The sequence below is a fragment of the Micromonospora sp. ZG13 genome (assembly GCF_059359355.1).
The window spans coordinates 1-54,926 of record NZ_JCADBQ010000002.1 but is presented as its reverse complement, the minus strand read 5'-3'; the positions used below and the strand labels follow the sequence as shown (position 1 = coordinate 54,926).

Sequence of the window (54,926 nt, the reverse complement as noted above, 5' to 3'; positions counted from 1 at the left end):
GCCGTCCCGGGTGGACCCCGACGCCATCGACGCGGTCATGGACCACGGCCTGCTCCGGGTGCGACTGCCCAGGGCCGCCCGGCCCGCGCCGCGCTCCATCACCGTCGGCCGCACCGGGCCCCGGTCCGCCGGCCCCGCCGGGGGTACGCCGACCGTCGTCGACCCGGCGGCGGACCGGGAGATGCACCGCCCGGACATCGCCCTCGACGAGACCGACCGGCCGTAACGAGCCGCGTGGCCACCCCGGACCTGCTCGGCCCGGCGACCGGGCGCGTGCCCGACGTCGAGCGGATCGCCGTGCTGCGCGCCAACGCGCTCGGTGACTTCATCTTCGTCCTGCCGGCGCTGGACGCGTTGCGGGCCGCGTACCCGAAGGCGGAGATCGTGCTGCTCGGCGCGCCGTGGCACGCGAAGCTCTGGCGCGACCGGCCCGGGCCGGTGGACCGCGTGCTGGTGGTGCCGCCCGCGCCGGGGATCCGCGGCCCCGATCCGGGCGAGCCGGAGTCGGCGCCGGACGACTTCCTCGCCGCGGCCCGCCGGGAACGCTTCGATCTGGCGCTGCAACTGCACGGCGGCGGCGCCAACTCCAACCCGTTCGTCGCCGCCCTCGGCGCGCGGGTCACCGCCGGGCTGCGCGCCGAGGAGGCGCCGCCGCTGGACCGCTGGATCCGGTACGTCTACTACCAGCACGAGGTGATCCGCTACCTGGAGGTGGCTGGACTGGTCGGGGCGGGCGCCACCACCATGGTCCCGACCTTGGCCGTGACCGACGCCGACCGGGCCGAGGCCGACGAGGTGCTCGGCCCGGCACGGCGGCCCAGGGTGGCGCTGCACCCCGGCGCCACGGACACCCGCCGGCGCTGGCCCGCCGAACGCTTCGCGGAGGTGGCCCGCGAGCTGGTCGGCGACGGGTACGAGGTGCTGGTCACCGGCACCCCCGCCGAGCAGGAGGTGGTGGACCGGGTGGTCGGGGCGGCCGGGGTGCCCCTCCGGCCGCAGGTGGGCACGCTCAGCCTCGGCGGGCTGGCCGGTTGCTACGCCGGCTGCGAGCTGGTGGTCTCCAACGACACCGGCCCGCTGCACCTGGCCGCCGCCGTGGGCACCGCGACCGTCGGCGTCTACTGGGTCGGCAACCTGATCACGGTGGCGAACCTGCTGCGCGGCCGGCACCGGCCGATCAGCTCGTGGACGGTGCTCTGCCCGGTCTGCGGGGTGGACTGCACCCCGGGCATCTACCCGCACCGTCCCGGCGACGGTGAGTGCCCCCACCGGGACTCCTTCGTCACCGACGTGCCGGTCGTCGAGGTCGTGGAGGCGGCCCGGGAACTGCTCCGCCCGGAACCCGGCGCCCCCTGAGCGCCGGCGTCTGTCGGGCGCCGCCGCCGCGCGGCCGGGCCCCCGCGTCGGTCTCAGGCCCGTTGCGTCGACTCCTCCTCGGCGAGGACGACCTCCCACGCCTCCACGTCGCGCTCGGTGACCGTGGTCGGCGACTCCAGGTGGTATGCGCCGCTGGGCAGGACGCCGGCGCCGCCGAAGCGCGCCAGCACGGCGAGCTGCGCGGCGACGTCCTCGCCCTGGTGCTTCTCGTGCACCCGCCGCCAGAAGTCGAACCCGCCGGAGTCGAGCAGTTTCTGCCGGTCGTAGAGCACGCAGCCGCCGATCCAGGACACCCGGTACGCCCGCCAGGCCCCCGCCGGCAGGTCCAGCCGGCGGGTGACGTGCAGCAGGTTCGCGGCCGAGTGGATCGACGCCCGTTCCCACTGCGGGGTGCCCGGGCGGATCCGCTCCGGGGTGGGCGGGCCGGTCCACTCCTCGTAGTGCCGGTGCGTCTCCGGCCGGACGTCGTCGGCGTACGACAGCCCGTGCACCGCGTTGCCGACGAAGCCACAGCCCAGCTCGTCGAGGGCGGTGACCAGCCGGCGCAGCGCGCCCGGCTCCAGCCAGACGTCGTCGTCGAGGCAGAGCACGTACCGGGCGGCGGAGGCGGCCAGCAGGTACGCCCGGTGCTCGGCCAGCCCGCGCCGGGGCAGCCGGCGGGTCAGCAGCACGGGGTGCCCCCGGTGGCGCAGCGCCCGGACCAGGGTGGCCGCCGCCGGGTGCCGGTACGCGGCGTCGCCGTCGGACTGGTCGCTGACCACCACCCCGAAGCCGGGTACGTCCTCCTGGGCGGCCAGCCCGGAGAGGGTGACCGCCAGTTCGGCGGGGCGGTTGCGGGTCGGGATCAGCACGTCGAGCAGCCGTGGCGCGCGGAACCCGTCGGCCGTGCCGGGGTCGAGCGGGCGGTTCACGACGGTTCGGGCGTCAGGGAGGTGTCCTCCTCCTGCGGCTCCTGAGCGTGCGCCCGGATCCGGTCGATGATCGCCGAGGTGGACCGGTCGGGTACGTACCCGAGGGTGCGGACCTGCCCGCCGAGCCGGCGCACCAGCGGCGCCTCCGGCACCATCTCCGGCGGGTAGTCGCCGCCCTTGACGTACACGTCGGGGCGGACCGTCTCGATCAGCTCCGCCGGGGAGTCCTCCTCGAAGACCACCACGTGGTCGACGCAGGCCAGCGCGGCGAGCAGGGCGATGCGGTCCTCGACCGGGTTCACCGGCCGGTCCGGGCCCTTCAGCCGGCGTACGCTGCCGTCGGAGTTGACCGCCACCACCAGCAGGTCGCCGAGCGCGCGGGCCTGCTCCAGGTAGCGCACGTGGCCCCGGTGCAGCACGTCGAAGCAGCCGTTGGTGAAGACGATGGCCCGGCCCGCCCGGCGATGCTCCGCGACGATCGCCGCCAGCTCGTCGGTGCCGACCAGCGCCCGGTGGCCCGCCCGCCCGACCGGCGCGTCCAGCGCCACGAGCAGGTCCTCCCGGCGGCACACGCAGGTGCCGGTGTCCGAGACGGTGATGGTGGCGGCGAGCTGGGCCAGCTGGGCGGCGGTGGGCAGCGGCGCGTCGGCGGCCAGCGCGAGCGTCATCGCCGCCAGGTACGCGTCGCCCGCCCCGACCGCGTGGCTGGCCGGCACCGGGGTGCTGTGGCTGCGTCGGGGCTCGCCGTCCGCCCCACCGACCACCGCGCCTTCGGTGTCCAGGGTCACCGCCACCACGTCCGCGCCGGTGTGCGCGCGCAGCTCGGCGAGGCGGGACTCGGCGAGGACGGCCCGGTCGACCCCCTCGCCGGCCGTGGCGTTCACGGTGACACCGGTGCCGGTCACGGTGAGCCCGTCGCCGGTCATCGCCACCCGGCCCTCACCGGCCGTCGGCTCACCGGTCGGGTTCGTCGGGCCGGGGCGGTGGGCGGCGTGGTGCGCCAGGGTGCCACCCGGGGCGACGCCCACCGTGAGTTCGGAGGGGCCGTCGGCCGGGTCGCCGTCGGGGTGGTCCAGGTGCAGCCCGGCACCGGGGGCCGGCCGGGTTCCGGCGGCCCGGGCGAGCAGCCGGGTCGCCTCGGCGAAGCTGGGGGTCACCACGGTCGGCGCCAGGCCGCGCCAGTCCGCCAGGTCGTGGGCGTCGAGTGCCACCGTGGCGTACCGCTCCCGGTGGGTCACCAGCCAGGCGCGTACGGCGGCGGACAGCGCGCCCAGACCGTAGTCGCAGACCACCAGGGTGGGCGCCTCGCCGCCGGCGGCGCGCAGCTCCTCGGTGGCGCAGTCCAGCGCGGTGAGCAGCCGGGCCACCCCGTCGTCGTCGAGCGCGTCGTCGGCGTCGCCGGAGTCCTCCCGGAGCAGGATCTGGTTGCCCGCCAGCATGCGCCGCTTGACCGGCGTGGGCCGGCCCGGCTGGGCGACCGTACGGTCCCAGACGCCGGCCCGGTCCAGACAGTCGTGCAGTTCGTCGCCGGCCACGTCGGCGCCCACCGGCGCCACCAGCACCGCCCGACCGCCGAGCGCGGCGACGTTGACGGCGGTGTTCGCCGCCCCGCCGGCCGCGGAGATCCGCCGGCGCAGGGTGAGGACCGGGGCGGGCGCCTCCCGGCAGAGCCGGTCGGACTCGGCGAACCGCCACTCGTCGAGCATGGCGTCACCGACGACCAGGACGGGACGCCCGAGCCAGCCCTCCACCACCGCGGCGAGCCGGCGCTGTTCCGCTGCTCCTCCTGCCATGCCGTCCCGGGTCCCCCGGGGCATCCGGGCCAAACCTGCCGCCACCGGGGACGGGTCGCACACCTGCCGCCCCCGGGACGGGGTTTCGGGCACCGGGCCCCGGGAAGGGACGGACGGTACCCCGGAGAGGAGAGACACCGACATGGCAGCGACGACACTTCAGGGCAAGCGGATCGCGTTCCTGGCCGCCGACGGCGTCGAGGAGGTCGAGTACGTCCAGCCCCGCGAGGCGGTGGAGCAGGCCGGCGCCACGGTGGAACTGGTCTCGCTCAAGCCCGGCACGATCCGGTCCTTCAACCACCTGGACCAGTCCAAGGCGTACGACGTGGACGTGACCGCGGCCGACGCGGACGCCGGCGGCTACGACGCGCTGGTGCTGCCCGGCGGGGTCGCGAACCCGGACTTCCTGCGGGCCGATCCGGACGCGGTGCGCTTCGTGCGGGCGTTCTTCGACGCCGGCAAGCCGGTGGGGGTGATCTGCCACGGGCCGTGGACGCTCATCGAGGCGGACGTGGTGCGGGGCCGCCGGGTCACCTCCTGGCCCAGCCTGCGCACCGACCTGACGAACGCCGGCGCCACCTGGGTCGACGAGCAGGTCGTCACGGACGGCAACCTGGTCAGTAGCCGTAAGCCGGACGACCTGCCGGCCTTCTGTGCCAGGATCGTCGAAGAGTTCGCCGAGGGCCCGCACTCGTCCCGCTGACCGGTCGTCGGTCGTGGGATCGGTGGCCCGCAACGGCGCCGACCCACGACCGACGAGGTGTACGCCGTTCCTCGCGCATGTCTCGGGTGGGCGGGGAAAGGAGGCGGGATGACCACGCAAGCCCCGACACTCGGCGGGCGGCAGATCCGGCTGCTGATGTTCGGCCTGATGACCGGCATGCTGCTGGCCGCGCTCGACCAGACCATCGTCGGCACCGCGCTGCCGACCATCGTCGGTGAGCTGGGCGGGATCAACCACTACTCGTGGGTGGTCACCGCGTACCTGCTCGCCTCCACGGCCTCGACGCCGCTCTACGGCAAGATGGCCGACCTGTACGGGCGACGCCCCGTCTTCCTCTTCTCCATCGGCACGTTCCTGCTCGGCTCGCTGCTGGCCGGCCTGTCGCAGGACATGACCCAGCTCATCGTCACCCGGGGGGTCCAGGGCCTCGGCGCCGGCGGCCTGATGACGCTCGCGTTCACCATCATCTCGGACGTGGTTTCGCCCCGGGAGCGCGGTCGCTACCAGGGCCTGTTCGGGGCGGTCTTCGGCCTCTCCTCGGTCGCCGGCCCGCTGGTCGGCGGCTACTTCGCCGAGACCGACTGGCGGTGGATCTTCTACATCAACGTGCCGCTGGGGATCCTGGCGCTCGTCGTGTGCTCCCGGGTGCTGCGGCTGATCCCGTTCACCCGGCGCGACCACTCGATCGACTGGGTCGGCGCGGCGCTGCTGGTCGCCGGGGTGAGCTGCCTGCTGCTCGCGCTGAGCTGGGGCGGCAACGAGTACGCGTGGGGCTCCGGGGTGATCGTCGGCCTCTTCGTGGCGGGCGCGGTGCTCGCCGTGCTCTTCGTGCTCCAGGAGGCGCGGGTGGCCGAGCCGATCCTGCCGCTGCGGCTGTTCCGCAGCGCCACGTTCGCGCTGGCCAACTCGGCCGGCTTCGTGCTCGGCCTGGTGATGTTCGGCTCGATCATCTTCATCCCGCTCTACCTCCAGATCGTGCGGGGCGCCTCGCCGACCCGCAGCGGCCTGCTGATGCTGCCGATGATGGCCGGCGTCATCGTCACCTCGGTGCTGACGGGCCGGGCGATGAGCCGCATCGGGCGCTACAAGTGGTTCCCGGTGGTCGGCGCGGCGGTGCTGGTGGTCGGCATGCTGCTGTTCACCCGGCTGGAGGTGGACACCTCGCTCTGGCTGGCCTTCGGCTACATGGTCGTGATCGGCGTCGGGCTGGGGCTCTGCATGCAGTCGCTGATCCTGGCCGTGCAGAACGCCGTGTCGATGCGGGACCTGGGCGCCGGCACCTCGTCGGCGACGTTCTTCCGGTCGCTGGGCGGCTCGTTCGGCGTCGCCATCCTCGGCGCGGTGCTGTCGTCGCGGCTCACCTCGGAACTCGCCGACCGGATGCCGGGCGCGATCGCCCAACTGCCGCCGCAGCAGCAGGCCGCCGTGGCGGCGAGCGGCGGGGCGGACGTCTCGGTGAACGACCCGGCGACCATCCTGGCGCTCCCGGCGCCGGTGCGCGAGGCCGTCCAGGCGGCGTTCGTCGAGTCGCTGCATCTGGTCTTCCTGACCACCGGCCTGATCGCGATCGTGGCGGTGCTGGTCACCCTGGCGCTGCCGAACGACAAGCTGCGCGGCGCGGGCCCGGGCGGCGCCACGGGCGGCACGGACGGCCTGGGCGGCGAGGGACCGGCACCCGGCGGCAAGCCGCTGACCAAGGAGTCGAAGCAGGAGGCCGCCGCCGAGATGGAGGCGAAGAGCCAGACGATGCTCTGACCGGGCGCACCGGCCCGCGTCCCAGGCTGGCCGGGTCGGCCCTACTTGAGGATCAGCCGGTTGGTCTGCTCGAAGACGTCCAGGTCGGCGAGGGTCTCGGCGACGCTGGCGGAGAGCGGGGCCGGCAGCTGCGCCCGGTGGAAGAAGCCCGCGTCGATCGTCTCGTCCGTGATCCGGGCCAGCTCGCCGTCCCACTCGTCGACGCGGAACGCGGTCGTGAAGATCTGGTACGTGTGGCCGTACATGTTGGTGTGGGTGCGGTCCGGGCCCGTGTAGAGGGCGAAGGCGCTGACGCGCAGCGCGCGCAGCCCGGTCTCCTCGCGTACCTCGCGGACGGCGCAGTCGGCGATCGACTCGCCCAGCTCCATCGCACCGGCGGGCATGGCCCACTGGCCGTTGTCGGAGCGCTGGATCAGCAGGAGGCGTCCCGCGTTGTCGCGGACCACGGCGCGGGCGCCGACGAACATCAGCGTCCGGTCACCGGCGAGCGCGCGTAGTTGTCCCACGTACGAATCGGCCCAGGAGATGCTCACCCGGACAATTTACGGGGCCGGTTCGGGGTCGACCGGCATTCCAGGGTTCCCAACCTGTGACCGCCGACACTACTTTGTTACCCATGCGTAGCACGATGATGGACGCTCCCCTCCAGGTTTCCCGGATCCTCGGCCACGGCGCCACCGTGCACGGCACGGCGGAGGTGGTCACCTGGACGGGCGCCGAGCCGCGCCGGATGACGTACGCCGAGGTCGGGCGCACGGCGGCCCGGCTGGCCCACGCGCTACGCGCGGAGTGCGGCGTCACCGGCGACGAGCGGGTCGCCACCTTCATGTGGAACAACGCGGAGCACCTGGTGGCGTACTTCGCGGTGCCCAGCATGGGCGCGGTGCTGCACACCCTCAACATCCGGCTCTTCCCGGATCAGGTCGCCTACATCGCCAACCACGCCGAGGACCGGGTGGTGCTGGTCGACTCGACGCTCATCCCGCTGCTGGCCCGGGTCATCGGCGAGATGACGACGGTGCGGCACGTGGTGGTGGTCGGCAGTGGCGACCCGGCCCCGCTCACGGCGGCGGCCGGTGACCGGATCGCGGTGCACCACTGGGACGCGCTGCTCGCCGACCGCCCCGACGTCTTCGACTGGCCCGAAGTGGACGAGCGCGACGCCGCCGCCCTCTGCTACACCTCGGGGACCACCGGCAACCCGAAGGGCGTCGCCTACTCGCACCGCTCGATCTACCTGCACTCGCTCCAGGTCTGCATGCCGGAGGGGTTCGGCCTCGGGCCGACCGACCGCGAGCTGGCCATCGTGCCGATGTTCCACGCGATGTCCTGGGGCCTGCCGTACGCGGCCTTCCTCTCCGGGGCGTCGCTGATCATGCCGGACCGGTTCCTCCAGGCCGGGCCGATCGCGGAGATGATCGCCGGGGAGCGGCCCACCCTGGCCGGCGCGGTGCCGACGATCTGGAACGACCTGCTGGCCCACCTGGACGCCCACGACGTGGACAGCTCCTCGCTGCGGGAGGTCATCGTCGGCGGCTCGGCCTGCCCGCCGGCACTGATGCACGCGTTCGCCGACCGGCACGGCATCGACGTCATCCACGCCTGGGGGATGACCGAGATGTCCCCCCTGGGCTCGGTCTCCCGGCCGCCGGCCGGCGCGACCGGCGAGGACGCCTGGCGCTACCGCTACACGCAGGGCCGCGTGCCGGCCGGGGTCGAGGCCCGCATCGTCGGCCCGCTGGGCGAGCCGCTGCCCGCCGACGGGACGGCCGTCGGCGAGCTGGAGGTACGCGGGCCGTGGGTGACCGCCCGGTACGTCGGCGACGACGTGCCCGACGAGGAGAAGTTCCGCGACGGCTGGCTGCGTACGGGAGACGTCGGCACCCTCTCGCCGGACGGCTACATCACGCTCACGGACCGGGCGAAGGACGTCATCAAGTCCGGCGGCGAGTGGATCTCCTCGGTCGAGCTGGAGAACGCCCTGATGGCCCACCCGGCGGTGCTGGAGGCCTGCGTGGTGGGGGTGCCCGACGAGCGCTGGGGTGAGCGGCCGCTGGCCACGGTGGTGCTCCGCGAGGGGGCGTCGGCGACGGCCGAGGAGCTGCGGGAGTTCCTGGCCGGGTCGGTGGCCCGCTGGCAGTTGCCGGAGCGCTGGGCCGTCATCGACGCGGTGCCGAAGACCAGCGTCGGCAAGTTCGACAAGAAGGTCGTCCGTTCCCGGTACGCCGGGGGCGAACTGAGTGTCCGGGAGCTGACCGCCCCGTAACGTTCTCAGGCGCACCGTCGCCTGTCGGGGTAGGGACCACTCCTGAAATCCCTCCCCAGGGGCGGCCCCGGCGTTCGCACCGCGCCGGGGCCGCCCGCTCCATGCGGGTGACCCGCACCGTCATTGTTGCGAAACTTGTTCGCCTCTGTGCCCACTATGGGGAAATTTGCCCAGCTCAGAAGGCTTTCGGTGAGGCTGGGCGTCACCCGCTCTCGCTGGTCGTGATCAGCACCTTGCCGACCACCGCGTTCTCCACCGCCTGGTGGGCCGCGCCGGCCGCCGAGAGCGGATGGTGGTGCAGCGGCAGGCCGGCGTCCTCGCCCACCCGGATCCCGCCCTGCGCCGCCGCAGCCGCCACGTCCACCACCGCCTGGGCCTTGGCCGCCTTCGGCTCGGTGTAGACGAGCACGAACTGGAACCGCGCGTTCGGGGCCATCAACGGCCGGATCGGCAGGGTCACCTCGTCCCCGCCGTCGTCGGCGTAGACACAGACCGCGCCACCGCGCCGGAGCAGTTGGACGTCGACGGCGGCGTTGCGTGCCGGCGAGACCTCGACGATCGTGTGCACCCCGTCGGGCGCGATCTTGCGGACCTCCTCGACCACGTCCTGCCGCCGGTAGTCGATCACGAAGGACGCCCCGGCCGCCGCCGCCAACTGCGCCTTCTCCGGGCTGCTGACCGTGGCGACCACGCAGGCGTCCGCCCACCGGGCGAGCTGGATGGCCGCGTTGCCCACCGCGCCCGCCCCGCCCTGGACGAGCACCGTGTGGTCGCTGAGCGCGCCCGCGTGCAGCCGGTCCGGGGTGTACTCGCCAGCGGTCAGGCAGCGGTGCGCGGTGAGGAAGGGGATGCCCAGGCAGGCCCCCAGGTCGAAGGAGGCGTCGCCGAGGGGCACCGCCTGCCGCACCGGCACCACCGTGTACTCGGCGGCGGTGCCCCACGGCCGCTGCCACGCGGCCTCCCACAGCCAGACCCGCTCGCCGATCAGGTCCCGGTCGACGCCCTCCCCGACCGCCTCGATCACCCCCGCGCCGTCCTGCCCGGGCGTCTGCCAGCCGTCGGGCAGCGGCCCCTGCCGGCGCGCCTTCCAGTCGGTCGGGTTCACCCCCGACACGGCCACCCGCACCAGGACCTCGCCGGGGCCGGGCTCCGGCACCGGCCGGTCGAGAAGTTGCAGCACCGAGGCGTCGCCGGTGCGCTCGTACACGATCGCCTTCATCCCCGTCTCCTCACCCGGCGGCCCCCGGCGGGGCGCCGTCGGCTGCGGTACCCGGCGGATCCCCGCTCATGCCGACCCGCCGCCCCACACCCGGACGCCGCCGCCCGGGCCACGCAACCTGCCACCAGCCCCACCGCCCACGGCGGGAACACGCGAGCACCCCGCCCTACGGCGGCGTCGTGCGAGTGCGAGCACCGGTGATCAGGACGCGATGGACGTTAACGGGCGGTTTTAGGGTCCAGGGCGTCCTGATCGCCGGGCTGGGCCTGGGGTTGGGCTGGTGTTGGCGGTTGGCGCGTCAGGGCTTGGCGTGTGCGAGCGGCCCTGGTGGGCCGCCTAGCCGAGGCGGTCGATGGCCTGCGGGGTCAGGTCGCCGATGGCGTCCAGCACCACGGCCGCCAGCCGCTCGGCGTCCGGGTCGAGCGGGTACGTCCCGTGCGGCACCGCGACCACCGTCATCCTGGCCGCGGCAGCCGACCGTACGCCGTTGGACGAGTCCTCCACGGCCACGCAGCGGGCCGGGTCGACGCCCAGCCGCTCGGCGACCGCCAGGTAGACGTCGGGCGCCGGCTTGCCCCGTTCGGTCTCCTCGGTCGACAGCGTGGCGCCGAACACCCCGGTCAGACCCGTCGCGGCCAGCGCCGCCGCGATCAGCCGCGTCGGCGACGAGCTGGCCAGCCCCAGCGGCCACCGTTCGGCCAGCCGGCGTACGACCTCGTCGGCCCCGTCGATCAGCGGTACGCGCTGCGCGTAGCGCCGGGTCATCTCCTCGACGACCTCGGTGGCGACCTGCTCGGGGCTACGGTCGACGCCCAGCTCACCGCTGAGGTAGCGGGCCCACTCGCCGGTGCTCATGCCCATCAGCCGGCGCTGCGTGTCGGGCTGCCAGGTGCCGCCGTGCGCCGCGACGTACGCCCGCCGGACCTCCTCCCACACCGGCTCGGAGTCCACGATCACGCCGTCCAGGTCGAAGATCACCGCATCCGCCACGAGCCCATCCTGCCCCATCGGCGGCCAGCGGGCAGGCGGCGGCGGTCAGCGGGCGGCAGGGCGGCGAGCAGGCGGGCAGGCGGCGGTCAGCGCGCAGGCGGGCGGTCAGGTCCGCAGGGCGGGCAGGCCGATCGGGTTGCCCTCGGGGATGACGGTGTGCGCGGCGCGCGCGATCGGTTCGAGCAGTTCGCGTAGCCGACCCGTACGCTCCGGGCCCAGCGTGCGCCACGGGCGGGCGGCGGCGGCGTCGGTGGCGTCCTCGATCGCCTGGAACCGGGCCCGACCCTGCTCGGTCGGCTTCCCGTCGGGGGTCAGCCAGCCCCGCTCGGCCAGCCGGGCGCGGGCGGCGGCCCACTGCTCCTCCGACCAGCCGCGCCCGAGCAGGTTCAGCGGCGAGATGTCGACCGCGACCCGCCAGGCCAGCGTCTCCACCGGGTCGAGGTCGGCCGCGACCAGCGCGGCGATGTGCCCGTCGCCGCGCTGCTCGCGCAGCGTGGTGGCGGCCTGCCAGAGCCGGGCCAGCGGGTACTCGCCGCGCGGCAGGGCGGCGTTGGCGGCGCCCAGCACCCGGCCGGCCGGCTCCGCCTCGGCGGCGGCGGCCTCCAGCAGCTCGGCCGCCTCGACCAGGTGCGACTCCGGCAGCTCGTAGGTCAGCTCGGCCAGCGCCTGCACCGCGCCCGTGAGCCGCGCCCGCAGCGCCTCCTCCGGGGTGGCCAGCCGCCAGACGGCCGGCAGCGCCCGCGCCACGGTGTGCGGGGCGAAGTTGAAGAACGCCGCCGTGACCGGCGCGGCCTCGGCGGGCCCCAGCGGCGCGGCCCGGCCGGCGAAGTAGCCGCGCCAGAAGCCCCGCAGGCCGACCGCCTCGAAGGCGGCCCGGGCGCGGGGGTGGAAGTAGGTGATCGCGTGGACGGGCTCGTAGTGCGTCCACATCACCCGGGCGGCCCGCCCCGCGTCGTCCAGCGCCGTCACGTGCACCTCCGCGTCCGGTCGTCACCCCGGACGGCCGACCGCCCGGGGTGACGCTGAACCTACTGCGAGTGGGTGAGGGGCCGGAAGCCCCATGTGGGCTACTGCATCAACAACGGGCGACATCCCGGGCGAACCGGGCCGCTACCGCGGGGCAACGGACCGGTCACGGGCGGACCCGGCGAGCACGGGCCGGTCACGGGCCGACCGGGGCAACGGACCGGTCACGGGCGGACCGACGGGTCACTGCGCCGCGAGCACGTCCACCACGAAGCGCAGCGGGCCGGCCGGACGGCCGCCGGGAGGGTTCGTGCCGTACGCCAGCTCGGCCGGGATGTCGAGCTGGACGCGGCTGCCGACGGTCACCCCGACGAGGCCCTGGTCCCAGCCCGGGATGACCTGGCCGACGCCGATGGCGAAGGACGCCGGCTGCCCGCCGTTCCACGACGAGTCGAACTCCTTGCCGTCCTTGTAGAAGACGCCCACGTAGTTCGTGGTGATCGTCTGGCCCTTCTGCACCGCCGGGCCGGTGCCCTTGATCAGCGGGGTCACGGTGAGCTTCTTCAGCTCGCCCTTGCCGGCGGCGACGGTCGGCTTGCTGCCCAGGGCCGGATCCGCCCCCTCCGGCAGCTGCGGGGCGGGGGGCGTGTCGGCGGCGGGGGCACTGGCGGACGGGCCCGCCGAGGGGGCGCCGGCCGTCTGGTCCTTGTCGCCGTCGCTGTTGCGCCCGATCGTCACGAAGACGGTGATCAGCACCGCGACGACGGCGACCCCGGCGAGCCCGCCGGCCCAGGCCTGCCGGCGGCGCTTCGCCTCGGCCGCCTTCTGGGCGGCCAACTGGGCGGCCAGCCGCCGCTCCGACTTCTGGGACCGGTTCTGCGTACGCTCGCTCACGGCGTCGACTCCCTGCTGCGAAGGTGGTGGCCGGCATCGGAGTGCCGGGGGGAAAGCCGACGCACACGGTACCCGCCCGGCCGCCCACCGCGCCGCCTCGACGGTGGCCGCTCCCACCGCACAGGTCACGCCGGCCCCGGCACCACCATGAAGTCGGTCACGAACGAGGTGATCCGGCCGTCGGCCGTACGCCCGATCCAGGTGCCGTAGCAGCCGTCGCCCCAGCCGGACCAGACCGTCACCACGTTGGCCCCGGTCGTCTCGTCGAGCACCGCGATGACGTGACCCGGCACCGGCCCGCCCGACGGCTCGTTTGCGACGAACACGTCCGTCACCGCGTCCTCGTCCCACGTTTCCAGAGCGGCCAGCGCGATGGGGTCGGCCAGGGTGCCGATGCCGGTGTCCACGCCGTAGCCGAACCAGCCGTCGGACTTGAGGTCCGCGACGTCCTGGTCGCCGACCAGCGCCATCTCCCAGCGGGCCGCCGGCTCGTCGTGGATCACCAGTTCGAGGGCGGCCACCCGCCGGTCCGCCTCGGTGTCCTCGCCCCGGACCACGGCGACCCACGCCCGCGCCGGGTAGCGGCCGGGGGTCACCTCGACCGTGAACGGTTCGTCCTCGGGGCAGGCCACCGGGTCGCAGCCGACCACCCGCCCCGTCGGCAGCACGACGTCGCCCACCGGGTGCACCTCCATGACGTACGTGGCGTGCTCGTCGGCGAAGCGGGCGCCGGGCGTCAGCAGCCGGTCCAGGTCGGGGGTGTACGGCATGGGGTTCCTCTCGCGGCGGGGGCCGGCGGAGCGTACCCGCGGTGGCCGGTGGCGGGCGAGACCGCCCACACCGGCCGGTGGCTCAGCCCTCCAGATGCCGGGCCAGGGACTGGCGCAGGTGGTGCTTGGGGCGGGACCCGACGATCGAGCCGACCACCGTGCCGTGGCGGAATACCAGGAGGGTGGGCAGGGACATCACCGAGTAGGCGCGGGTGGCCGCCGGGTTGGCGTCGGTGTCGATCGTGGCGACGACCATCCGGCCGGCGAACTCCTCGGCGAGTTCGGCGAGGCTTCGGGAGACGGCCCGGCACGGCGGGCACCAGTCGGCCCAGAAGTCGACCACGACCGGGCGGTCGGCGGCGAGCACCACGGTGGCGAAGGTGTCGTCGGTGACGACGGTCAGCGAGCCGTCCGGCGCAGTCTCGAGCATGTTTCCTCCCGGTGGGTGATGGCGTGGGCGAGCTGGTCGCGCAGCTCCCGGCGGACCGCGTGCAGCCGGTCGATGCCGGCGTCGACCTCGGCCAGCTTGCGTCGCAGCACGGCCACCGAGTCCGGGCAGACGTGACCGGAGGCGTTGCCGGCCCGCAGGCAGGCGACGAACGGGCGGATGTCGTCCAGGCCGAAGCCCACCGCGAGCAGCGCCCGGATCTCGCGTACGACGTGCAGCTCCGCCTCGTCGTAGACCCGGTATCCGTTGGCCGAGCGGGCCGCCCGGACCAGGCCGTGTGTCTCGTAGTAGCGCAGGGCCCGGGTGCTCGTGCCGGCGCGTTCCGCCAGCTCACCGATCAGCATCCGACCTCCCTCGTCCGACCCGACCGACGCTAGACCTTGCCACCGGCGTCAAGGCAACATCGGCGCGCGGGAGGGCGGTGCGGACGCCGCGACGGCACGCCGTGCGCCGGCCGGACGCGCACCGGCCGACAGGAGACGCGGTCGGGCGGGGTCAGGCGGTCTTGCGGGCGGCCTTCTTCGGCGCGGCCTTCTTCGCCGCCGGCTTCTTCTCGCCCTCGGCGGCCTTCTTCGGGGCGGCCTTCTTGGCGGCGGTCTTCTTCGGTGCGGCCTTCTTCTCGGCGGTCTTCCTGGCCGGGGCCTTCGCCGCCTTCTTCTCGGCGGCCTTCTTCTGCGCCGAGCGGGCGGCCGAGATCGGGGTCGGCTCCCCGCCGCCGGCCGGCGCCTCGCCCCGGGCGGAGCGGGCGCGCTCCACGGACGCCTTCAGCGCCGCCATCAGGTCCACCGCGGCGGCCGGAGCCTCCTCGACCTCCTCCGGCTGGACGACCTCGCGGCCCTCCACCTTGGCGTCGATGACCTCCTGCAATGCCGCCCGGTAGTCGTCGGTGAAGGCGTCCGGCTCGAACTCGCCGGCCATCGAGTCGATCAGCGAGCTGGCCATCGCCAGCTCCGGCGGGCGGACCTTCAGGTCCTCGTCGAGGAAGCCGAAGTCGGGTTTGCGGATCTCGTCCGGCCAGAGCATGGTGTTGAGCAGCAGCACGCCCTCGCGGACCCGCAGCGTGGCGAGCTGCTCCCGCTGGCGCAGCGCCACCTTGACGATCGCCACCCGCTCCGAGTCGGCGAGCGCGTCGCGCAGCAGCACGTACGGCTTGGTGGCGGTGCCCTCCGGCTCCAGGAAGTACGCCTTGTTGTAGAGGATCGGGTCGACCTGCTCGGCGGGGACGAACTCCAGCACGTCGATCGCGCGCGAGCTGGACAGCGGCAGCTCGGCGAAGTCCTCGTCGGTGAGGATCACCATCTCGCCGCCGCCGATGTCGTAGCCCTTGGCGATGTCGTCGTAGGTGACCTCCTCGCCGCAGACCTGGCAGGTGCGCTTGTAGCGGATGCGCCCGCCGTCCTCCCGGTGCACCTGGTGGAAGCGGATGTCCTTCTCCTCGGTGGCCGAGTAGAGCTTGACCCCGATCGAGACGAGGCCGAACGAGACGGCTCCCTTCCAGATGGCCCGCATCCCCGTGCTCCTCTCGCCGGTACAGCCCAGGATCGCAAATGATCGAAGGCCACGCGAGCGCTTCGGTGCGCAAGTACAGTCGGGACGTGCCCGGCGCGCCGCTCAAGCCGATGCTCGCGATGACCGGGCAGCTCCCGGCGGGTGCCGGCTGGGCGTACGAGTTCAAGTGGGACGGAGTCCGCGCGCTGGCGGACATCTCCGGTGGCCGGCAGCACCTGTACGCCCGCAGTGGCGTGGAGATCACCGTCGCGTACCCCGAGCTGGCCGCCCTGCACGAGCAGGTGGGCGACGCGCTGCTCGACGGCGAGGTGGTGCTGCTCGGCGAGACCGGCCAGCCCTCGTTCACGGCCCTGGCGGAGCGGATGCACGTGCGCGACCGCAACAAGGCCGCCCGGCTGGCGGCGGTCGCCCCGGTGACGTACATGATCTTCGACCTGCTCCGGCTCGACGGTGAGGACCTGACCGGCCGGTCGTACGCCCGCCGGCGGGAGGCCCTGGACGGCCTGGCGCTCGGCGGCGCCCGGTGGGCGGTGTCGCCGGTCTTCGGCGACGGCCCGGCCACCTACGAGGCGGCCGGCGAGCACGGTCTGGAGGGGGTGATGGCCAAGCGGGTCGAGTCGGTCTACCGGCCGGGCGTGCGCTCCCCGGACTGGATGAAGGTCAAGCTGGAGGTCACCGGCGACTTCGTGGTCGGCGGCTGGCGGCCCGGTGCGCGCCGGATCGGCGGCCTGCTGGTCGGGGTGCCGGGCCCGGACGGCCGGCTCACCTACCGGGGGCGCGTGGGTGGCGGCATCGGCGCGGCCATCGAGCGGGAGCTGCTGCGCGAGCTGGAGCCGCTGCGCAGCGGCGCGTCGCCGTTCGCCGGGGACGTGCCGCGTGAGGATGCGCGGGGCGCGATCTGGGTAACACCACGGGTCGTGGTGGAGGTGAAGTACGGCCAGCGCACCCCGGACGGGCGACTGCGGTTCCCCCGGGTGCTCCGGCTGCGGCCGGACAAACCCGCCGAGGAGGTCGACGATGCCGGCTGAGCGGTTCCGGGTGGACGTGGAGGGACGCGCGCTGGAGCTGTCCAACCTGGACAAGGTGCTCTATCCCGACGCCGGGTTCACCAAGGGCGAGGTGATCGACTACTACACCCGTATCGCCCCGGTGCTCCTGCCGCACCTCGCCGACCGGGCGCTCACCCGCATCCGCTTCCCCAACGGGGTCACGGGCGGCTCGTTCTTCGAGAAGAACGCCCCGGCAGCCACCCCCGGCTGGGTACGCACCGAGACGCTGCCCGCGCCCGGGTCCAGCAAGGGTCGCGAGACCATCGACTACGTGGTCGCCGACGACCTGCCCACCCTGGTCTGGCTGGCGAACCTCGCCGCGCTGGAACTGCACACACCCCAGTGGAAGATCGGCGAGCACCCCGACATGATGGTCGTCGACCTCGATCCCGGGCCGCCGGCGGCGCTGCGCCAGTGCTGCCAGGTGGCGCTGCTGATGCGCGACCGGCTCGCCGACGACGGCATCTCCGCGTACCCGAAGACGTCCGGGAAGAAGGGCATGCAGCTGTGCTGCCCGATCGCCGGCACCCAGGACGCCGAGGACGTCTCGGCCTACGCCAAGCGGATCGCGCAGGAGCTGGAGCGGGCGCACCCGAAGCTCATCGTGTCGAAGATGGCGAAGAACCTACGGCCGGGCAAGGTCTTCATCGACTGGAGCCAGAACAACGCGGCCAAGACGACCGTGTCGCCGTACTCGCTGCGGGCGCAGTCCGTGCCGTCCGTCTCCACCCCGCTGACCTGGGACGAGGTCGAGGCGGGCGCGGCGGGGAAGCGGCCGGCGACGAAGCCGTACACGGCGGGGGAGGTGCTCAGGCGGGTGGAGAAGCAGGGCGACCTGCTGGCCCCGCTGCTCGACGGCGGCCCCGAACTGCCCGCCCCCTGACAGCACCAGGCCGGCGGGAGCGGGCCGGCCGGGCAGCGGCGTCAGGCGGCCGGCCAGGTGGTGTACGAGATCCGCGCGTTCAGGTTGGCCGGCACGCCCAGCCAGGCGTAGCAGTTGACCGAGACCAGGGTGTCGGCCCCGGACGGAGACCAGCCGGCCAGTACGCAGTAGCCGCGCGGCGGACGACCGAGACCGGTCACGAAGGAGTTCACGAAGGCGGTGCCGTAGCCGGTCCCGGTGCCGGCGAAACGCACCTGGTAGCGGCCGGTGCCGAGCACCGTGCCCGCCGCGCCGCCGAAGCCCGGGATCGTCGAGTTGTAGCTCTCCCCGCCGATCCAGGTGTCGCGGACGTCCTCGCCGTAGAACACGCCGCTGGCGAAGCGCGGCCCGAACGCCCGGCCCAGCAGGTCCACCCGGGAGCCGTAGGTGACCACGAAGCGGGCGTCCACGGGGTTGCCGGCGGCGTTCGCGCAGTGCACCACCCACACGTCCGGCGGATCGAGCTGGCAGTGCACGGCGGTGCCGCCCAGCGCGGTCACGTGCGCCATCGGGAAGGTCGCCCCGCCCTCGCTGGGCGGGTTCGGGTTCATCAGGAACCGGTACCGGCCCTTGTCGAGGCGCTCGTAGGAGATCGTCCCGCCGGTCGAGTCGTAGCGGTACGCGGCGGGCAGGGTGCGTACGCCGGTCGGCTGCGCCTGGTCGGTGACGAACCACGCCAGCCGGCCCTGGCCGACCTGCCGGACGTTGGTGAAGGTGGCCACGAAGCGACTGTCCACGGGGCTGCCGGTCGCGGCGAAGCAGCGCACCTGGATCAGCAGGTCGGGGGCGCCGATCGGGCTGCGGTACCAGCTCGCCACCGTGCAGAAGACCGGCCCGCCGCCGTACGCCACCGCGTGCGCCACCCCGCCGCTGGTCGCCGCCCCCTCCAGCACCACCGTGTACGCCCCGGTGCCGGTGCGGCGCACCACGACGTCGCCGTCGCCGGAGTGGGCGCTGTAGCCGCCGGTGATGCGGTACTCGGTCGTGGTCGGGGAGTGCGCCCAGATCGTGGCGGTCACCGTGGGGTTGGGGTCCGGCAGCGGGTCCGCCGCGGCGGGCGCCGGCCGGGCCAGGGCCGCCCCGGCGAGCAGCACGGTCAGCGCCACGGCGCCCCGCAGCGTCCTGCCTCGACGGGCCCGGGGCACTCGTTCGTCCGTCTGCATGCGCAGCCTCCCTGGGCCTCGGCGGACCGTCCGCGCCACGAGTGTGGCAACGCCGGTCAATGCCCGGGGCCGGCGCGGCGATGCCGTTCCGGCCCGTCGACGGTTGAGTAGGCTGGCCGCAGCCTGCCGAGGAGTGCGACATGAACATGACCGATGCCCTCGTCCGGGAACCGCTGGCCGGGGGGCGGGCGGCGGAGGTGGACCGGCCGCTGCTCACCTACCTCGACGACGCGACCGGTGAGCGGGTCGACCTGACCGCCACGGAACTGGGCGGCTGGGCGGCGCGGGCCGCCGGGCTGCTGCGCGAGGGCTGCGGGCTGGGCGTCGGCGACCGGGCGGCCGTACTGCTCCCGGCGCACTGGCAGAGCGCCGCCGTGCTGCTGGGCGCCTGGTCGGCCGGGGTGGCGGTGTCCTTCCGGCCCCGGGCTACCGCCGGCCTGCCGCCGGTCGAGCCGGGCGCCGACGAACCGTACGACGCCGTCTTCGTCAGCGCCGAGCGGCTCGACGACTGGCTGGAGGACGTGCCCGAGGCGCGGCACCGCTTCGTCCTCGGCCTCGGCGTCACCCCGCGCGCCCCCGCCCCGGAGGAATACCGGGACTGGCTCGCCGAGGTGGGCCGGCACACCGACGCGCTGCCCGCGTCCGCCCCGCTGACCAGCGCCCACGCGGCCAGCCCCGACGGTACGAGCTACCGCCAGTGGGGCAGCGTCGCGCTGGCCGTCGCCGAGCGGCTCGACCTACGGGCCGGCGATCGGCTGCTGGTCGACGTCGCCGAGCACGAGCAGCCCGTGTACTGGCTGCTGGCGCCGCTGGCCGTAGGCGCGTCGGTGGTGCTCTGCGCCAACCTCGACCCGGCCCGGCTCGACGCCCGGATCGCCGCCGAGCAGATCACCCGGGTGCTGTAGATGGCCGGGGTCTACACCGAGGCGAGCATGTCGCTGGACGGCTACATCGCCGGCCCGGGCGAGACCGGCTTCGACCGGCTCTTCCAGTGGTACGGCAACGGCGACGTCGCCATCGGAACCGCCAAGCCGGAGATGACGTTCCGCACCTCGCAGGCGAGCGCCGGGCACCTGCGGCACACCCTGGACGACACCGGCGCCCTGGTCGTCGGCCGGCGGCTGTTCGACCTCGTCGGCGGCTGGGACGGCCGGCACCCCATGGACAAGCCGGTCGTGGTCGTCACCCACCACGTGCCGGACGGCTGGCCCCGGCCGGGCGCGCCCTTCACCTTCGTCACCGAGGGCATCGAGGCCGCCGTCGCGCGGGCCCGCGAGCTGGCCGGTGACCGCTGGGTGGGAGTCAACGGAGGCAGCATCGCCCGCCAGTGCCTGGCGGCCGGGCTGCTCGACGAGATCCGGGTCAACCTGGTGCCGGTGCTGCTCGGCGACGGCGTGCCGTTCTTCGACCACGTCCGCGACGCCCCCGTCGAGCTGTCCGACCCGACGGTCGTCGAGGGCGACCGGGTCACCCACCTCTACTACCGGGTCCGCCGACCGTAGCCGTCCGAAAGGACGAAACGAGCCTCGCCGGTACGCCCCGAGGAGGCGCGGCGCGGCCCGCGGAACGGCCCGCGCGCCTTCGATCAGCGCTCCCCGGCCTCCTGGCGTTACAGGGAAGGCAGGCCCTTTCCGCAGGTCTGTTGCATGCGCGATCGACGTGGTCTCATACCGGGAAGACGACGTCATCGACCTGGTCGTGGCAACCCCGCGTCGACTCCGCACCGCCCCCATCCTCCTGAAAGGTGCACCGATGCACAGGAGACCGATCTTCCGACTTGCGGTCCTCACCGCCACCGCCGCGACGCTCCTGGCGTCCGGTGGCGCCTACGGCGCGGTATCGGCGGCGCCCGTGCCCGTCTCCCCGGGTGCCGCCGAGTGCGAGCCGGACGCCCACGGGCACGGCGCGGCCCGGCTCGCCGAGGGCGCCACCGCCCAGGAGCCGGAGCTGTACTCCAAGAACGAGGCGAACGCCTACGGCGTCATCAAGGACGCCCCGCGCCTGGCCAACGGCAGCGTCACCGTGCCGACGGTCTTCCACATGATCTCCGACCACCCGCTCACCGCTGCCGAAACGACCAGGTGGAACACCCTGATCGCGGCGCAGATGAAGGTGCTCAACGACTCGTTCGCGGGCCGCACCGCCGCCAACGCCTCCGACACGCCGTTCCGGTTCGACCTCGTCGACACGACGTGGACGGTGAACAGCGCCTGGTACACCGTCGTGCCGGGCAAGAACGAGCGCGACATGAAGAAGGCGCTGCACACCGGCGACTCCGAGACCCTCAACGTGTACGCGGCCAACATCGGCGGCGGCCTGCTCGGCTGGGCGTACTTCCCGAAGGGCTACAACAACGGCCGCGACTACATCGACGGCGTGGTCTTGCTCGACGAGTCGATGCCGGGCGGCACGGCCGGCAAGTACGCCCTCGGCGACACGCTGACGCACGAGGTCGGGCACTGGCTGATGCTGGAGCACACCTTCGCGCACGGCTGCTCCGCCGCCGGCGACTTCGTCGCGGACACCCCGCGCGAGGCGGCACCGCAGTTCAACTGCCCGGTGGGCGCGGACACCTGCACCGCACCCGGGCTGGACCCGATCCACAACTTCATGGACTACACGCAGGACTCCTGCATGAACATGTTCACGCCGGGCCAGGCGGACCGGATGAGCGACGCCTGGGTCGCGTTCCGGGCCGGCGGCGCCGGCTGACGCGGTGCGCGGGTGGCGGCCGGTCGTCGACCGGCCGCCACCGTCGGCCCGGACCGGCTGACCCCGGGCCGGGCCGGCTCTCGATTCAGTCGAACGCGGCGGCGAACATGCCCGGCTGGTAGGAACCGCCCCGCTGATGCACGATCACGGCGAGGCGATTTGCCGCGTTGATCAGGGCGACCAGCGCGACCAGCGCGGCGACCTGGTCGTCGTCGTAGTGCTTGCGCACCTCGGCCCAGGTCTCGTCGGACACGCCCTGGTAGGCGTCGGCGAGCCGGGTGCCCTCCTCGGCGAGCGCCAGCGCGGCCTGCTCGGCCTCGGTGAAGACGGTCGACTCGCGCCAGGCGGCGACCAGGTTGAGCCGGACCGCGCTCTCGCCGGCCGCTGCGGCCTCCTTGGTGTGCATGTCGATGCACCAGCCGCAGCCGTTGATCTGGCTGGCCCGCAGCGACACCAGCTCCTGCGTGGCCTTGGGCAGCGGCGACTGCTGGATCACCAGGCCGGCGTTCGCGAACCGCTTGGCGAACTTCCCGGCGACCTCGTTGTCGAACAAGTTGAATCGGGCGTCCATGCTTCCGTCCTTTACTCCTGGGGTTCGGTTGGACGAACACGAGATGCCGGCGTGCAGCGCCGTGTGACGGCGCGGCCGGGGTGACGACTGCCACAGCCGGAGGTGTCACAGCACGGCCGGGTCCGGCATCTGATGGGTGACGCAGTCGCGAGGGAACAGGAGCCACCCATGGTGGGTACGCCGCAGACCGCCGCCGACGATCGCCCGGACCCGGCCACCGAGGCGTTCCTCGCCCACCGCAACCTGCTGTTCACCGTCGCGTACGAGATGCTCGGCTCGGCCGCCGACGCGGAGGACGTCCTGCAGGAGACCTGGCTGCGGTGGGCGGGCGTCGACCTGGGCACGGTCCGGGACCGGCGCGCGTACCTGGTCCGGATCACCACCCGCCAGGCACTCGTCCGACTGCGTACGCTCAGCCGCCGCAGGGAGTCCTACGTCGGCCCCTGGCTGCCCGAGCCGCTGCTCACCGCTCCGGACGTCGCCGAGGACGTCGCGCTGGCCGACAGCGTCTCGATGGCGATGCTGCTGGTGCTGGAGACGCTGGCACCGACCGAACGGGCCGTGTTCGTGCTGCGCGAGGTGTTCGACCTCGGGTACGACGAGATCGCCGAAGCCGTCGACAAGAATCCCGCCGCTGTCCGTCAGATCGCCCACCGGGCACGGGCACACGTCGCGGCGCGCCGGCCCCGCCGGGTCGTCTCCGCCGCCGAGACCCGGTACGCGCTCGACGCGTTCCAGCGGGCGGTCGAGACCGGCGACCTGCAGGGCCTGCTCGACATCCTCGCGCCGGACGTGGTCCTGCTCGGTGACGGTGGCGGCGTCAAGCAGGCAGTCCCGCGGCCCATCCTCGGAGCCGACAAGGTGGCCCGCCTGCTGGCCGGCGGGTGGGGCAGGGTCGCGGGCAGCACGTCGTGGCGGCCGGCACAGGTCAACGGCCACCCGGCGCTGATCGTCCAACTCGGGGGCGAGATGGACACGGTCCTGGCCGTGCGCATCGACGGCGGCCTCATCACCGGGATCTACGCCGTACGCAATCCCGAGAAGCTGTCCCATATGGAGAGGGAGATCGTCCTGAGCCGGTGAGTCGGTACCGGCAGGGGCGGGTGACGTCGCTACGCCGCTCGGGCCACCGGTCGCGGTCGGGGATCGTCAGCGCCACGGGGGTCACGGCGGACGCCGCGCAGGCCGGGGCGTGATGGTCGGCCGGAGAAGCTCCCGTTCGTGCAGTCATGGACGCGATTCGCCCCCGGTCCAGCTTGTTATCGTGCCCCGTGCGTCCTTCCCTCTGGCTGTTCGCCGGTGGCGCGTTGGGTCTTGCGCAATCAGCAAGCGGAGCCCGCATCGTCCTTCGTGACGCGCTTGACGCGGAGGCGATGTACGGCGGCGGAATGGATGTCGTCCTGCTGCTGATGCTGGTGGTCACCTCGATGACAGGCGCGGCCGTTCTGTTCGCCGCCGGTGGGCTGCTGGTTCGTCATCGGGTCAGGCCCGGCCGCGCCCTGCTTCATCTGTGGACCGGTCCGATCCTCGTCCGGTCGGCATATGGCGGCTTTCTCGTGAGCGTCCCGAACGACGGTGGCCCGTTTCCGGCCTGGGCTGTCGTGACGGAGGTCGTCGCCGGTCTCGCTCTGGTTCTGATGGTGATCGCAGCAACGTGGTTGCTGTTGTGCGGTCCAGCCGCACGCGGCGACTCCACGGCCTGCCGGCCTGGCCACGGCCCCGGTCCGAGTTGCGCAGGCACGTGGAAGGCCTGAGGTTGGAGCGGTTGGCCTGAGCGAATGCGGCGACCTGGGGTCGGGCGGGCGCTAGTTGTGGTGGGGGGCGGAGCGGTGAGTGTGCTGTCGGTACTGGTCGGCGTCCTGGTGGTGGGAATCGTCCTCGTGGACGCGGCGCTGACGACCCTGTCGCTGGCGGGCGGGGCGGGGCCGGTCACCCGGCGCGTGTCGCAGGGGATGTGGTGGCTGACCCGCCGGCTTGCCGGTCGTGGCCCTCGACGGCAACGACTGCTGCGCTGGGCCGGCACCAGCGTGCTGATGGGTACCTTCGGGGCCTGGGTCGCCGGGCTCTGGCTCGGCTGGTTCCTGGTCTTCAGCGCCGTCCCGGACGCGGTGCTCGACCAGTTCGGCCGCCCCGCCGACGGCTGGTCCAGGTTCTACTTCACCGGGTTCTCGATCTTCACGCTCGGCGTCGGCGACTACACCCCGGGAACCACAGGTTCCCAGCTCGCAACGACCGGCGCCGTGCTGACCGGTCTGTTCCTGATCACCCTGGGCATCACATACCTCATGCAGGTGGTGTCCGCCGTGGTCGACAAGCGCACGATCGCCGGTCACATCGCCGCCCTGGGCGCCGACCCGGTCGACATCGTCCGTCGTGGCTGGGCCGACGGGGAGTTCTCCCCCATGTTCACCCAGCACCTCACCAGCCTGACCCCGGAACTCGTCCGGCTGGGTGAACGGCATCTGGCGTTTCCCGTGCTGCACTTCTTCCATGCCGACAGCTGCGGGAAGTCCGCTTCGGCGGCGGTGACCGTGCTCGACGGGGCGCTGCTGCTGTTGCGCGGCGGTGTCGATCCCCGCCACCGGCCGGACGCCGGCGCGGTGGAGCCGTTGAACCGGGCACTGCACCAACTCGTACGCACGCTCGACGGCCCCTTCATCGTCGCCGCCGACGATCCGGTGGTGGCGCCGGGGCTGAAGGACCTGACCCGGGCCGACATCCCGGTCACCGAGGAGCAGGCGTACGCGCAGGCGGTCGAGGGGTGCCGGACGCACCGCTGCCGGTTGCAGGGCTGGTGCGCGTCGGACGGCTGGGACGAGGCCGACCTGCGGCTCACGCTCGACTGACGGCACCGGGCGGACAGGCGGGAGTCGTCGCCGTGCCCCCGGGGCGACCCGGTGCGGCAGGTGTATGCGAAAGCTCGGCGGGTATGTCGCCGGGCCGGCCGGCAGGGGAAAGCGTGCCCGCCGGAGCCTTCGGAATGCCCCGTACGTCACGACGGGCGAGTGCCCCGGGGGCGGCTCGTCGTTGTCGAGGTCGACCTGAGGGAGACGTCGTGGGCCAGCGGCTGCCTGCCGCCCCGCACGGAGACGCCGGCCCGGCCCTGAGCCCGCCGGGTCACCCGTCCGGGTCGCCAGCGCTGTCCGTGATCGGTGCGGCGTGGCGGACGACGGCACGGCCGCGGGCAGATCGCCGCGCACGATGACGAGCGCGGAACGCGGGAACGGCGGCCCGGAGACCGGAAACCTGCTGCGGGGGCCGGGGCAGTCCCGGCAGGCCAACTTCCTGGAGTTGTTCTTCGATCTGGTGCTGGTCTTCGCCCTGAAAGGTGTCGTCGACCGGGTGACACCGGACCTGCTCAGCGATGCCCTCGTGATCCGCTGGGCGTCGCTGCTCTACGCCCTCGTGCTGGCGTTGCCACTGCTGTGGCTGTGGACCACGACCGCGCACATCACCAGCCGCTTCAATCCGCGCCACCAGGGGATCCAGGTGATGGTGCTGGTCAGCGCCTTCGGTCTGCTGCTCATGACGACGTCGCTACAGGATGCGTTCATCGGTCGTGGTCTGGTCTTCGCCCTGCCCTACGTCCTGCTCCAGATCGGTCGACCGCTGATCCTGGCGGCGCTGGTGCGCGGACGCGTCCCACTCCAGGTTCTCTACCTTCGGATGGCGGCGTGGTCCTGCGTCTCGGGCGTGCTGTGGGTGGTCGGGGGGATCGCGCAGGACGAGGGCCGGGTCCTGCTGTGGTCGTTGGCCATCACCCTCGACTTCCTCGGCGCCCGGGTCGGATGGCTCGTTCCCCGCATCAGGCACCGGTCGATCAGTGCCTGGGCCATGCACGGCGGCCACCACCTGGCCGAGCGTTACCAGCAGCTCCTGTTGATCGCGCTGGGGGAGAGCGTGCTGTCGGTGGGAAGCACCTACACGGTTCGGCCCGCCGGCGTCGCCAACACGTTGGGGCTCGTGGTGGCCTTCATCACCACGATCCTGCTCTGGCGGATCTACTTCTACCGCTCCGGGCAGGTCCTCGCCGAGGCGGTCACCATGGCGAGGAACCGGGAGGGCCTCGGCCGACGGACCGGTGCCGCCCACATGGTCATGGTCATCGGGATCCTCACGGTCGCCATCGGCCACGAGGTCGTGCAGGAACGGCCCGACGCCAGGCAGCTCCCTGTCTGGCTGATGACGATCCTCGGTGGCCCGGCGCTCTTCCTCCTCGGGCGGATACGACTGGAACGTATCGTGTTCGATCGCGTCTCCACCCGCAGGATCGTCGGCATCGTATTGCTGCTGGCGCTCTCGCTGCCACTGGTGTTCACCACACCGCTGGCCGCCGCGGCCACCGCCTCCCTCGTCCTGCTGGGCATCGCGATCGCCGACGCACGTCGGGCGGCGAAAGGACCCGAGGAGATGCCGACCCCGCCGGGATGAGCCGCTCGCGGGCCGGAGCCGCCGCTCGGCCCCTGAGGTCCCGTTCCCGCCGGGCGGGCCGCCGAGCACGGACTTATCTGCTACGACCCGCAGTCGGAGCACCTCCGGCCAGCACGCGACGACCAGGTCCGGCGGGAGGCACCCACGGCTGAGTCGTCTACGACATCAGGTCTACAGCGAGCGTGAGGGACATCGGGAACGCCCGAGCTCAGTCGACCGTCGGCAGCTTCGGGCCGAGGACGTCGTCGGCGTCGACGATCGTGTACGCGTACCCCTGCTCGGCGAGGAAGCGCTGCCGGTGGGCCGCGTACTCGGTGTCGATGGTGTCCCGGGAGACGACGGTGTAGAAGTGCGCCTGGCGGCCGTCGGCCTTGGGCCGCAGCACCCGGCCCAGCCGCTGCGCCTCCTCCTGCCGTGACCCGAAGGTGCCCGACACCTGGATCGCCACGGCCGCCTCGGGCAGGTCGATGGAGAAGTTGCCGACCTTCGAGATGACCAGCGTCCGCACCTCGCCGGAGCGGAACGCGTCGAAGAGCCGCTCCCGCTCCTTGTTGGTGGTCGAGCCCTGCACGATCGGCGCGTCCAGGTACTCGCCGAGCTGGTGCAACTGGTCGATGTAGCCGCCGATCACCAGCACCTGCTCGTCCGGGTGCCGGTCCACCAGCGCCTTCACCACGGGCAGCTTCGTGCGGGCGGTCGCCGCCATCCGGTAGCGCTCCTCGGCCTCCGCCGTCGCGTACGACATGCGCTCCGCGTCGGTGAGGGTCACGCGTACCTCGGTGCACTGGGCCGGGGCGATCCAGCCCTGCTGCTCGATGTCCTTCCAGGGCGCGTCGTACCGCTTCGGGCCGATCAGGCTGAACACGTCGCCCTCGCGGCCGTCCTCGCGTACCAGAGTCGCCGTGAGGCCCAGCCGGCGGCGGGCCTGGAGGTCCGCGGTGAAGCGGAAGATCGGCGCGGGCAGCAGGTGCACCTCGTCGTAGACGACCAGGCCCCAGTCGCGGGCCCCGAACAGGTCCAGGTGGGTGAACGCGCCCTTCTTGCGCGAGGTGAGCACCTGGTACGTGGCGATGGTGACCGGGCGGATCTCCTTGCGCTCGCCCGAGTACTCGCCGATCTCCTCCTCGGTCAGCGACGTGCGCGCGATCAGCTCGCGCTTCCACTGCCGGCCGGCGACCGTGTTCGTGACGAGGATCAGCGTGGTCGCCTTCGCCTCGGCCATCGCCGCCGCCCCGACCAGCGTCTTGCCGGCGCCGCACGGCAGCACCACGACGCCCGACCCGCCGGCCCAGAACGCCTCCACGGCCTCCCGCTGGTACGACCGCAGCGTCCACGGCTTGCCGCTGTCCTTGCCGGCCTCGGCCAGCTCGATGGGGTGCGCCTCGCCGTCGACGTAGCCGGCCAGGTCCTCCGCCGGCCAGCCCAGCTTGAGCAGTGCCTGCTTGAGCCGGCCGCGCTCCGACGGGTGCACGGCGATCGTGTCGTCGTCGAGCTTCGCGCCGAGCATCCCGGCGAGCTTCTTGCTCTTCGCGACCTCGATCAGCACCAGCCGGTCCAGCGCCCGCAGCACGAGACCGTGCGCCGGGTCGTTGGCGAGTTGGAGGCGGCCGTACCGGTCCATCGTCTCCGCCACGTCGACCAGCAGCGCGTGCGGCACCGGGTAGCGCGAGTACTTGATCAGGGAGTCGACCACGCCCTCGGCGTCGTGGCCGGCGGCGCGGGCGTTCCACAGCCCGAGCGGGGTCAGCCGGTAGGTGTGCACGTGCTCGGGGGAGCGCTCCAGCTCGGCGAAGGGCGCGATGGCCATCCGGCACGCCTGCGCGTCGGGGTGGTCGATCTCCAGCAGCAGGGTCTTGTCCGACTGCACGATCAGGGGTCCACCGCTCACGCCAGTGCCTCTCCTCCGCCTCGGGTCGCCGGCTGTCCGGGAGGCGACTGACCCGCCCAGGCCGACCCACCAGTGTTGCACGCACCCGGGTGACGGCAGAAAAATCTGCTCACCTGGAGCAACCGGAGCGGCACTCGCAACGTCTAGCAAAGGGGACACCTGTCAGGGAGGCAGCATGAAACACGTCCGGATCAGCAGCCGGCTCGTCGCCCTGGCAGTGGTCACGCTGGTCGGTGCCGGTGCGTGCACGTTCGATCCGCAGGCCGACGGCGGCGGGGGCGGGGGACCCGTCGCGGCCGGGGCTGCGGAGCGGGTAACGGGGGCGAGCGGTGCGCCCGGGCCGGACCAGCGGGCGCAACCCAGCAAGGCGCCGCCGAAGCCCAAGGTCAAGCCGACGCGGGGCACGCCGGCACCGACGCGCCCCACGGTGAAGCCGACGCGCTCCGCGACGAAGCCCATCGGGGCACCGTCCGTCGCCGGCTGCCCGCAGGGCGAGCACCAGCGCGCGGTGGAGGCGTACCTCGCCCGGCTGGGCGGGTTCGGGCGGGTGACCGTCGACGGCCGGCAGTCCGCCGCCGACTGCGCGGCCATCAAGAAGTTCCAGAAGCGGTACGACATCCGCCCCGCCCACGGCCGCGCCGGGCCCACGACCCACGACGTGGCGAAGCGGCTCGCCACCACCGACACGGCGCGCTGCCGGGCCGGCTCGGGCACCACCTTCTGCATCGACCTGACCAGGCAGACCACCTGGGTCATGCGCAACGGCAAGGTGCTCGTCAAGCCGACCGTCACCCGCACCGGCATGCCCGGCTACCGCACCCCGGCCGGCACGTTCACGATCAACTACCGCAACGTCAAGGAGTGGTCCGACCCGTACGAGGTGTGGCTGCCGTACTGGCAGCACTTCACCCGGGGCATGGGCTTCCACCAGACCACCACCTACCTGCACGAAAAGTCGATCGGCTCGCACGGCTGCGTCAACCTGCTCCCCGGCGACGCCGTCCGCTTCTGGGAGTTGGGCAAGGTGGGCAGCAAGGTCGTGCTGGTCGGGCGGCGCCCCGGCACCTGAGTCGCCCGGCCACCCGCGCCCCTCCGAGGCATCGCACAACTCGTCCGATCCGGGTTTTATCCCCTGTCACTCGCGACACGGCGGTGTCACGCTGGACGTCAGGCGTCGAACCGGACGGGGAGGCTGGAGATGACGGTCGACCGAGAAGTGATCACGGAGCACAGTCCCGCGCACGACCGGTCGCCCGTCGAGGAGGTCTCCACCGCCACCGTGGTCGCGTACGCGGTGGCGGCGGTGGTGCTCGTCGGCTGGTTCCTCTTCGGCTGGCTGGTCCTCGAACAGGGCTTCATCGACTCGGTCGGCGAGTCGGCCGGCGCCGGGTTCACGCTGCTGCTGATCGTCTCCGTCGTCGGCACGGTACGCCGCAGCCGCCGCTGACCCGACCCGCTCAGTCCTCCAGCACCGCCGCCGTGATCCGGTGCAGGGCGAAGGTGTGCAGCATCTCCGTACGGTCGTCCTCGGCGCGCAGGTAGCCCGCGCCCATGGAGACCGGCCGGACGAGCCGGGACGCGGTCGCCCCGTGCGCGTCGACGTACCCCACCCAGACCAGCGCCCGGTCCCGGACCGCCTGCTGGAGCACGGCGATCGCGTCGCTGTGGGAGGGCACCGGCGCCGGACCGGTGCGCCCCACCCCGCCTCGGACCACGGCCGGCGTCCGCCGCGCGGCCCGCGCCGCCGCATCGCCGCGCCGGATCTGCTCCACCACGCCCAGCAGGCGGGGCATCGCCAGCTTCGGTGCGGTCAGCGGGTCGAGCGTCCTGGTCGTCACCGGCACCCGGGCCGGGGCCCGCCGGGTCTTCGGTCGGGCCAGCACCGCGGCCCCGCTCGCGTCCTCCGGCACCGGGGCGTACCCGGCGTCGCGCAGCGCCATCAGCATCCGGCCCACCTGGTACGGCGTCGACAGCACCGTCGGCGCCAGCCGGCGCAGCGCCAGCGGCTCCAACCGCCGGTCGGCGAGCACCTCCGTCAGCAGCGCCTCGTCGTCGCTGCGCACGTACCCCCCGGCGGAGCCGACCCGCAGCCCGCCGTGCTTGCGGGCCACGTCGTCCACCAGGTACGTCAGCCCCTGCGGGACGGGGGTGCGGGACCGCCGCCGGAACAGGGCGTGCAGGTCGTCGGCCGAGTAGCCGGCGTCCAGGGCCCGGCGCACGCTCGCCGGGGTGACCCGGTGCACGCTCGCGCCACCGGCCGACTCGTGCTCCGCCACCACCTCCAGTTCGGCGGCGAGCGCCGGATCGGGCGGGCCGGGCACCACGACCGTCAGGTCAGCCTGCACGAGGAAGTGGTCGACCGGGGCGGGCAGCAGCGCGTCCAGCGCGCGTACGGCGTTGGACGCGTCGCCGCTCTCGGCGTCCGAGCGCAGCCCGAGTGGGTCGTCGCCGCCCCGCTCGTCGGCCGCCGTCACGTCGGCGAGCAGCAGCCGCCCGTACGAGGTGAGCGCCCCCAGCCCCGTCACGCCCAGCGTGGCCGCCTCGGCCAGCACCTCCCGGTGCGCGGCCTCGCGCCCCCGGCTGCGCCGTGGCGCCCGCCAGTCGAGCAGGGCCAGCACCTCCTCGGAGGTGGGCCCGGTGGCCGGTTCCAGGTCGGCGAGGACCTCCAGCACGGCCCGTCGGGCGGCCGGCGCGCCGGCCCGTTCCGCCTCGGCGGAGAGCACCGTGATCGGGCGGTCCCGGTCGTCGCGTTGCCCCACCAGCCCGGCCTGCCGGGTCATGGTCAGCCAGGCCCGGGCGAGCTGCTCCCAGCGCTGCGCGAGCGTCCCGGCCCGCCACACCTCGTACCCGGCGGTGGGCAGGACCTGCTGGTCGGCGCCGTGCCGGGTGGTGGTGGCCCCGGGCAGGTCGACCTCGCCGACGAGCCCGCCCGCGTACGCCGTCTCCAGCAGCAGGGCCGCCGCCGGCTCGTCCAACCCGACGGCCTTGGCGAGTCGGCGCAGGTCACGGACGCCCAGGCCGCCCGAGCGCAGCACCGGAGCCGGTTCGGCGGCGAGCCGCTCCAGCAGCGCCTCGGTGTGGCGTACCACCTCCATGGTCTGCCCGGCCCCGGCGGAGTCGGCGGCCTTCGGCTCGCGCGGCGCCGTGGCCACCGGCGGTGGGCTGCTGCGCAGCGGGCCGAGCGGGCCGCTGTCGCGGCGCAGCAGCAGGCCCACCTCGCGGGGCAGCTCGACGGTGCCCGTGACGCCGGCCCGGCCGCCGGAGACCGGCACCAGCAGGTGGTGGTCGACGAGCCAGCGCACCGGCGAGCCGGTGGGCGCGCCGCCGTTGGTCGGGTCCGGCGGCAGGTCGTCCTCCGCGCCGAGCGCGGGCGCCTGCAACGCGCCCGCCGGCACGGTGCCGACCGGCGGTCCGGCGGCCAGCCGGTCCAGAATCGCCCGGGCCGAGGGCGGCGCGGCCAGCAGCGTCCGCCGCAGCTTGGCCGGGTCCGCGCAGAGCGCCGCCGCCCGCGCGTCCAGCTCCGTCGCCGGTCGCCCCAGCCCCGCCGGGTACGGGGAGACCTCGTCGACGCTCGCCACCACGCGCAGGGCGTTCTCGGGGCCGTACAGCACGAAGAGCGCGCGCAGCCGGTTCACGGCGGCGCGGACGGTGGTGGGGGCGGGCGGCTGCGGCCCGGCGGTCGCCATGGCGAGGATCGCGTCGGTGGAGGTGGTCTGCTCGGCCGCGTCCCGGGTCAGCCGGGCGGCGTCCAGCATCAGCAGGGTGAACTGGTCCAGCGCGTCGAGGGCGCGGGCCACCGAGACCCGGGACTGGGCCCGGGTGGCGAGCGCGGAGACGTCGGCCGGCACGGGTACGACGAGGTCCGGCCGCAGCTGGAGGAGGGCGGCGAGCGACTCGTCGGGCAGCGACCGCAGGTGGTCGGCGAGTGAGGTGGTCATCGTCGTTCCACGCTAGCCCGGCAGGTGGTCCTCGCGCCCCTCGGACGTCCGGCTGACCCGGGGACGGGCGGGTACGTTCTCCCGCATGGCAGCGCTCACGGTCGGCTTCGACCTCGACATGACCCTCGTCGACTCGCGTCCCGGCATCGCCGACACCTTCCGGGCGCTGACCGCCCGCACGGGGGTGCACGTGGACGTCGAGGCCGTCGTGTCGCGGCTCGGCCCGCCGCTGCGTACCGAGATCGCCCGCTGGTTCCCGCCGGAGCAGGTCGACGAGGCCGTCCGGACGTACCGCGAGCTCTACCCGGCGTACGCCATCACGCCCACCGTCCCGCTCCCCGGCGCCGTCGCCGCGCTCGACGCCGTACGCGACAGCGGAGGTCGCGCGCTGGTGGTGACCGCCAAGCACGGCCGCCTGGCCCGGCTGCACCTCGACCACCTCGGGCTGGTGGTCGACGAGGTGGCCGGCGACCTGTTCGCGGAGGGGAAGGCGACCGCGCTGCGGCAGCACGGCGCGACCCACTACGTCGGCGACCACGTGGCCGACATGGTGGCCGCGTTGGCGGCGGGCGTACCCGGGATCGCGGTCGCCACCGGTCCGTGCACCCCCGACGAGCTGCGCGCGGCCGGGGCGGCGGTGGTGCTGGATGATCTCACCGGATTCCCGGCGGCGCTCGACGGGATGATCCGGCTAGCCTTGGAGCGGTAGACGTCTCAAGCTCAAGCGAAGCAGGGGTTCTCAGGTGCCGACGGGTCGAGTGAAGTGGTTTGACGCGGCCAAGGGATACGGGTTCGTCACCAGCGACGAAGGTGGCGACGTGTTCCTGCCCAAGGGCGCGCTACCGACGGGTGTCACCGACCTCAAGGGCGGTCAGCGGGTCGACTTCAGCGTGGTGGACAGCCGCCGGGGCGCGCAGGCGATGGGGGTCAAGCTGCTCGACGCCCCGCCGTCGATGGCGGAGCTGCGTCGCCGGCCGGCCGAGGAGCTGCACGGCCTCGTCGAGGACATGATCAAGGTGCTGGAGGCGAAGGTCCAGCCGGACCTGCGCCGGGGTCGCTTCCCCGACCGCAAGACGGCGCAGAAGATCGCTCAGCTGGTCCACGCGGTCGCCAACGAGCTGGAGGTCTGAGGCACCAGCCCGGCGTCGGCGGCCCGGCCGAGCAACGCCCGGACGGCGGCGAACCCCGCGTCCCCCAGGTCGGCGGTGAACTCGTTCACGTAGAGCCCGATGTGCCGGTCCACCACGTCGGGCTCCATCTCCTGGGCGTGCGCCAGCACGTACTCCCGGCTGGCGGCGGGATCGGCCCAGGCCCGGCGCACCGACTCGCGGATCCACCCGGCTGCGGCCTCCGGGTCGACCGCGCCGCGCCGGGCCAGGATGGCCCCGAGGGGGATGGGCAGGCCGGTGTCGGCCTCCCACCACTCGCCGAGGTCGACCAGGGCGGTCAGGCCGTGCCGCGGGTAGGTGAACCGGGCCTCGTGGATGACCAGCCCGGCGTCGTACCGGCCGGCCGCGACACCCGGCATGATCTCGTGGAACGGCACGACCTCGATCCGCGCGGGGGGCCGCTCGGCAGCCCAGAGCCGGAAGAGCAGGTACGCCGTGGTCCGGTCGCCCGGCACCGCCACCGTGGCACCACTCAGGTCGGCGCGGTCGGAGCCGTCGGGCTGGCCGGGGTCGCGGTCGCCGCGGGTCAGCACCAGCGGACCGCAGCCACGGCCGAGCGCACCCCCGCAGGGCAGCAGGTGGTAGTCGTCCAGCAGCCACGGCAGCGCCGCGTAGCTCACCTTGACCAGGTCGAACGCCCCCCGCTCGGCAGCCGTGTTGGTCACGTCCACGTCGGCGTACGTGACGTCGACCGGCGGGGCGCCGGGCACGAGGCCGTGCACCAGGGCGTGGAAGACGAACGTGTCGTTGGGGCAGGGGGAGACAGCCAGCGAGAGCGCCACGCCCTCACCGTATCCCCGCCGTCGGCGGCCTGGCTCCGCCCGGTCCCCACGACTGTGACCTGTCCCGCGAGGTGGCACTGCTTCGCGAGGTGGCACTGCTTCGCGAGATCAGCCGCGGAGGTGCGGGCGGCCGAGCCCCGCCACCACCGGCACGCGGGCGCCGAGCCGGGCTGCCGCCGACGCGCGAGTCATGGGCCGATCGGGACCTCGACGGCGAAGACGCAGGGCGGCACTGGTGTCCCCGTTCGGCCCTGTCGAGCTGCCCTCACGGATGGGGCAAGCCGCGACGCGGCAGATGAGCGAGTTGTGATCCGGCGAGCACCGGACGCCCAGCGCGGGAACGTACCCCTGTCGAGGGCCCGGTCTACGCCCGAGTGCACCCTCGTCGCATACCGGGGACCGGTGCCGGCGGTCCCTTGGGGTTGTCGGGTCACTCGACGTCACCGGCAGCTCTGGTGAACCGGCGCCCCGCGGGTCTCGCTGGCGCTGGTTCAGCATGGTCTCACAAACGGGGCAGCTCGACAGCGTGCCGAAGAGCATCCCGGCCGAGGACCGCGCGACAAGCGACGCGCCGCCGCACGACCCCAAGGCGGTTATCCACAGGGTTATCCACAAGTGTGCCGCGCCTGTTGAAACGCGCTCGTGCCGTCGTCACGATCGACACATGACGGAGCGGGACGGTCCGATCGAGGTGGGGACGGCGCTGCGCGCCCTCCGGCGCCGGGCAGACCTGAGCCAGCGGGAGTTGGCGCGTCGGTCGGGCGTGCCCAAGAGCACAGTGGCGCGGATCGAGGCCGATCCAGGAGTCGATCCGAGGCTGCGGACGGTGGAGCGGTTGGTCCGAGCCGCTGGAGGGGAACTGGCGGTCGGCGTCCGGACCGCTGACCAGCGCACCACCGTCGACGGCCCGGGGGCCGTCGGTGCGCTGGGGCCCGTCCCGCACGACGAACGACGCGACGAGGGGGGCCGCCGCTATCCCGCGCACCTCGACATCCGGGAGGTCCGGACGCTGAAGGACTGGCCTGGTGCGTGGTGGGGCCACTGGTACGTCCCGCGGGAGCAGTGGCCGGTGCGGGTGCCGGAGATGACGTACGACCTTCATCGCGGGCGACGCGACGAGCGACGGGTGCGGGAGCGGGTACGCGCCGCCGTGAGCTTTCGTCGGGTGACGGAAGGGGTGCCGGACGGGTGCTGGCGGCTCGTGGCCCAACTGCCGGGCGGTGAGCTGGTCGGCGAACTCCGGGCACACGAACGCAGCGAGGACCTGCTGCTCGGCGAGGATCTCGGCGATCGGCGGGAGATGGTGCTGGACGGTGTCCTCGTAGCGCCCCAGCTGCGCTTCCTGGGCATCGGCCGCCGGTTGCTCCGGCTCCTCGGCGAGGAACTGGACCAGGCCGGTATCCGGACCGTGCGCGCCATCGCCGGCATCGGTGGCGTCGACTTCCTGATCGCATGCGGCTATCAGTTGGAGGCGAGTCGGCCAGCGGTCCTGCGGTTCGACCAACGGCCGACGCCCAGAGAATGATCGCTGGGCCGGTCGGCAGCCGAGGCCGGCAGGCTCAGGGGCAGGCAGACCGGCGGGTTCAGGTCAGGGCCGCGGCGGCGGTGGTGAGGGCGGCGAGCGCCTCGCGCATGCGCCAGGCGTCGCGGTCGCGGGGACCGACGGGGTTGGAGACGGTGCGCAGCTCGACGAACGGGACGCCGGCCTGCGCGGCGGCGACGGCCACGCCGTACCCCTCCATGGCCTCGGCGACGGCGTCGGGGTGACGCCGGCGCAGGGCGTCCGTGCTGGCGGCGGTGCCGGTCACCGTGCTGACGGTGAGCACCGCGCCCACCGTCGCCGTCGGCAGCCCGGCCCGCAGGGCGGCCAGCAGCCCCGGGTCGGCGGCGAGCGCGAGGCCGCCACCGAGCCACTCCGGCGGCATGCCCAGCTCGTCCACCGGGAGGAAGCCCGCCGGCGAATCGGCGCCCAGGTCGGCGGCGACGGACACCGAGCCCAGCACCGTCGCGCCGACGTCCGCCCGGCCGGTGAAGCCGCCCGCCACGCCCGCGCTCACCACACCGCGGTACGGGCGCCCGGCCGCCTCGGCGAGCGCCAGCAGCCGGGCGGTGGTGGCGGCGGCGACGGCGGGCCCGACCCCCACCGGCAGTACCGCCGTCGACGGGTCCGGAAGGCCCGCGCGGACCGCCTCGGCCTCGGCGGGCACCGCCGTGACGACCAGCAGGCCCGTCACGGCAGTGGCCCCTGCGGCTCCCGGCGGGTCTCGTCGTCCGTCCCGCCCGTCCCTGCGACGGCGGAGGACGGCCGGTAGATGTGGTATCCGGGCGGGGCCAGGGACGGGTCGTCCAGCGGCCGGCCGCCCTGCGCCGGGGCGGGCGAGACGGGCGCGACCCCGGTCTCGGGACCGGCCTCCGCCTCGGTGCGCGCGCCGGCGCCGCTGCCCGTGCCGGTCGCGTCTGCCGTGCCGGTGTGCGCGCCGGCCGTGTCGCGCGCGCCGCTGCCGTCGTCCCCGCCCGCGTCGTCGGTTAGTTCGTCGTCGGCGAGCGGGCGGCCGGCCAGCCGCTCGGCACGCAGGCGGCCCGCCACCACCACGCCGCGCACGGCGGCCAGCGTGCCGACCCCGGCGGCGACGGCGATGCCGATCCGGCCGTCGAAGGGTACGAGCCCCAGCCCGCCCCCGGCGACGAACGCGAGCATCAGCACGGTCTCGGAGTGGGCGAACGAGCTGGCCCGCAGCCGTTCCGGGATGCGCTCCTGGATCGAGGCGTCCACGGCGAGCTTGGCGATGCCGCTGACCAGCGCGGCCACCAGGCAGAGCAGGGCGACCATCGGCAGCGAGAACATCAGCGCCGCGAGGACCGCCACCCCGCCCACGATGATCATGCCGCTGGACTGGATCGCGACGGGCCGGTGGATGCGCAGCCGGGTGCCGATCGCGGTGGCGAGGAAGGTGCCCACGGCCAGCGCCGCACCGACGAGGCCCAGCGCCCCCTCGTCGCCCAGGTCGCGGCCGAAGACGACGGTGGTCAGGTCACCGGCCTTGATCGCGAAGGCGAGGAAGAGCAGCAGGAAGCCGTACAGGCCGCGCAGCGTCGCGGCGCCGATCAGGGTGGCGATCACGAGCCGGCCGGCCGGCCGCCCCCGGCCCAGTGGGCGGTCGCCGCTGCGTCGGCCGAGCGCCCGCAGCGGTCGGGGCACCCGCTCCGGCGGCTCGGAGTCGGCCCTCGGCGGCAGCCGCAGGGAGATCACCATGCCGACCAGGAAGATGATCGAGGCGACCCGGAGCGGCCACTGCGGCCCGAACCAGAAGGCGGCCAGCCCGATCGGGGCGACCAGGGCGCCGGCCACCGTGCCGTAGACGCTGGCCCGGGCGCCCACCTGGGACAGGCCCAGCCCTTCGGGCAGCAGGCGCGGGACCGCCGCCGAGCGGGCCACCCCGTACGCCCGGGAGAGCGCCAGCACGCCGAAGGCCGCCGGATAGAGGCCGAAGCCGTGGATGTAGTCGGAGATCAGCCAGGCCAGGAAGGCCCGGCCGAGCATGGTGGCGGCCAGCGCGTACCGGCGGCCGTGGCGGAAGTGGTCGAGCAGCGGGCCGACCACCGGGGCGAGCATGGCGAACGGCACCATGGTCACCAGCAGGTAGAGCGCGACCTTGCTGCGTGCCTCGCCGAGCGGGACGTTGAAGAAGATCGTCCCGGCGAGGCCGATGGCGATCAGCGTGTCGCCGGCGCAGGAGAGCGCGTGCAGGTCGAAGAGGCGGACCATGCCGACCTCGCCCCCGGCGCCCCGGGCGCGCGCCCGGCCCGCCCGGCGGGTCATCCAGCGCCCACCGCTGACCGAGCCCCGGAACAGCAGGCGGACGGCCTTGATGCCGGTGCCGACGGTCCGCCCGAGTACGGACCGCCCGGAGCGGGAGAACAGCGGCATGCCCACCATCCTCACCCATCCGGTCCGTCCGTGCCGCACCACTGTCCCAGAACGTCATCGGCGGGTGCCTGTCGGTCTGCCGTACGCATGGGGAACAATGGTCTGGTGACCAGGCCCGCCTCCGCCCGTGCCGCTCGTCTCGACCAGGTCTGTGCCGCCGCCGTCGAGGTGGCGCGTGACGCCATCACCGAGGTCGACGCCTCGGACGTCGGCGACCACCTGCAGGCTGTCGCGGAGGGCGACCGGCTCGTCACGCACTACTTCGAGTGTCGGCTCGCCGGCTACCGGGGCTGGCGCTGGGCGGTCACCGTCACCCGCGTGCCGCGCAGCCGCAACGTCACGGTCTGCGAGACCGTGCTGCTGCCCGGCACGGACGCGATGCTCGCCCCCGGCTGGCTGCCGTGGCAGGAGCGGCTCAAGCCGGGCGACCTCGGCCCCGGCGACCTGCTGCCCACCCCGGCCGACGACGACCGGCTCCAGCCCGGCTACCTGCTCTCCGACGACCCGGCGGTCGAGGAGACCGCGTGGGAGCTCGGCCTCGGCCGGGCCCGGGTGCTCTCCCGCGAGGGGCGCAGCGAGGCCGCCCAGCGCTGGTACGACGGCGACCACGGTCCGTCCGCCGCGATCTCGGCCGCCGCCCCCGCCGCCGCCCGCTGCGGCACCTGCGGCTTCTACCTGCCGCTCGCCGGCGCCCTGCGGCAGGCATTCGGGGCCTGCGGCAACTTCTACGCCCCCGACGACGGTCGGGTGGTCAGCGCCGACCACGGCTGCGGGGCGCACTCGGAGACCCTGATCGAGGCCGCCGAGACCCCGGTCGAGGAGATGCCGACGGTCTACGACGACAGCGCGGTCGAGCCCGTGGCGGTCAGCCGGGCACCGGGCTCCGTCGAGGCGGCCGAGCCGGCGGAGCCGTACGGGCACCCCTGACGCGACCGGCCGCGGGCCGGCCCGGCGGATCGGTGTCGTCGCAGGTCAGCGCCCTGCGCGCCGGCGGCGCCGGTTGGCGTCGTGCCGCATCATCACGGCGAGACCGGGGAAGCCCCACAGAAAACCGGCCAGGCAGGTCCACAGCCAGTCCTGGTGATCGTGCGCGGTCAGCCAGTCGCGGAAGAAGACCAGCAGCACCAGCCCGGCGAGCGCCCAGGCGGCCATCCCCGCGAGGGCGAACGGCACCATCGGCGGGTCGAGCGGCTCGGGCCGCGGTGGCTGCTCCTTCGGCACGCGGCAAGCGTACGCGATCAACTTTTCCTGCTGGCCGGTGATCTGCGACGATGCGCGCGACAACGGAAGATCACCTGCGAGGACCTGATGTCAGTAGCGCCGCCCGAGAACGGCACACCACCCGATCCAGCGCACCCGCGTAACGGTTTCGACCGGTACTTCGAGATCTCCGCCCGTGGCTCGACGATGAGCCGCGAGGTACGCGGTGGCCTGGCGACCTTCTTCACGATGGCGTACATCGTGGTGCTCAACCCGCTCATCATCGGTGGTGCCGTCGACGGCGACGGCAAGAAGCTCTCCATCGCCGCCCTCGCCGCGGCAACCGCCCTGGTCGCCGGCCTGATGACCATCCTGATGGGCGTGGTCGGCCGGTTCCCGCTGGCGCTCGCCGCGGGTCTCGGCGTCAACGCGCTGGTCGCGTACGAGATCGCCCCGGAGATGACCTGGGCGGACGCGATGGGCCTCGTGGTGATCGAGGGTGTGATCATCGCGGTGCTGGTGCTGACCGGCCTGCGTACGGCGGTGTTCCGCTCGGTGCCGACGCAGATGAAGACGGCGATCGGCGTCGGCATCGGCCTCTTCCTGACCATCATCGGCCTGGTCGACGCCGGTTTCGTGCGCCGGGTGCCGGACGTGCAGAACAGCACCGTCCCGGTGAGCCTGGGCATCGGCGGCAAGCTCGCCAGCTGGCCGCTGCTGGTCTTCGTGGTGGGTCTGCTGCTGACCATCGTGCTGCTGGTGCGCCGCGTCAGGGGCGCGATCCTGATCGGCATCCTCGGCTCCACCGTGCTGGCGATCATCGTCGAGGCGGTGGCGAACATCGGGCCGTCCTTCGTCGACGGCAAGCCCAACCCGAAGGGCTGGGCGCTGAACGTCCCGGAGCTGCCGAAGACCTGGATTGACGTGCCGGACCTGTCGCTGCTCGGCAACTTCAACGTGTTCGACTCGTGGGGCCGCGCCGGCTGGGTCGTCGTGCTGATGTTCGTGTTCACCCTGCTGATCACGGACTTCTTCGACACGATGGGCACGATGGTCGCGGTCGGCCAGGAGGGGAACATGCTCGACGAGCGGGGCACCCCGCCGCGGGCGAAGGAGATCCTGCTGGTCGACTCGATCGCGGCGGCGGCCGGCGGTGCGGCGAGCACGTCCAGCAACACGTCGTACATCGAGAGCGCGGCCGGTGTGGCGGAGGGCGCCCGTACGGGCGTCGCCAACCTGGTCACCGGCGGGTTGTTCCTGCTGGCGATGTTCCTGGCGCCGCTGGTCGTGGTGGTGCCGTTCGAGGCGGCGTCCACGGCGCTGGTGGTGGTCGGCTTCCTGATGATGACCGCGGTCCGGACGATCGACTGGTCGGACTACGAGATCGCGATCCCGGCGTTCCTGACGATCGTGCTGATGCCCTTCACGTACTCGATCTCGAACGGCATCGGGGCCGGCCTGATCTCGTACGTGGTGGTGAAGCTCGCCCGGGGCAAGGCGCGGGAGATCCACCCGCTGCTGTACGGGGTGGCCGCCCTCTTCGTGCTCTACTTCCTGCGCGGGCCGATCGAGTCCCTGGTGCTCTGATCCTCGACACGCCACAGCTCCGGGCCGGTCGGCCGATTCGGATACCCGGCCCGGAGCAGGGCGAACTTCTCGTGAGCATGGTCATATCGCATCTCATTCGCCTGGCTAATTAGTTAGGCTAACTATCGTGACGGAGCGGACGGTGACGGCGAAACGCGTGCCACCGGCGCAGCTGGCACCCCAGCTGCGTGACGCGATCACCCGGCTCAACCGACGGGTCCGCCAGGCCCGGCCGGTCGGCGACCTCACGGTCACCCAGCTCTCCGCGCTCACCAGCCTCCGGCTGGCGGGTGCGCTGACGCCTCGGGAACTGGCCGACGTGGAACGGGTGCAGCCGCCCACGATGACCAAGATCGTCGCGAAGTTGGAGGAGCGCGGCCTCGTGCAGCGCACCCCCCACCCGACCGACGGCCGACAGGTCATCCTGGCGGCGACCGAGGGGGGACGGGCCGTGCTCGACCAGTTCGAGCGGGTCCGTGACGAGTGGCTGGCCCGCCGGCTGGCCGAGCTGACCGAAGCCGAACGGGACACCCTGCGGCAGGCCGCCGAGATCCTTCAGCAGGTCGCCCGCGCCTGACCCGCGCCTCGTGCCACCGCGCCGTCCGACGTCGATGACGCGTACGACCGCGAGGAGGCGCACCAAGAGTGCAGGCGAAGCTGAGCACGATGTTCCAGTCCCTACAGGTCCGCAACTACCGGCTCTTCGCATCCGGGCAGCTGATCAAGCTGATCGGCGTCTGGATGATGTTCATCGCCCAGGACTGGCTGGTCCTCGAGCTCTCCGACAACTCCGCCACCGCCCTCGGCGTGGTCACCGCGCTCCAGTTCACCCCGGTGCTGCTGCTCACCCTGCTCTCCGGACGGCTGGCCGACCGCTACGACAAGCGGATGCTGCTCTTCGTCGCGAACGCGTTCTGGACCGTGCTGGCGCTCGCCATGAGCCTGCTGGTGATCACCGGCCTGGTGCAGCTCTGGCACGTCTTCGCGTTCGCGGCCCTGCTCGGCGTCGCCAACGCCGTGGAGACCCCGGTCCGGCAGGCGTTCGTCTCCGAACTGGTGGGCACGTCGCTGCTGCCGAACGCGCTCTCGTTGAACGCGGCGGTGTTCAACTCGGCCCGGATCGTCGGGCCGGCCGTCGCCGGCCTGGCCATCGCCGCCTTCGACGTCGGACCGGTCTTCATGTTCACCGCGCTCAGCTCGATCGCCCCCCTGGTCACCGTGATCCGGATGCGCCCCTCCGAGCTGTACCGGGAGGCGCTGCCGCCGCGCGACGAGCGGGCGTCGGCCAAGGTGGTCGACGGCCTGCGCTACGTCTGGCGCCGGCCCGACCTGCTGCTGCCCATGGCGGTGATGTCGGTGATCGGCATGTCGCTGTTCAACTTCCAGCTCACCCTCGCCGCGCTGGCCAAGACCGTGTTCCAGACCGGTGCCGCCTCGTTCGGGCTGTTCAGCACCGCCCTGGCGGTCGGCGCGCTGGTCGGCGCGCTCGCCGGCACCGGGCGGCGCAGCCGCCCGTCGGTCTGGCTGGTGCTCGGCGCGGGGGTCGGCTGCGCCATCTTCGGCACGCTGGTGGGGCTGGCCCCGGCGTACTGGATGGTGGTCACCCTGCTGCTGCCGACCGGTTTCTTCATGGTGTTCTTCGCCCAGGCGGCCAACCAGCGGGTGCAGCTCGGCACGGACGCGGCCTTCCGCGGCCGGGTGATGGCCCTCTGGGTGCTGGTCTTCCTCGGCACCAACCCGGTCGGGGCGCCGCTCATCGGCTGGGTCGCCGAGACCTACGGCGCCGGCGCCAGCATCTGGATCGGTGGGCTGATCTCGCTGGCCACCATCCTGATCGCGCTCACCTGGCAGCTGCGCCGCTCCGGCGCCCGGCTGCGCTTCCGGGTCCTGCCGATGCCGCGCTTCTACGTCACCTCCGCCGACTGCTGAGCGTCCCCGCCCCGGAGTGGGACGATCCGTCCCATCCTGCGGATGGCGTGGATGGCACGAAAGCGGTGGCGGTAAGGAGGAAAGAGGCTTAGCGTCGATACGTGGAGCCCGGGCGCGCGCTGCTGCTGATCCTGATCTTCGTCGCCGCGGCCAGCCTGCCGGTGCTGATCGCCCTGGCCTTCTGCGCGGACGAGATCATCGACCGGGTCGCCTGCGCGTACGCGGAGTGGCGGGAGCGCCGGCGGGAACGGCGCACCATCGCCCGGCTGGACCGGGCCGTCGAGGCCGACGCGCTGACCCGCGACATCGATCTCACCGACTTCGACCGGCCCGACCGCCGCCCGCTGGAGGAACTCGCCGCCGACCTGCGCCGCCTGCGCGGGCAGGGGGTCGCCTCCGACGGCCGCCAGCCCGTCTGGCACGGCACGATCCTGCGGGCGTACGACGACCGCCTCCGGCTGGCCTGCCGGGCCCTCGGGCTCACCGAGCACCTGACCGAGCTGGAGGGCGTCGACCTGGAGCTGGAACGGGTCCGGGTGGAGGGCCTGCTGCACGCCGCCGGGCTGACCCTGCCCGCCGCCCGGGCCGGCCACCGGCAGCGGCACCGCTGAGGGCGGCGCGTGAGGCTCTTCGTCGCGCTCTACCCGCCACCCGAGGCGGTCACGCACCTCGGCGCGCAGGTCGCCCGGCTGCGCGTCGGCGCGGCGGCCGCCGGCGGGACCAACGTCCGGCTCGCCGACCCCGGCAACGCGCACGTCACCCTCGCCTTCCTCGGCGACGTCGAGGCGGACCGGCTGGTCGCCGTGGAGAGTGCACTCGGGCTGGCCGCCGAGTGGTCCCGCGACGGCCGCCAGGCCGCGCCCCGGCTCCGGCTGGCCGGCGGCGGGCGGTTCGGGCGGGGCCGGTTCACCGTCCTCTGGGTCGACCTCCGGGGCGAGGTGGAGCCGGTGCAGGTGCTGGCCCGGCTGATCCGCTCCCGGCTGCGGCACGGCCGCCTGCCGTACGACGAGAAGCCCTTCCGCCCGCACCTGACGATCGCCCGCCCCGGCGACCGGGTGCCCCCGGCCGACGTGGCCGCCGACGTGGCCACGCTCGACGACTACGAGGGCCCGGAGTGGCCGGCCGGCGAGATGGTGCTCGTGCGCAGCCACCCCGGCCCCCGCCCGACCTACGACCGGCTGGCCGCCTGGCCCCTCTGACGCTCGCGGGTCACCAGGCCCAGGCCTCCGGGCCGGGGCCGCCGTTGCCGACGGGCGGGAAGAGCTCGTCCAGGCGGGTGAGGGTGTCCTCGTCGAGGTCGACGGTCAGGGCGCCCAGAGAACGGTCGAGCTGCCCGGTGGTGCGCGGCCCGATGATCGGAGCGGTCACCCCGGGCCGCGACAGCAGCCAGCCGAGGGCCACGTCCGCCGGGTCGTGACCGAGGTTGCCGCAGAGTTTCTCGTACGCCTCGATGGTGGGCCGGTGCTCGGCGAGCGCGTCGGCGGAGCGGCCGCTGGCGCCGCGTGCGGCCCCGCCCTCGGCCATCTTGCGCAGCACCCCGGCGAGCAGCCCGCCGTGCAGCGGTGACCACGGGATGACGCCCAGCCCGTGGTGCTGCGCGGCGGGCACCACCTCCAGCTCGACGTGCCGGGTCATCAGGTTGTAGATGCACTGCTCGGAGACGAGGCCGAGGAAGTGGCGCTTCCCCGCCGCCTCCTGCGCCACGGAGATGTGCCAGCCGGCGAAGTTGGACGATCCGACGTAGAGCACCTTGCCCTGGGCGACCAGGGTCTCCATGGCCTGCCAGATCTCCTCCCACGGGGTGCTGCGGGAGACGTGGTGCATCTGGTAGAGGTCGATGGTGTCGGTCCGGAGGCGGCGCAGCGAGTCCTCGCAGGCCCGGACGATGTGCCGCGCGGAGAGGCCCTGCTCGTTGGGCCACTCGCCCATCTTTCCGTAGACCTTGGTGGCCAGCACGACCTTCTCCCGCCGGCCGCCGCCCTGGGCGAACCAGCGCCCGATGATCTGCTCGGTGATCCCCTCGCCGGTCTGCCAGCCGTAGACGTTGGCGGTGTCGAAGAAGTTGATCCCGTGTTCGAGGGCCCGGTCCATGATCGCGAAGCTGTCCGGCTCGGTGGTCTGCGGCCCGAAGTTCATCGTGCCGAGGCAGAGGCGGCTGACGGACAGGCCCGTACGGCCAAGGTTCGTGTACTCCATGAAGCCACCCTGCCACGGCGGCACTTCGAGTGCCTCGCGTCGACTCCGGCGACGGGGATCCGTCGCCGGAGTCAGGCGGTCACGAGGACTCGCGGGCCGCCGGGCCGCTGCCGAAGAGCACGTCGTCCCAGCTCGGCAGGCGCTTGCGCGGCTTGCCGCCGGCGTCGGTCGACTCGCCCGCCGCCGCTGCCGAGGGCGCGCCCGTGCGCCGGGGCCGGAGCACCGCCAGCGACGGCACGGCCGGCACCTCCTTGGGCGCGTCGGAGTCGTCGTCGAACGCGGAACCCTGGCCGCCGCCGAGCAGCGCCGCCGCCCCGCCGCCGACCGGCCGCTGGCGCGGCGCGTCCTGCCCCGCCAGGGCGGCCGGGCTGCGGGGTTCGAGCCCGCGGCCCGAGGTCGAGCCGAGCGGCCGGTCGAGCGAGGCGAGCAGGGCGTCCCGCCCGGCCCGGATCGGGTCGCGGCCGGGACGGCTGTGCTCGGCCGCCGCCGGCAGGCCGTGCCCACCCCGGGTCGGCTCGCCACGCGACGGGCCGGGCAGCGCGTGGCCGCCCCGCTCCGGCGCCGGCTCCTGGCCGAGGATCGGCGTGGGCCGCTCGGCGCACAGGTATTGCGCCATGTCGTCGTGCGGGGTGACCGCCTGCCGGGTCTTGTCGAGATCCCAGATCGCCTGCGCGGTCGCCTTGCCCGAGGGCCAGGTCGCCACGATCCGCCAGGTGCCGTCGTCGCGGCGCCACGCGTCCCAGGAGATCTTCTCGGTGTCGATCCCGTGCTGGGCCAGCCGGCCGTTGACCACCTCGGCGAGCGGGGTTGGCTTCTCCGCGCCCTTGAGCCGGGTGCGGCGGGCGTGCTGGGCGAGCATGGCCCGCTCCTGGAGCACCGGGCCGGCGTAGCGCAGCACCCGGTCGACGGGCACGCCGGCGATGCGGGCCACGTCCTCGGCGGACTCGCCGGATCGGATCTTGGCCTGGATGTCCCGAGGGGAGAGTGAGGGCACCGGATCGGCGGTCGCCGCCGGGGCCACCGCGAGCGGCGGGGCGCCGGGCTCGGCGTGCAACGCGCCGGCGATCCGCTCGTCGATGGGCAGGGCGAGCAGTCGCCCGACCTCGTCGGCGAGCACCAGGGCCTGGCCGTCCTCGGAGAGGGCGACGAAGCGTACTGGGCGCATGGCGTTGCCTCCGTCCCGCTTCGCTGGCCGTCACGCCACGAGCCGGCCACCCGGGCGTCCTCGCACCACCGTACGCGCATCTGCCCACAGGTGGGGGATGCGACACCCGCATGTCGCGACTGAGCTGCGACGATGATCACGGTCGGTGGCCGCCGACGCGCCCGGCGGCCACCGACCGTGACGACGATTCAGAGCCGCTCGACCACGTAGTCGATCGACGCGGTCAGGGCCTCGACGTCGGCCGGCTCGACGGCCGGGAAGAGCGCGACGCGGAGCTGGTTGCGGCCCAGCTTCCGGTACGGCTCGGTGTCCACGATGCCGTTGGCGCGCAGCGCCTTCGCGATCGCGGTCGCGTCGACGGAGTCGGCGAAGTCGATGGTGGCGACCACGTTGGAGCGCAGCGCCGGGTCGGTGACGAACGGCGTCGCCACCTCGGAGCGCTCCGCCCAGCCGTACACGATCGCGGCGCTCTCGGCCGTGCGCTTGGCAGCCCAGGCCAGCCCGCCCTGGGAGTTCATCCAGTCGGTCTGCTCGGCGGCCAGGAAGATGGTGGCCAGCGCCGGGGTGTTGTAGGTCTGCTCCAGCCGCGAGTTGTCGATCGCGGTGACCAGGTCGAGGAAGGCCGGGATGTAGCGGCCGGACGCCTTGATCTCGCCGGCCCGCTCGAGTGCGGCCGGGGACATCAGGGCCAGCCACAGGCCGCCGTCGGAGCCGAAGCACTTCTGCGGGGCGAAGTAGTAGACGTCGGTCTCGCCGACGTTGACGTCGAGCCCGCCGGCACCCGAGGTGGCGTCGACCAGCAGCAGCGAGCCGGGGTCGGCGCCGGCGACCCGGCTGATCGGCACGGCCACACCCGTCGAGGTCTCGTTGTGCGGGGTGGCGTAGACGTCCACCCCGGCCTCGGCGGTCAGGGCCGGCGCGCTGCCGGCCTCCGACTTGCGGATGGTGGGCTCGCCGAGGAACGGGGCGTCCTTGACGGACTTGGCGAACTTCGCGCCGAACTCGCCGAAGCTGGCGAACTGGGCCCGGTCGCGGACCAGGCCGAACGTCGCGACCTCCCAGAACGCCGTGGTGCCGCCGTTGCCCAGCACCACCTCGTAGCCCTCGGGGAGGGAGAAGAAGTCGGCGATGCCACGGCGCAGCCGGGCCACCTCGTCACGCACGGTCTTCTGCCGGTGCGAGGTGCCCAGGTAGCTGGTCGCCACGTCGGCGAGGGCGGAGACCGCCGCCGGACGGACCTTGGAGGGCCCGCAGCCGAACCTCCCGTCGGCGGGCTTGAGGTCGTCGGGAATCCGGATGGTCGGTGCGTCAGCCACGGTTGTCGAGATCCTTCCGCAGGGGCGAGGGCGGGCCCGGTGTTCAGGCGGGCGCGGATCGAACGGCGGACGCGCGCTCAGGCGCACGACGTGGCCGGGACCCGGGCCCGGTCCGGCGACACTGCCGGCCTTCATCCTCCCACCCGCGCGGGCCGCACCGACCCCTGGTCCCACCAGCGGCGTTGAGGCGTGCACCACAGCCTGCGCACCGGCCCGGCCCGCGTACGACTGAGGGCCCCTTCCCGTCGACGGGCGACGGGAAGGGACCCTCAGCGCGACGCTCAGACGCCGTGCGGGATGGCGTCCCAGCCCTCGACCTCGCTGGGCTTGCGGGTGCCCGGGCCGACGTAGCGGGCCGACGGGCGGACCAGCCGCTGGAGCTTCTTCTGCTCCAGGATGTGCGCGCTCCAGCCGCCCATCCGGGCGCAGGTGAACATGGAGGTGAACATGTGCGCCGGCACCTCGGCGAAGTCCAGCACCACGGCGGACCAGAACTCGACGTTGGTGGCGAGCACCCGGTCCGGGCGACGGGCCTGGAGCTCGGCCAGGGCGGCCTTCTCCAGCGCCTCGGCGATCTCGAAGCGCGGCGCGCCCAGCTCCTTGGCGGTGCGGCGCAGCACCCGGGCCCGCGGGTCCTCGGCCCGGTAGACGCGGTGGCCGAAGCCCATCAGCCGCTCGCCCCGGTCGAGGACGCCCTTGACGTAGCCCTCGGCGTCGCCGCTGCGCTCGACCGCCTCCAGCATGCTGAGCACCCGCGACGGGGCGCCGCCGTGCAGCGGGCCGGAGAGGGCGCCGATGCCGGAGGAGATGCAGGCCGCGGCGTCGGCGCCGGTGGAGGCGACGATCCGGGCGGTGAAGGTGGAGGCGTTCAGGCCGTGCTCGGCGGCCGAGATGAAGTAGGCGTCGACGGCCTTGACGTGCCGGGGGTCGGGCTCGCCGCGCCAGCGCTTCATGAAGCGCTCGACGATGGTGGACGCCTTGTCGATCTCCTTCTGCGGCACGGCCGGCAGGCCCAGGCCGCGCGCCGACTGGGCGACGAAGGAGAGCGCCGTGACCGACACCCGGGCGAGGTCCTCGCGGGCCTGCTCGTCGGAGATGTCGAGCAGCTGGTTGAGACCCCAGTACGGGGCCAGCATCGCGACGGCGGACTGCACGTCCACCCGGATGTCGCCGGAGTGCACCGGCACCGGGAACGGCTCCGCCGGCGGCAGGCCCGGGCCGAAGCGCCCGTCGACCAGCAGCGCCCACACGTTGCCGAAGGAGACCTGGCCGATCAGATCCTCGATGTCGACCCCGCGATAGCGCAGCGCGCCGCCCTCGCGGTCGGGTTCGGCGATCTCGGTCTCGAAGGCTACGACGCCCTCCAGTCCGGGTTTGAAATCGGCCATGTCGCTCTCCTGGATCTGCTCGGCGCGCCCGCCCGGGGCTCCGGTCCCGGCCCAGCCGGTCGAGCACCTTAGGCGACCCTCAGGGATGTGTTCGTGACATCTTGCCTGCTGGGTAACCGGATTCGCGACCCACGGCGACTGTGCCGCACACGACATCCCCGGTCCGGGTGGCCCGGAGCGCGTCGGTGACACTGTGCGGTGCGGGCTGGCCTGCGCCGCAGAGGGTGGGCCGGGTCGACGAGGAGGAGGGGGAACGTGACGGGGGACACAGCCCGGCCGGCGGGCATGCGTAACGAGTACGCCGCGGAGCTGGGCCTTTCCGAGGCCGATCTGGCCGCCGACTGGCACGGCCAGTTCACCCGCTGGTTCGCCGACGCGGTCGCCGCCGGGCTGCCCGAACCGAACGCGATGGTGGTCGGCACCGCCGACGTCGCGGGCCGCCCGAGCGCCCGGACCGTGCTGTTGAAGGGGTACGACCCGGAGGGCTTCGTCTTCTACACCAACCACGAATCCCGCAAGGGCGCCGAGGCGGCCGCCAACCCGTACGTCAGCCTGGTCTTCCCCTGGTTCCCGATGCACCGGCAGGTGACGGTCACCGGCCGGGTCGAGCGAATCGACCGGGCGGAGACGGAGGCGTACTTCGCCAGCCGGCCGCGCGGCTCCCAGCTCGGTGCCTGGGCCAGCACCCAGTCCCGGGTGATCCCCGGGCGGGCCGTGCTGGACGAGGCGTACCGGGCGGCGGCCGAGCGCTTCGCCGAGGTCGAGCCGATCCCCGCCCCGCCGTACTGGGGCGGGCTGCGGGTGCGGCCGGACGCGGTGGAGTTCTGGCAGGGCCGGGTCAGCCGGCTGCACGACCGGCTGCGGTTCCGGCGTACCGGGGCCGGGGAGTGGGTCGTGGAACGGCTGGCCCCGTGACCCAGCTCAAGGACCCCCGGCCGGGCGGGCTGCGCCGCTTCGCGATCGACCTGAGCCCGCTGGCCGTGCCGGCCTACCGGCGGATGTGGCTGGGCAACGGCATCGCGATGTTCGGCATCCAGCTCACCGCGGTGGCCGTGCCGGTGGAGATGTACGCGCTGACCGGCAGCTCGCTCTGGGTCGGCCTGATCGGGATCGCGGCGTTCCTGCCGCTGCTGGTCTTCGGGCTCTGGGGCGGCGCGCTGGCCGACGCGCACGACCGGCGCAAGGTGCTGCTGGCGACCGCGGCGGTGCTCTGGGTCGCCACGTTCGGCCTGGTGGTGCAGGCGGTGCTCGGCATCGGCAGCCCGCTGCTGCTGCTCGCCCTGGTGGCGGTGCAGTCGGTCGCCTTCGCGGTCAGCTCGCCCACCCGCAACGCGATCCTGCCCCGGCTGGTGCCGGCGGAGCTGGTGCCGGCGGCGAGCACGCTGAACTTCACCACCCACACGGCCGCCTCGGTGTTCGGCCCGCTGGTCGCCGGCCTGATCTTCGCCTGGTGGGGCACGGACCTGGGCCTGCCCATCGCGTACGCGGCCGACGCGGCGCTCTACACCGTGGCCGTCTGGGCGACCGTGAGGCTGCCGGCCATGCCGCCGGAGCCGGACCCGGACGCGGGCCCGGCCGCCGCCCCGGGCTCCCCACGCCGGGCCGGGCTGGCCAGCATCGTCGACGGGCTGCGCTACCTGGCGACCACGCCGGTGCTGCTGCTCTCCTTCGTGATCGACCTGATCGCCATGGTGCTGGCGATGCCCCGGGCGCTCTTCCCCGAGATCGCCGAGTCCCGGTTCGGTGGCGGCGCGGCGGTCGGCTGGCTCTACAGCGCGATCGCGGCGGGCGCGATGCTCGGCGGGCTGACCTCCGGCTGGATCGGTCGGTTGCGTCGGCAGGGGCTGGTGCTGGTGGTGGCGGTGGTCGGCTGGGGGCTGGCCGTGGCGGCGGCCGGGCTGGCCGGCCAGCTCTGGCTGATGGTGCTGCTGCTCGCGGTGGCCGGGGCGGCCGACCTGGTCAGCGCGGTGCTGCGGCAGTCGCTGCTGCTGGTCTACGCGCCGGACCGGATGCGCGGGCGGCTCATGGGCGTCAACACGGTGGTCATCGCCGGCGGTCCGCGCCTGGGCGACCTGCGGGCCGGTGCGGTGGCGGCGGGCTTCGGCGGCGGCGTCGCCTGGGTCAGCGGCGGGCTGATCTCGGCGGCGCTCGCGGTGCTGCTCGCGGTGGCGTTCCCGGTGCTGCTGCGCTACCGGGCGGCGGCCCGCTCCGGCGACGACCGGGGGTGACGGGCCCGGTCGGGGCGAGCGACGGCGGGGCGGGAACCGTTAGGGTCCCCCGCATGGACACCCCCGACCAGCGTCCGCCCTCGGGCGCGCAGTGGAGCATTTCGGCCGCCGGCCACGAGGCCGTCATCGTTGAGGTGGGCGGCGGGGTCCGGACATACCGGCACGACGGCACCGACCACCTCGACGGGTACGACGCCGACGAGCTCTGCCCCGGCTGCGCCGGGCAGGTGCTGGCCCCCTGGCCGAACCGGATCCGCGACGGGCGCTACACCTTCGGGGATCGGTCGTTGCAGCTCACGCTCAGCGAGCCGGACCGGGGCGTGGCCATCCACGGGCTGGTCAACTGGGTGCCGTGGCGGCTGGTGGAGCAGTCGTCCGACGCGGTGACCGTCGGCTACGACCTGCCGCCGCAGCCGGGCTACCCGTGGCCGCTGCGGCTGCGTACCCGGTGGAGCGTCGGGCCGGACGGCCTGCGCGCGGAGCACGAGGCGACGAACCTCGGCGACGAGCCGGCGCCGTTCGGCTTCGCGGTGCACCCGTACCTGCGGGTGCCCGGGGTGGCGGTGGACGACCTGTCGATGCGGCTGCCCGCCCGGAAGCGGCTGCACGTGGACGGCAGGCTGCTGCCGATCGGCGTCACCCCGGTCGAGGGCACCGAGTACGACTGGACCAGCCCCCGCCGCATCGGCGGCGCCCAGCTCGATCTCTGCTTCGGCGACGTGGTCCGCGACGAGGACGGCGGTTCGGTGGTCAGCCTGGCCGCCCCGGACGGCGCGGCGGGCGTACGGATCTGGGCGGACCGCGAGTTCGGCTGGTGGCAGGTGTTCACCGGCGACGCCCTGCCCGGCGAGCGGCGGCGCCGCTCGGTGGCGGTGGAGCCGATGACCTGCCCGCCGGACGCGTTCCGTTCCGGCCGGGACGTGATCACCCTGAAGCCGGGCGCGACCTGGCGGGGTGTCTGGGGCGTACGGCCCGGGGTCTGAGCGGGGGAGCGCATGGAGTTCAGCGAGGTGGTCCGGCGGCGCCGGATGGTGCGCAACTACGACGCGGAGCGTCCCGTCCCGCCCGACGTGGTGGAGCGGCTGCTCGACCACGCGGTCCGCGCCCCGTCGGCCGGCTTCGCCCAGGGCTGGGGTTTCCTGGTGCTGGAGGAGCCGGAGGACCGGGAGCGGTTCTGGACGGCGACCACCCCGGGCGGCGGCGGCCGGGAGCGGTGGCTGGCGGGGATGCGGCGGGCGCCGCTGATCGTCGTCCCGCACGCGAACCGGTCGGCCTACCTGGAGCGGTACGCGGAACCCGACAAGGGCTGGGCGGACCGCTCGACGGAGCGCTGGCCGGTGCCCTACTGGTACGTGGACACCGGCTTCGCCGCCCTGCTGATGCTGCTGACCGCCGTGGACGAGGGGCTGGGGGCGTGCTTCTTCGGCATCCCCGCCCAGCGCCTCGACGCGTACCGGGAGGCGTTCGGGGTGCCGGCGGAGTACGAGCCCGTCGGTGCCGTCACGGTGGGTTACCGTGCGCCCGACCACCGGTCACCGTCGCTGCGCCGGGGGCGACGACCGGTGGACGAGGTCGTCCGGCGGGGACGGTGGAGCTGACCGGCGTCGGATGTGCCGTCCGCTGGCGAACCGGACGGCGGGTAGTGAAACTGACATCAGGGAGCAGAACGCGGCGTGGTGCAGGCGGCTACGCTGGCACGGTCATCGGTGCCGCGGGTCGTGGCGCCGCGCCGCGACCCGACCCGGTGTCGTGGGTCGGCCCGGCCAGGGGGAGGGGAGCGTGCCGTCGTGATCTTCAGAGCGGTCCGGGACGGGCGTCCCTATCCGGAGCACAACCTGACGCTCAAGCAGTGGGCGGAGATCCCGCCGAGGCCGCTGCGCCTGGATCAGTTGATCACCACCAAGCGCGAGTTGGCGCTGGACAAGCTCCTCGCCGAGGACTCCACCTTCTATGGCGACCTCTTCCCGCACGTGGTGCAGTGGAACGGCGGGCTCTACCTGGAGGACGGGCTGCACCGCGCCCTGCGCGCGGCGCTCCAGCAGCGCAACCAGATCCACGCCCGGGTGCTCGTCCTCTCCGGGCCGATCGAGTGAGCGCGGTACGCCGGCTGTCCGACCCGTCCTGACCTGCGGTTCTGTCGGATCGGCGCGGCGGTGCGTCCTTCGCCGAGCGGGTGTCGCACAGGAGCCGTACCGTCATCCTCAGACGACGTGTCTGACGAGGACGGTGAGGGCCATGGCCCGCGACGGTGACATCAACGAGCCCACGAGGGAGTTCCCCGGTTATCCGACCGGCGAGGCGCTCAAGGAGCGCTCGGCTGTCACGACCGAGCCGGAGCCGGGTGCGCCACCGCCCGGGGGCGGGCCCGCCCGGGGCCTGCTCTGGGTGCTCGGCGCGGCGGCGCTGGCGGTGGTGGTGCTGCTCGGTGTGCAGGCCACCGGCCTGCTGCCGGACTTCCGCAACCCCTTCGCCAAGGAGCAGACCGACCGCAGCCAGCCGCCGCTGCTCAAGTCGATCCAGGATCTCAGCCGCTACGTCGCGGCCGAGGGCAACTTCCAGGTGGTCGTCGACCTCCAGAACGACCGGCGCAACGTGCCCGACTGGCTGCTCAGCCAGCGCACCCTCTTCGTCGGCGCGGGCAGCGTCGAGGCGTACGTGGACTTCGCCAAGATCTCCGAGGGTGCGGTGGTCCAGTCGGCCGACGGCAAGTCGGTGGAGATCAGGCTGCCGGCGCCGCAGCTCGCCAAGACCAACCTCGACCTGGAGAAGAGCTACGTCTTCGCCGAGGAGCGCGGGCTGCTCAACCGGGTCGGCGAGCTGGTCAAGGGCGACCCCAACCGCCAGCAGCAGGTATACCAGCTCGCCGAGGAGCGGATCACCACCGCCGCCCGCGACAGCGGCCTGACCCAGCGGGCCGAGGAGAACACCCGCAAGATGCTGGAGGGGCTGCTGCGTTCCCTCGGCTACGAGAAGGTGACGGTCACCTACACCGCCCCGTGACGGCGGGCCGCCACGGACGCGACGGCGCCCGCCCCGGTTGTCGGGACGGGCGCCTCGTGCCTGCCTGCGGGTCGGGCGGGGCGGGTGGGCTCAGTAGCGGGTGGCGGCGTGGCGATCCTCGTTCGGCATCAGGACCCAGAGCACCAGGTAGACGACCACCTGGGTGCCGGGCAGCAGCAGGGACAGCAGGAACAGCAGCCGGATGAAGCCGGCCGACCTGCCGAAACGCTGGGCCAGGCCGGCGCAGACGCCGGCGAGCATGCGCCCCTGACGGGGGCGGACCAGTTTGCGACTCATCGTCGTACTCCCACTCTGCGGCGTTCGCCGCCTCTGCCCTCAACGGTAGGAAGGGGTGGCCACCGTGCCCTCGGTCGCGAGGAGGAGCGGTGGCGCCCGTACCCGTAGGTGGTTACCCGGGAACCGGCCCCGCGACGCCCCCGGTCCCGCCGGCTCCCGACGGCCGCTCGCGAACGACGGGCGGGCGCTGACCTGGGCGGGTAGGCTCGCCGGTCGGGCACCCCCACCCCGGGTGCCGGACGGCCGCCCCGACCGGGCCGGCCACGACCGTGCCGGAGACCCACGAGGTACGACGGCGAGGAAGTGCAGCCATGATCAGTGTGTTCGATCTGTTCAGTGTCGGTATCGGGCCGTCCAGTTCCCACACCGTGGGGCCGATGCGGGCGGCCCGTACGTTCGTTGCGGGGTTGAAGGCCGACGGGTTGTTGGCCGGGACGGCTCGGGT

55 protein-coding genes and 1 pseudogene (1 of these 56 running past the window's edge) are annotated in these 54,926 nt (G+C 73.7%); 32 read left to right on the top strand and 24 right to left on the bottom strand.

The features are described 5' to 3' along the window. On the top strand, positions 1-226 hold the end of the coding sequence (locus tag AC5L34_RS04145; RefSeq protein WP_441173493.1) for an Hsp20/alpha crystallin family protein. The gene continues 323 nt to the left of window position 1, outside the view; 226 of the gene's 549 nt are visible here — the last part of the coding sequence; its start codon lies beyond the left edge, outside the window; its stop codon occupies positions 224-226. A gap of 8 nt (positions 227-234) precedes the next feature. Beyond that, a complete protein-coding gene (locus AC5L34_RS04140; protein ID WP_494823834.1) occupies positions 235-1,356 on the top strand; it encodes a glycosyltransferase family 9 protein in 1,122 nt (373 codons plus the stop codon). A 53-nt stretch (positions 1,357-1,409) separates the two neighbouring features. Here the strand turns inward: AC5L34_RS04140 and AC5L34_RS04135 are convergent, their stop codons facing one another. Further along, a complete protein-coding gene (locus tag AC5L34_RS04135) occupies positions 1,410-2,288 on the bottom strand; it encodes a glycosyltransferase family 2 protein (protein ID WP_494823833.1) in 879 nt (292 codons plus the stop codon). Then, positions 2,285-4,081 (bottom strand): D-glycero-beta-D-manno-heptose 1-phosphate adenylyltransferase, encoded by a 1,797-nt coding sequence (rfaE2, locus tag AC5L34_RS04130; protein WP_441174056.1) that lies wholly within the window; start codon positions 4,079-4,081, stop codon positions 2,285-2,287. Before rfaE2 ends, AC5L34_RS04135 begins: the two co-directional genes overlap by 4 nt. A gap of 142 nt (positions 4,082-4,223) precedes the next feature. Here rfaE2 and AC5L34_RS04125 point away from each other — a divergent pair, with 142 nt between their 5' ends. After that, positions 4,224-4,784 (top strand): type 1 glutamine amidotransferase domain-containing protein, encoded by a 561-nt coding sequence (locus AC5L34_RS04125; protein ID WP_441173490.1) that lies wholly within the window; start codon positions 4,224-4,226, stop codon positions 4,782-4,784. A gap of 108 nt (positions 4,785-4,892) precedes the next feature. Beyond that, the gene (locus AC5L34_RS04120; RefSeq protein WP_494823832.1) at positions 4,893-6,560 is read left to right on the top strand and encodes an MDR family MFS transporter; all 1,668 of its coding nucleotides are present in this window, start codon (positions 4,893-4,895) and stop codon (positions 6,558-6,560) included. Positions 6,561-6,601: 41 nt separating this feature from the next. Here the strand turns inward: AC5L34_RS04120 and AC5L34_RS04115 are convergent, their stop codons facing one another. Next, positions 6,602-7,093 carry an NUDIX domain-containing protein gene (locus tag AC5L34_RS04115; protein ID WP_089002349.1) on the bottom strand — a complete coding sequence of 164 codons (492 nt, stop codon included), beginning with the start codon at positions 7,091-7,093 and terminating at the stop codon, positions 6,602-6,604. A 98-nt stretch (positions 7,094-7,191) separates the two neighbouring features. Between AC5L34_RS04115 and AC5L34_RS04110 the strand changes: the two genes are divergently transcribed. Continuing rightward, positions 7,192-8,826, top strand: coding sequence for a fatty acid--CoA ligase (locus tag AC5L34_RS04110; RefSeq protein ID WP_494824179.1), 1,635 nt, complete (start codon positions 7,192-7,194; stop codon positions 8,824-8,826). Between the two features lie 202 nt (positions 8,827-9,028). On the opposite strand, the gene AC5L34_RS04105 is transcribed toward AC5L34_RS04110, so the two are convergent. The 8 genes and pseudogenes from AC5L34_RS04105 to ku all read right to left on the bottom strand — a co-directional run bounded on the left by AC5L34_RS04105 (position 9,029) and on the right by ku (position 15,622). Beyond that, positions 9,029-10,045, bottom strand: a complete 1,017-nt coding sequence (locus AC5L34_RS04105; RefSeq protein WP_441173488.1) for an NADPH:quinone reductase — start codon at positions 10,043-10,045, stop codon at positions 9,029-9,031. A gap of 336 nt (positions 10,046-10,381) precedes the next feature. Further along, the gene (locus AC5L34_RS04100) at positions 10,382-11,035 is read right to left on the bottom strand and encodes an HAD family hydrolase (protein ID WP_357661376.1); all 654 of its coding nucleotides are present in this window, start codon (positions 11,033-11,035) and stop codon (positions 10,382-10,384) included. 105 nt (positions 11,036-11,140) lie between these two features. Then, the gene (locus AC5L34_RS04095) at positions 11,141-11,965 is read right to left on the bottom strand and encodes an SCO6745 family protein (RefSeq protein WP_494824177.1); all 825 of its coding nucleotides are present in this window, start codon (positions 11,963-11,965) and stop codon (positions 11,141-11,143) included. Positions 11,966-12,244: 279 nt separating this feature from the next. Further along, positions 12,245-12,932 (bottom strand): annotated as a pseudogene (locus AC5L34_RS04090) (FKBP-type peptidyl-prolyl cis-trans isomerase). A gap of 88 nt (positions 12,933-13,020) precedes the next feature. Next, positions 13,021-13,665: a DUF4241 domain-containing protein gene (locus AC5L34_RS04085; RefSeq protein ID WP_494823831.1), complete on the bottom strand. Its 645-nt coding sequence runs from the start codon at positions 13,663-13,665 to the stop codon at positions 13,021-13,023. Positions 13,666-13,747: 82 nt separating this feature from the next. Then, positions 13,748-14,095, bottom strand: coding sequence for a thioredoxin family protein (locus AC5L34_RS04080; protein WP_441173485.1), 348 nt, complete (start codon positions 14,093-14,095; stop codon positions 13,748-13,750). Beyond that, the gene (locus AC5L34_RS04075; protein WP_121397016.1) at positions 14,065-14,457 is read right to left on the bottom strand and encodes a MerR family transcriptional regulator; all 393 of its coding nucleotides are present in this window, start codon (positions 14,455-14,457) and stop codon (positions 14,065-14,067) included. Before AC5L34_RS04075 ends, AC5L34_RS04080 begins: the two co-directional genes overlap by 31 nt. Before the next feature lie 151 nt (positions 14,458-14,608). Continuing rightward, entirely contained in the window at positions 14,609-15,622 is a 1,014-nt protein-coding gene (gene ku / locus AC5L34_RS04070) for a non-homologous end joining protein Ku (protein ID WP_441173483.1), read from the bottom strand. An 86-nt stretch (positions 15,623-15,708) separates the two neighbouring features. On the opposite strand from ku, the gene ligD (AC5L34_RS04065) reads away from it, so the two are divergent. Together ligD (AC5L34_RS04065) and ligD (AC5L34_RS04060) are read left to right on the top strand one after the other, a co-directional pair. Beyond that, a complete protein-coding gene (gene ligD / locus AC5L34_RS04065; protein ID WP_494823830.1) occupies positions 15,709-16,650 on the top strand; it encodes a non-homologous end-joining DNA ligase in 942 nt (313 codons plus the stop codon). Further along, positions 16,640-17,554 carry a non-homologous end-joining DNA ligase gene (gene ligD / locus AC5L34_RS04060; protein WP_441173482.1) on the top strand — a complete coding sequence of 305 codons (915 nt, stop codon included), beginning with the start codon at positions 16,640-16,642 and terminating at the stop codon, positions 17,552-17,554. The genes ligD (AC5L34_RS04065) and ligD (AC5L34_RS04060) overlap by 11 nt, the downstream gene beginning before the upstream one ends. A 41-nt stretch (positions 17,555-17,595) precedes the next feature. On the opposite strand, the gene AC5L34_RS04055 is transcribed toward ligD (AC5L34_RS04060), so the two are convergent. Then, a complete protein-coding gene (locus AC5L34_RS04055; RefSeq protein WP_494823829.1) occupies positions 17,596-18,756 on the bottom strand; it encodes a hypothetical protein in 1,161 nt (386 codons plus the stop codon). A 140-nt stretch (positions 18,757-18,896) separates the two neighbouring features. Between AC5L34_RS04055 and AC5L34_RS04050 the strand changes: the two genes are divergently transcribed. The 3 genes from AC5L34_RS04050 (at position 18,897) to AC5L34_RS04040 (ending at position 21,468) form a co-directional block, all read left to right on the top strand. Then, positions 18,897-19,661, top strand: a complete 765-nt coding sequence (locus AC5L34_RS04050) for a TIGR03089 family protein (protein WP_441173480.1) — start codon at positions 18,897-18,899, stop codon at positions 19,659-19,661. Next, positions 19,662-20,258, top strand: coding sequence for a dihydrofolate reductase family protein (locus tag AC5L34_RS04045; RefSeq protein WP_494823828.1), 597 nt, complete (start codon positions 19,662-19,664; stop codon positions 20,256-20,258). Between the two features lie 250 nt (positions 20,259-20,508). Next, entirely contained in the window at positions 20,509-21,468 is a 960-nt protein-coding gene (locus tag AC5L34_RS04040) for a zinc metalloprotease (RefSeq protein ID WP_441173479.1), read from the top strand. Between the two features lie 85 nt (positions 21,469-21,553). On the opposite strand, the gene AC5L34_RS04035 is transcribed toward AC5L34_RS04040, so the two are convergent. After that, positions 21,554-22,039: a carboxymuconolactone decarboxylase family protein gene (locus tag AC5L34_RS04035; protein WP_089002336.1), complete on the bottom strand. Its 486-nt coding sequence runs from the start codon at positions 22,037-22,039 to the stop codon at positions 21,554-21,556. A 168-nt stretch (positions 22,040-22,207) separates the two neighbouring features. On the opposite strand from AC5L34_RS04035, the gene AC5L34_RS04030 reads away from it, so the two are divergent. The 4 genes from AC5L34_RS04030 (at position 22,208) to AC5L34_RS04015 (ending at position 26,470) form a co-directional block, all read left to right on the top strand. Next, positions 22,208-23,122: an RNA polymerase sigma-70 factor gene (locus AC5L34_RS04030; protein ID WP_441173478.1), complete on the top strand. Its 915-nt coding sequence runs from the start codon at positions 22,208-22,210 to the stop codon at positions 23,120-23,122. A 188-nt stretch (positions 23,123-23,310) separates the two neighbouring features. Then, a complete protein-coding gene (locus tag AC5L34_RS04025; RefSeq protein ID WP_494823827.1) occupies positions 23,311-23,793 on the top strand; it encodes a hypothetical protein in 483 nt (160 codons plus the stop codon). Positions 23,794-23,868: 75 nt separating this feature from the next. Continuing rightward, on the top strand, positions 23,869-24,885 hold the full coding sequence (locus tag AC5L34_RS04020; protein ID WP_494823826.1) for a potassium channel family protein: 1,017 nt from the start codon (positions 23,869-23,871) through the stop codon (positions 24,883-24,885). A 355-nt stretch (positions 24,886-25,240) separates the two neighbouring features. Then, positions 25,241-26,470, top strand: a complete 1,230-nt coding sequence (locus AC5L34_RS04015) for a low temperature requirement protein A (RefSeq protein WP_441173475.1) — start codon at positions 25,241-25,243, stop codon at positions 26,468-26,470. Positions 26,471-26,678: 208 nt separating this feature from the next. On the opposite strand, the gene AC5L34_RS04010 is transcribed toward AC5L34_RS04015, so the two are convergent. Beyond that, positions 26,679-28,358, bottom strand: a complete 1,680-nt coding sequence (locus AC5L34_RS04010) for a DNA repair helicase XPB (RefSeq protein WP_494823825.1) — start codon at positions 28,356-28,358, stop codon at positions 26,679-26,681. A 175-nt stretch (positions 28,359-28,533) separates the two neighbouring features. Here AC5L34_RS04010 and AC5L34_RS04005 point away from each other — a divergent pair, with 175 nt between their 5' ends. Further along, positions 28,534-29,427: a L,D-transpeptidase family protein gene (locus tag AC5L34_RS04005; protein ID WP_494823824.1), complete on the top strand. Its 894-nt coding sequence runs from the start codon at positions 28,534-28,536 to the stop codon at positions 29,425-29,427. 129 nt (positions 29,428-29,556) lie between these two features. After that, positions 29,557-29,805 carry a hypothetical protein gene (locus tag AC5L34_RS04000; RefSeq protein ID WP_363892796.1) on the top strand — a complete coding sequence of 83 codons (249 nt, stop codon included), beginning with the start codon at positions 29,557-29,559 and terminating at the stop codon, positions 29,803-29,805. A gap of 10 nt (positions 29,806-29,815) precedes the next feature. Here the strand turns inward: AC5L34_RS04000 and AC5L34_RS03995 are convergent, their stop codons facing one another. Beyond that, entirely contained in the window at positions 29,816-32,296 is a 2,481-nt protein-coding gene (locus AC5L34_RS03995; protein ID WP_494823823.1) for a helicase-associated domain-containing protein, read from the bottom strand. Positions 32,297-32,381: 85 nt separating this feature from the next. On the opposite strand from AC5L34_RS03995, the gene AC5L34_RS03990 reads away from it, so the two are divergent. Both AC5L34_RS03990 and AC5L34_RS03985 read left to right on the top strand, forming a co-directional pair. After that, complete coding sequence (locus tag AC5L34_RS03990; protein WP_441173471.1) at positions 32,382-33,005, top strand: HAD family hydrolase; 624 nt, start codon at positions 32,382-32,384, stop codon at positions 33,003-33,005. Between the two features lie 34 nt (positions 33,006-33,039). Beyond that, positions 33,040-33,426, top strand: a complete 387-nt coding sequence (locus AC5L34_RS03985; protein ID WP_101413859.1) for a cold-shock protein — start codon at positions 33,040-33,042, stop codon at positions 33,424-33,426. Here AC5L34_RS03985 and AC5L34_RS03980 read toward each other — a convergent pair. Continuing rightward, on the bottom strand, positions 33,387-34,247 hold the full coding sequence (locus AC5L34_RS03980; protein WP_441173470.1) for a 1,4-dihydroxy-6-naphtoate synthase: 861 nt from the start codon (positions 34,245-34,247) through the stop codon (positions 33,387-33,389). The two genes, AC5L34_RS03985 and AC5L34_RS03980, sit on opposite strands and share 40 nt — an antisense overlap. Before the next feature lie 664 nt (positions 34,248-34,911). Here AC5L34_RS03980 and AC5L34_RS03975 point away from each other — a divergent pair. Next, positions 34,912-35,772 (top strand): helix-turn-helix domain-containing protein, encoded by an 861-nt coding sequence (locus AC5L34_RS03975; RefSeq protein ID WP_494823822.1) that lies wholly within the window; start codon positions 34,912-34,914, stop codon positions 35,770-35,772. A 58-nt stretch (positions 35,773-35,830) separates the two neighbouring features. Here AC5L34_RS03975 and AC5L34_RS03970 read toward each other — a convergent pair whose 3' ends face one another. Together AC5L34_RS03970 and AC5L34_RS03965 are read right to left on the bottom strand one after the other, a co-directional pair. Further along, the gene (locus AC5L34_RS03970) at positions 35,831-36,481 is read right to left on the bottom strand and encodes a futalosine hydrolase (protein WP_494823821.1); all 651 of its coding nucleotides are present in this window, start codon (positions 36,479-36,481) and stop codon (positions 35,831-35,833) included. After that, complete coding sequence (locus tag AC5L34_RS03965; RefSeq protein WP_494823820.1) at positions 36,478-38,175, bottom strand: MFS transporter; 1,698 nt, start codon at positions 38,173-38,175, stop codon at positions 36,478-36,480. The genes AC5L34_RS03970 and AC5L34_RS03965 overlap by 4 nt, the downstream gene beginning before the upstream one ends. A gap of 87 nt (positions 38,176-38,262) precedes the next feature. Between AC5L34_RS03965 and AC5L34_RS03960 the strand changes: the two genes are divergently transcribed. After that, positions 38,263-39,102: a DUF3027 domain-containing protein gene (locus AC5L34_RS03960; protein WP_357716498.1), complete on the top strand. Its 840-nt coding sequence runs from the start codon at positions 38,263-38,265 to the stop codon at positions 39,100-39,102. Between the two features lie 45 nt (positions 39,103-39,147). On the opposite strand, the gene AC5L34_RS03955 is transcribed toward AC5L34_RS03960, so the two are convergent. Beyond that, a complete protein-coding gene (locus tag AC5L34_RS03955; RefSeq protein ID WP_089002323.1) occupies positions 39,148-39,396 on the bottom strand; it encodes a DUF2530 domain-containing protein in 249 nt (82 codons plus the stop codon). A gap of 87 nt (positions 39,397-39,483) precedes the next feature. On the opposite strand from AC5L34_RS03955, the gene AC5L34_RS03950 reads away from it, so the two are divergent. The 5 genes from AC5L34_RS03950 (at position 39,484) to thpR (ending at position 44,090) form a co-directional block, all read left to right on the top strand. Then, a complete protein-coding gene (locus tag AC5L34_RS03950) occupies positions 39,484-40,962 on the top strand; it encodes an NCS2 family permease (protein WP_441173467.1) in 1,479 nt (492 codons plus the stop codon). Positions 40,963-41,089: 127 nt separating this feature from the next. Continuing rightward, a complete protein-coding gene (locus AC5L34_RS03945; protein WP_172896591.1) occupies positions 41,090-41,539 on the top strand; it encodes a MarR family winged helix-turn-helix transcriptional regulator in 450 nt (149 codons plus the stop codon). Positions 41,540-41,607: 68 nt separating this feature from the next. After that, positions 41,608-42,891 (top strand): MFS transporter, encoded by a 1,284-nt coding sequence (locus tag AC5L34_RS03940; RefSeq protein WP_441173466.1) that lies wholly within the window; start codon positions 41,608-41,610, stop codon positions 42,889-42,891. A gap of 101 nt (positions 42,892-42,992) precedes the next feature. After that, a complete protein-coding gene (locus AC5L34_RS03935) occupies positions 42,993-43,502 on the top strand; it encodes a hypothetical protein (RefSeq protein ID WP_494823819.1) in 510 nt (169 codons plus the stop codon). Between the two features lie 9 nt (positions 43,503-43,511). Next, on the top strand, positions 43,512-44,090 hold the full coding sequence (gene thpR, locus AC5L34_RS03930; protein WP_494823818.1) for an RNA 2',3'-cyclic phosphodiesterase: 579 nt from the start codon (positions 43,512-43,514) through the stop codon (positions 44,088-44,090). Positions 44,091-44,100: 10 nt separating this feature from the next. On the opposite strand, the gene AC5L34_RS03925 is transcribed toward thpR, so the two are convergent. From AC5L34_RS03925 to AC5L34_RS03910, 4 genes are all read right to left on the bottom strand, one after another. Continuing rightward, positions 44,101-45,087: an aldo/keto reductase gene (locus tag AC5L34_RS03925; protein ID WP_494823817.1), complete on the bottom strand. Its 987-nt coding sequence runs from the start codon at positions 45,085-45,087 to the stop codon at positions 44,101-44,103. 79 nt (positions 45,088-45,166) lie between these two features. Beyond that, on the bottom strand, positions 45,167-46,252 hold the full coding sequence (sepH, locus tag AC5L34_RS03920; protein ID WP_089002317.1) for a septation protein SepH: 1,086 nt from the start codon (positions 46,250-46,252) through the stop codon (positions 45,167-45,169). Between the two features lie 188 nt (positions 46,253-46,440). Beyond that, positions 46,441-47,568 (bottom strand): phosphoserine transaminase, encoded by a 1,128-nt coding sequence (gene serC, locus AC5L34_RS03915; protein ID WP_441173461.1) that lies wholly within the window; start codon positions 47,566-47,568, stop codon positions 46,441-46,443. Positions 47,569-47,849: 281 nt separating this feature from the next. Continuing rightward, positions 47,850-48,956, bottom strand: coding sequence for a citrate synthase 2 (locus tag AC5L34_RS03910; RefSeq protein ID WP_121396987.1), 1,107 nt, complete (start codon positions 48,954-48,956; stop codon positions 47,850-47,852). Positions 48,957-49,241: 285 nt separating this feature from the next. Between AC5L34_RS03910 and pdxH the strand changes: the two genes are divergently transcribed. The 6 genes from pdxH to AC5L34_RS03880 all read left to right on the top strand — a co-directional run bounded on the left by pdxH (position 49,242) and on the right by AC5L34_RS03880 (position 54,184). Continuing rightward, positions 49,242-49,871, top strand: coding sequence for a pyridoxamine 5'-phosphate oxidase (pdxH, locus tag AC5L34_RS03905; RefSeq protein ID WP_441174050.1), 630 nt, complete (start codon positions 49,242-49,244; stop codon positions 49,869-49,871). Next, a complete protein-coding gene (locus tag AC5L34_RS03900; RefSeq protein WP_494823816.1) occupies positions 49,868-51,184 on the top strand; it encodes an MFS transporter in 1,317 nt (438 codons plus the stop codon). Before pdxH ends, AC5L34_RS03900 begins: the two co-directional genes overlap by 4 nt. 53 nt (positions 51,185-51,237) lie before the next feature. Continuing rightward, the gene (locus tag AC5L34_RS03895; RefSeq protein ID WP_441173458.1) at positions 51,238-52,167 is read left to right on the top strand and encodes an aldose 1-epimerase family protein; all 930 of its coding nucleotides are present in this window, start codon (positions 51,238-51,240) and stop codon (positions 52,165-52,167) included. A gap of 12 nt (positions 52,168-52,179) precedes the next feature. Next, on the top strand, positions 52,180-52,782 hold the full coding sequence (locus tag AC5L34_RS03890) for a nitroreductase family protein (RefSeq protein WP_441173457.1): 603 nt from the start codon (positions 52,180-52,182) through the stop codon (positions 52,780-52,782). Between the two features lie 189 nt (positions 52,783-52,971). Then, positions 52,972-53,277 carry a type II toxin-antitoxin system VapB family antitoxin gene (locus AC5L34_RS03885; RefSeq protein ID WP_089002310.1) on the top strand — a complete coding sequence of 102 codons (306 nt, stop codon included), beginning with the start codon at positions 52,972-52,974 and terminating at the stop codon, positions 53,275-53,277. 142 nt (positions 53,278-53,419) lie between these two features. After that, positions 53,420-54,184, top strand: coding sequence for a DUF4230 domain-containing protein (locus tag AC5L34_RS03880; protein WP_089002309.1), 765 nt, complete (start codon positions 53,420-53,422; stop codon positions 54,182-54,184). A 90-nt stretch (positions 54,185-54,274) separates the two neighbouring features. Here AC5L34_RS03880 and AC5L34_RS03875 read toward each other — a convergent pair whose 3' ends face one another. Then, positions 54,275-54,481 carry a PspC domain-containing protein gene (locus AC5L34_RS03875; protein WP_089002308.1) on the bottom strand — a complete coding sequence of 69 codons (207 nt, stop codon included), beginning with the start codon at positions 54,479-54,481 and terminating at the stop codon, positions 54,275-54,277. Positions 54,482-54,792: 311 nt separating this feature from the next. Between AC5L34_RS03875 and AC5L34_RS03870 the strand changes: the two genes are divergently transcribed. After that, positions 54,793-54,926: serine dehydratase beta chain (locus AC5L34_RS03870; RefSeq protein ID WP_441174049.1), on the top strand; the 134-nt coding region annotated here is incomplete at its 3' end.

Excerpts from the sequence above, each read along its gene's own strand:
- AC5L34_RS03950 (WP_441173467.1), top strand. The coding sequence starts at position 39,484 with ATGTCAGTAGCGCCGCCCGAGAACGGCACACCACCCGATCCAGCGCAC.
- AC5L34_RS04000 (WP_363892796.1), top strand. The coding sequence starts at position 29,557 with ATGACGGTCGACCGAGAAGTGATCACGGAGCACAGTCCCGCGCACGAC.
- AC5L34_RS03990 (WP_441173471.1), top strand. The coding sequence starts at position 32,382 with ATGGCAGCGCTCACGGTCGGCTTCGACCTCGACATGACCCTCGTCGAC.
- AC5L34_RS04075 (WP_121397016.1), bottom strand. The coding sequence starts at position 14,457 with ATGCTGATCGGTGAGCTGGCGGAACGCGCCGGCACGAGCACCCGGGCC.
- AC5L34_RS03965 (WP_494823820.1), bottom strand. The coding sequence starts at position 38,175 with ATGCCGCTGTTCTCCCGCTCCGGGCGGTCCGTACTCGGGCGGACCGTC.
- AC5L34_RS04050 (WP_441173480.1), top strand. The coding sequence starts at position 18,897 with ATGAACATGACCGATGCCCTCGTCCGGGAACCGCTGGCCGGGGGGCGG.
- AC5L34_RS04045 (WP_494823828.1), top strand. The coding sequence starts at position 19,662 with ATGGCCGGGGTCTACACCGAGGCGAGCATGTCGCTGGACGGCTACATC.
- ligD (WP_441173482.1), top strand. The coding sequence starts at position 16,640 with ATGCCGGCTGAGCGGTTCCGGGTGGACGTGGAGGGACGCGCGCTGGAG.
- AC5L34_RS04120 (WP_494823832.1), top strand. The coding sequence starts at position 4,893 with ATGACCACGCAAGCCCCGACACTCGGCGGGCGGCAGATCCGGCTGCTG.
- AC5L34_RS04110 (WP_494824179.1), top strand. The coding sequence starts at position 7,192 with ATGGACGCTCCCCTCCAGGTTTCCCGGATCCTCGGCCACGGCGCCACC.
- AC5L34_RS04095 (WP_494824177.1), bottom strand. The coding sequence starts at position 11,965 with ATGTGGACGCACTACGAGCCCGTCCACGCGATCACCTACTTCCACCCC.
- AC5L34_RS04005 (WP_494823824.1), top strand. The coding sequence starts at position 28,534 with ATGAAACACGTCCGGATCAGCAGCCGGCTCGTCGCCCTGGCAGTGGTC.
- sepH (WP_089002317.1), bottom strand. The coding sequence starts at position 46,252 with ATGCGCCCAGTACGCTTCGTCGCCCTCTCCGAGGACGGCCAGGCCCTG.
- AC5L34_RS04040 (WP_441173479.1), top strand. The coding sequence starts at position 20,509 with ATGCACAGGAGACCGATCTTCCGACTTGCGGTCCTCACCGCCACCGCC.
- AC5L34_RS03910 (WP_121396987.1), bottom strand. The coding sequence starts at position 48,956 with ATGGCCGATTTCAAACCCGGACTGGAGGGCGTCGTAGCCTTCGAGACC.
- AC5L34_RS04030 (WP_441173478.1), top strand. The coding sequence starts at position 22,208 with ATGGTGGGTACGCCGCAGACCGCCGCCGACGATCGCCCGGACCCGGCC.
- AC5L34_RS04085 (WP_494823831.1), bottom strand. The coding sequence starts at position 13,665 with ATGCCGTACACCCCCGACCTGGACCGGCTGCTGACGCCCGGCGCCCGC.
- AC5L34_RS03925 (WP_494823817.1), bottom strand. The coding sequence starts at position 45,087 with ATGGAGTACACGAACCTTGGCCGTACGGGCCTGTCCGTCAGCCGCCTC.
- AC5L34_RS04015 (WP_441173475.1), top strand. The coding sequence starts at position 25,241 with ATGACGAGCGCGGAACGCGGGAACGGCGGCCCGGAGACCGGAAACCTG.
- AC5L34_RS03875 (WP_089002308.1), bottom strand. The coding sequence starts at position 54,481 with ATGAGTCGCAAACTGGTCCGCCCCCGTCAGGGGCGCATGCTCGCCGGC.
- AC5L34_RS04035 (WP_089002336.1), bottom strand. The coding sequence starts at position 22,039 with ATGGACGCCCGATTCAACTTGTTCGACAACGAGGTCGCCGGGAAGTTC.
- AC5L34_RS03995 (WP_494823823.1), bottom strand. The coding sequence starts at position 32,296 with ATGACCACCTCACTCGCCGACCACCTGCGGTCGCTGCCCGACGAGTCG.
- AC5L34_RS03890 (WP_441173457.1), top strand. The coding sequence starts at position 52,180 with ATGGAGTTCAGCGAGGTGGTCCGGCGGCGCCGGATGGTGCGCAACTAC.
- rfaE2 (WP_441174056.1), bottom strand. The coding sequence starts at position 4,081 with ATGGCAGGAGGAGCAGCGGAACAGCGCCGGCTCGCCGCGGTGGTGGAG.
- AC5L34_RS03895 (WP_441173458.1), top strand. The coding sequence starts at position 51,238 with ATGGACACCCCCGACCAGCGTCCGCCCTCGGGCGCGCAGTGGAGCATT.
- AC5L34_RS03880 (WP_089002309.1), top strand. The coding sequence starts at position 53,420 with ATGGCCCGCGACGGTGACATCAACGAGCCCACGAGGGAGTTCCCCGGT.
- ku (WP_441173483.1), bottom strand. The coding sequence starts at position 15,622 with ATGCGGGCCATCTGGAAGGGAGCCGTCTCGTTCGGCCTCGTCTCGATC.
- AC5L34_RS04055 (WP_494823829.1), bottom strand. The coding sequence starts at position 18,756 with ATGCAGACGGACGAACGAGTGCCCCGGGCCCGTCGAGGCAGGACGCTG.
- AC5L34_RS03960 (WP_357716498.1), top strand. The coding sequence starts at position 38,263 with ATGGGGAACAATGGTCTGGTGACCAGGCCCGCCTCCGCCCGTGCCGCT.
- AC5L34_RS03975 (WP_494823822.1), top strand. The coding sequence starts at position 34,912 with ATGACGGAGCGGGACGGTCCGATCGAGGTGGGGACGGCGCTGCGCGCC.
- AC5L34_RS04105 (WP_441173488.1), bottom strand. The coding sequence starts at position 10,045 with ATGAAGGCGATCGTGTACGAGCGCACCGGCGACGCCTCGGTGCTGCAA.
- AC5L34_RS04080 (WP_441173485.1), bottom strand. The coding sequence starts at position 14,095 with ATGCTCGAGACTGCGCCGGACGGCTCGCTGACCGTCGTCACCGACGAC.
- pdxH (WP_441174050.1), top strand. The coding sequence starts at position 49,242 with ATGCGTAACGAGTACGCCGCGGAGCTGGGCCTTTCCGAGGCCGATCTG.
- AC5L34_RS04125 (WP_441173490.1), top strand. The coding sequence starts at position 4,224 with ATGGCAGCGACGACACTTCAGGGCAAGCGGATCGCGTTCCTGGCCGCC.